At 68.8% G+C, this 51,995-nt stretch carries 48 protein-coding genes, 1 tRNA gene and 1 rRNA gene; 11 read left to right on the top strand and 39 right to left on the bottom strand.

Annotation, left to right across the window (positions count from 1 at the left end; genetic code table 11):
• The 4 genes from ESP51_RS20650 to ESP51_RS13605 form a co-directional block, all read left to right on the top strand.
• Positions 1-833, top strand: an 833-nt coding sequence (locus tag ESP51_RS20650) for a hypothetical protein (protein ID WP_206737314.1), incomplete at its 5' end; no start/stop codon positions are given.
• On the top strand, positions 833-2,602 hold the full coding sequence (locus tag ESP51_RS13615) for a hypothetical protein (RefSeq protein WP_129521439.1): 1,770 nt from the start codon (positions 833-835) through the stop codon (positions 2,600-2,602). The genes ESP51_RS20650 and ESP51_RS13615, both read left to right, overlap by 1 nt.
• A gap of 430 nt (positions 2,603-3,032) precedes the next feature.
• Entirely contained in the window at positions 3,033-4,049 is a 1,017-nt protein-coding gene (locus tag ESP51_RS13610; RefSeq protein ID WP_129521438.1) for a hydroxyacid dehydrogenase, read from the top strand.
• Entirely contained in the window at positions 4,046-6,007 is a 1,962-nt protein-coding gene (locus tag ESP51_RS13605; protein WP_206737313.1) for a DUF2264 domain-containing protein, read from the top strand. Before ESP51_RS13610 ends, ESP51_RS13605 begins: the two co-directional genes overlap by 4 nt.
• Positions 6,008-6,092: 85 nt before the next feature.
• Here the strand turns inward: ESP51_RS13605 and ESP51_RS13600 are convergent, their stop codons facing one another.
• The 9 genes from ESP51_RS13600 to ESP51_RS13560 all read right to left on the bottom strand — a co-directional run bounded on the left by ESP51_RS13600 (position 6,093) and on the right by ESP51_RS13560 (position 16,364).
• Positions 6,093-6,722 carry an SGNH/GDSL hydrolase family protein gene (locus tag ESP51_RS13600; protein WP_129521436.1) on the bottom strand — a complete coding sequence of 210 codons (630 nt, stop codon included), beginning with the start codon at positions 6,720-6,722 and terminating at the stop codon, positions 6,093-6,095.
• 22 nt (positions 6,723-6,744) lie between these two features.
• On the bottom strand, positions 6,745-7,947 hold the full coding sequence (locus ESP51_RS13595; RefSeq protein WP_129521435.1) for an alpha-L-fucosidase: 1,203 nt from the start codon (positions 7,945-7,947) through the stop codon (positions 6,745-6,747).
• A 20-nt stretch (positions 7,948-7,967) separates the two neighbouring features.
• A complete protein-coding gene (locus ESP51_RS13590; RefSeq protein ID WP_241843165.1) occupies positions 7,968-8,948 on the bottom strand; it encodes a carbohydrate ABC transporter permease in 981 nt (326 codons plus the stop codon).
• Positions 8,948-9,871, bottom strand: a complete 924-nt coding sequence (locus tag ESP51_RS13585; RefSeq protein WP_129521434.1) for a carbohydrate ABC transporter permease — start codon at positions 9,869-9,871, stop codon at positions 8,948-8,950. The genes ESP51_RS13590 and ESP51_RS13585 overlap by 1 nt, the downstream gene beginning before the upstream one ends.
• An 88-nt stretch (positions 9,872-9,959) precedes the next feature.
• Positions 9,960-11,351, bottom strand: coding sequence for an extracellular solute-binding protein (locus ESP51_RS13580; RefSeq protein WP_129521433.1), 1,392 nt, complete (start codon positions 11,349-11,351; stop codon positions 9,960-9,962).
• A gap of 68 nt (positions 11,352-11,419) precedes the next feature.
• Positions 11,420-12,718, bottom strand: a complete 1,299-nt coding sequence (locus tag ESP51_RS13575; RefSeq protein ID WP_129521432.1) for a polysaccharide pyruvyl transferase family protein — start codon at positions 12,716-12,718, stop codon at positions 11,420-11,422.
• Entirely contained in the window at positions 12,715-14,688 is a 1,974-nt protein-coding gene (locus tag ESP51_RS13570) for a hypothetical protein (protein ID WP_129521431.1), read from the bottom strand. Before ESP51_RS13570 ends, ESP51_RS13575 begins: the two co-directional genes overlap by 4 nt.
• A 134-nt stretch (positions 14,689-14,822) precedes the next feature.
• Complete coding sequence (locus ESP51_RS13565) at positions 14,823-15,854, bottom strand: LacI family DNA-binding transcriptional regulator (RefSeq protein ID WP_129521430.1); 1,032 nt, start codon at positions 15,852-15,854, stop codon at positions 14,823-14,825.
• 42 nt (positions 15,855-15,896) lie between these two features.
• Positions 15,897-16,364 (bottom strand): hypothetical protein, encoded by a 468-nt coding sequence (locus ESP51_RS13560; RefSeq protein ID WP_164990516.1) that lies wholly within the window; start codon positions 16,362-16,364, stop codon positions 15,897-15,899.
• Here ESP51_RS13560 and ESP51_RS13555 point away from each other — a divergent pair.
• Positions 16,363-16,575: an NAD(P)H-binding protein gene (locus ESP51_RS13555; RefSeq protein WP_241843164.1), complete on the top strand. Its 213-nt coding sequence runs from the start codon at positions 16,363-16,365 to the stop codon at positions 16,573-16,575. The two genes, ESP51_RS13560 and ESP51_RS13555, sit on opposite strands and share 2 nt — an antisense overlap.
• A gap of 148 nt (positions 16,576-16,723) precedes the next feature.
• On the opposite strand, the gene ESP51_RS13550 is transcribed toward ESP51_RS13555, so the two are convergent.
• From ESP51_RS13550 to ESP51_RS13525, 6 genes are all read right to left on the bottom strand, one after another.
• Positions 16,724-17,623 (bottom strand): DUF4380 domain-containing protein, encoded by a 900-nt coding sequence (locus ESP51_RS13550; RefSeq protein WP_164990519.1) that lies wholly within the window; start codon positions 17,621-17,623, stop codon positions 16,724-16,726.
• A 40-nt stretch (positions 17,624-17,663) separates the two neighbouring features.
• Positions 17,664-18,743, bottom strand: coding sequence for a zinc-dependent alcohol dehydrogenase family protein (locus tag ESP51_RS13545; RefSeq protein ID WP_129521426.1), 1,080 nt, complete (start codon positions 18,741-18,743; stop codon positions 17,664-17,666).
• Entirely contained in the window at positions 18,743-19,762 is a 1,020-nt protein-coding gene (locus tag ESP51_RS13540; protein WP_129521425.1) for an ABC transporter permease, read from the bottom strand. The genes ESP51_RS13545 and ESP51_RS13540 overlap by 1 nt, the downstream gene beginning before the upstream one ends.
• Positions 19,759-21,285, bottom strand: coding sequence for a sugar ABC transporter ATP-binding protein (locus ESP51_RS13535; RefSeq protein WP_129521424.1), 1,527 nt, complete (start codon positions 21,283-21,285; stop codon positions 19,759-19,761). Before ESP51_RS13535 ends, ESP51_RS13540 begins: the two co-directional genes overlap by 4 nt.
• 72 nt (positions 21,286-21,357) lie before the next feature.
• On the bottom strand, positions 21,358-22,371 hold the full coding sequence (locus ESP51_RS13530; protein WP_129521423.1) for a substrate-binding domain-containing protein: 1,014 nt from the start codon (positions 22,369-22,371) through the stop codon (positions 21,358-21,360).
• 2 nt (positions 22,372-22,373) lie between these two features.
• Positions 22,374-25,679 carry a DUF5107 domain-containing protein gene (locus ESP51_RS13525; protein ID WP_129521422.1) on the bottom strand — a complete coding sequence of 1,102 codons (3,306 nt, stop codon included), beginning with the start codon at positions 25,677-25,679 and terminating at the stop codon, positions 22,374-22,376.
• Positions 25,680-25,771: 92 nt separating this feature from the next.
• On the opposite strand from ESP51_RS13525, the gene ESP51_RS13520 reads away from it, so the two are divergent.
• Entirely contained in the window at positions 25,772-26,638 is an 867-nt protein-coding gene (locus ESP51_RS13520) for an AraC family transcriptional regulator (RefSeq protein WP_129521421.1), read from the top strand.
• Between the two features lie 507 nt (positions 26,639-27,145).
• Here ESP51_RS13520 and ESP51_RS13515 read toward each other — a convergent pair.
• Positions 27,146-27,219: transfer RNA gene (locus tag ESP51_RS13515), tRNA-Pro, on the bottom strand.
• Between the two features lie 392 nt (positions 27,220-27,611).
• On the opposite strand from ESP51_RS13515, the gene ESP51_RS13510 reads away from it, so the two are divergent.
• Positions 27,612-28,115 carry a hypothetical protein gene (locus ESP51_RS13510; protein WP_129521420.1) on the top strand — a complete coding sequence of 168 codons (504 nt, stop codon included), beginning with the start codon at positions 27,612-27,614 and terminating at the stop codon, positions 28,113-28,115.
• Positions 28,116-28,178: 63 nt separating this feature from the next.
• Here ESP51_RS13510 and ESP51_RS13505 read toward each other — a convergent pair whose 3' ends face one another.
• Positions 28,179-28,835, bottom strand: coding sequence for a hypothetical protein (locus tag ESP51_RS13505; RefSeq protein WP_129521419.1), 657 nt, complete (start codon positions 28,833-28,835; stop codon positions 28,179-28,181).
• The gene (locus ESP51_RS13500) at positions 28,832-29,305 is read right to left on the bottom strand and encodes a MarR family winged helix-turn-helix transcriptional regulator (protein ID WP_129521418.1); all 474 of its coding nucleotides are present in this window, start codon (positions 29,303-29,305) and stop codon (positions 28,832-28,834) included. The genes ESP51_RS13505 and ESP51_RS13500 overlap by 4 nt, the downstream gene beginning before the upstream one ends.
• 112 nt (positions 29,306-29,417) lie before the next feature.
• Between ESP51_RS13500 and ESP51_RS13495 the strand changes: the two genes are divergently transcribed.
• Both ESP51_RS13495 and ESP51_RS13490 read left to right on the top strand, forming a co-directional pair.
• The gene (locus ESP51_RS13495; protein WP_129521417.1) at positions 29,418-30,338 is read left to right on the top strand and encodes an oxygenase MpaB family protein; all 921 of its coding nucleotides are present in this window, start codon (positions 29,418-29,420) and stop codon (positions 30,336-30,338) included.
• A gap of 14 nt (positions 30,339-30,352) precedes the next feature.
• Positions 30,353-30,796 (top strand): nitroreductase family deazaflavin-dependent oxidoreductase, encoded by a 444-nt coding sequence (locus tag ESP51_RS13490; RefSeq protein WP_129521416.1) that lies wholly within the window; start codon positions 30,353-30,355, stop codon positions 30,794-30,796.
• Between the two features lie 37 nt (positions 30,797-30,833).
• On the opposite strand, the gene ESP51_RS13485 is transcribed toward ESP51_RS13490, so the two are convergent.
• Positions 30,834-31,754 carry an aminoglycoside phosphotransferase family protein gene (locus tag ESP51_RS13485; RefSeq protein WP_129521415.1) on the bottom strand — a complete coding sequence of 307 codons (921 nt, stop codon included), beginning with the start codon at positions 31,752-31,754 and terminating at the stop codon, positions 30,834-30,836.
• Positions 31,755-31,832: 78 nt separating this feature from the next.
• Entirely contained in the window at positions 31,833-32,822 is a 990-nt protein-coding gene (locus ESP51_RS13480; protein WP_129521414.1) for a CHAD domain-containing protein, read from the bottom strand.
• Positions 32,823-32,944: 122 nt separating this feature from the next.
• Between ESP51_RS13480 and ESP51_RS13475 the strand changes: the two genes are divergently transcribed.
• On the top strand, positions 32,945-33,568 hold the full coding sequence (locus ESP51_RS13475; RefSeq protein ID WP_164990518.1) for a GNAT family N-acetyltransferase: 624 nt from the start codon (positions 32,945-32,947) through the stop codon (positions 33,566-33,568).
• A 67-nt stretch (positions 33,569-33,635) separates the two neighbouring features.
• On the opposite strand, the gene ESP51_RS13470 is transcribed toward ESP51_RS13475, so the two are convergent.
• The 18 genes from ESP51_RS13470 to ESP51_RS13385 all read right to left on the bottom strand — a co-directional run bounded on the left by ESP51_RS13470 (position 33,636) and on the right by ESP51_RS13385 (position 50,667).
• Complete coding sequence (locus tag ESP51_RS13470; protein ID WP_241843163.1) at positions 33,636-34,349, bottom strand: DUF4166 domain-containing protein; 714 nt, start codon at positions 34,347-34,349, stop codon at positions 33,636-33,638.
• The gene (locus tag ESP51_RS13465) at positions 34,346-34,975 is read right to left on the bottom strand and encodes an SRPBCC family protein (RefSeq protein ID WP_129521412.1); all 630 of its coding nucleotides are present in this window, start codon (positions 34,973-34,975) and stop codon (positions 34,346-34,348) included. The genes ESP51_RS13470 and ESP51_RS13465 overlap by 4 nt, the downstream gene beginning before the upstream one ends.
• A 12-nt stretch (positions 34,976-34,987) precedes the next feature.
• On the bottom strand, positions 34,988-36,496 hold the full coding sequence (gene der / locus ESP51_RS13460) for a ribosome biogenesis GTPase Der (protein WP_129521411.1): 1,509 nt from the start codon (positions 36,494-36,496) through the stop codon (positions 34,988-34,990).
• Between the two features lie 48 nt (positions 36,497-36,544).
• Positions 36,545-37,237 (bottom strand): (d)CMP kinase, encoded by a 693-nt coding sequence (gene cmk, locus ESP51_RS13455; RefSeq protein ID WP_241843162.1) that lies wholly within the window; start codon positions 37,235-37,237, stop codon positions 36,545-36,547.
• The gene (locus ESP51_RS13450; protein WP_164990517.1) at positions 37,234-38,316 is read right to left on the bottom strand and encodes a prephenate dehydrogenase; all 1,083 of its coding nucleotides are present in this window, start codon (positions 38,314-38,316) and stop codon (positions 37,234-37,236) included. The genes cmk and ESP51_RS13450 overlap by 4 nt, the downstream gene beginning before the upstream one ends.
• Positions 38,298-39,170, bottom strand: a complete 873-nt coding sequence (locus ESP51_RS13445) for a pseudouridine synthase (protein WP_422386850.1) — start codon at positions 39,168-39,170, stop codon at positions 38,298-38,300. Before ESP51_RS13445 ends, ESP51_RS13450 begins: the two co-directional genes overlap by 19 nt.
• Entirely contained in the window at positions 39,163-39,870 is a 708-nt protein-coding gene (gene scpB, locus ESP51_RS13440; RefSeq protein ID WP_129521409.1) for an SMC-Scp complex subunit ScpB, read from the bottom strand. The genes ESP51_RS13445 and scpB overlap by 8 nt, the downstream gene beginning before the upstream one ends.
• Positions 39,860-40,690 (bottom strand): segregation and condensation protein A, encoded by an 831-nt coding sequence (locus ESP51_RS13435; protein WP_129521408.1) that lies wholly within the window; start codon positions 40,688-40,690, stop codon positions 39,860-39,862. Before ESP51_RS13435 ends, scpB begins: the two co-directional genes overlap by 11 nt.
• A gap of 25 nt (positions 40,691-40,715) precedes the next feature.
• A complete protein-coding gene (locus ESP51_RS13430) occupies positions 40,716-41,603 on the bottom strand; it encodes a ParA family protein (RefSeq protein WP_129521407.1) in 888 nt (295 codons plus the stop codon).
• A 40-nt stretch (positions 41,604-41,643) separates the two neighbouring features.
• Positions 41,644-42,549 (bottom strand): site-specific tyrosine recombinase XerD, encoded by a 906-nt coding sequence (xerD, locus tag ESP51_RS13425; protein ID WP_129521441.1) that lies wholly within the window; start codon positions 42,547-42,549, stop codon positions 41,644-41,646.
• The gene (locus ESP51_RS13420) at positions 42,546-43,196 is read right to left on the bottom strand and encodes an NUDIX domain-containing protein (protein WP_129521406.1); all 651 of its coding nucleotides are present in this window, start codon (positions 43,194-43,196) and stop codon (positions 42,546-42,548) included. Before ESP51_RS13420 ends, xerD begins: the two co-directional genes overlap by 4 nt.
• Positions 43,180-44,865, bottom strand: a complete 1,686-nt coding sequence (locus ESP51_RS13415; RefSeq protein ID WP_129521440.1) for a CTP synthase — start codon at positions 44,863-44,865, stop codon at positions 43,180-43,182. The genes ESP51_RS13420 and ESP51_RS13415 overlap by 17 nt, the downstream gene beginning before the upstream one ends.
• 120 nt (positions 44,866-44,985) lie before the next feature.
• The gene (gene recN, locus ESP51_RS13410; protein WP_129521405.1) at positions 44,986-46,686 is read right to left on the bottom strand and encodes a DNA repair protein RecN; all 1,701 of its coding nucleotides are present in this window, start codon (positions 46,684-46,686) and stop codon (positions 44,986-44,988) included.
• A gap of 8 nt (positions 46,687-46,694) precedes the next feature.
• Positions 46,695-47,651 carry an NAD kinase gene (locus ESP51_RS13405; RefSeq protein WP_129521404.1) on the bottom strand — a complete coding sequence of 319 codons (957 nt, stop codon included), beginning with the start codon at positions 47,649-47,651 and terminating at the stop codon, positions 46,695-46,697.
• Positions 47,606-48,415, bottom strand: coding sequence for a TlyA family RNA methyltransferase (locus tag ESP51_RS13400; protein WP_129521403.1), 810 nt, complete (start codon positions 48,413-48,415; stop codon positions 47,606-47,608). Before ESP51_RS13400 ends, ESP51_RS13405 begins: the two co-directional genes overlap by 46 nt.
• Before the next feature lie 3 nt (positions 48,416-48,418).
• Complete coding sequence (locus tag ESP51_RS13395) at positions 48,419-48,664, bottom strand: hypothetical protein (protein ID WP_129521402.1); 246 nt, start codon at positions 48,662-48,664, stop codon at positions 48,419-48,421.
• An 82-nt stretch (positions 48,665-48,746) separates the two neighbouring features.
• Positions 48,747-49,778, bottom strand: coding sequence for an HAD-IIA family hydrolase (locus ESP51_RS13390; protein ID WP_129521401.1), 1,032 nt, complete (start codon positions 49,776-49,778; stop codon positions 48,747-48,749).
• A complete protein-coding gene (locus ESP51_RS13385) occupies positions 49,753-50,667 on the bottom strand; it encodes a hypothetical protein (protein WP_129521400.1) in 915 nt (304 codons plus the stop codon). Before ESP51_RS13385 ends, ESP51_RS13390 begins: the two co-directional genes overlap by 26 nt.
• On the opposite strand from ESP51_RS13385, the gene ESP51_RS13380 reads away from it, so the two are divergent.
• The gene (locus tag ESP51_RS13380; protein WP_129521399.1) at positions 50,608-51,471 is read left to right on the top strand and encodes a hypothetical protein; all 864 of its coding nucleotides are present in this window, start codon (positions 50,608-50,610) and stop codon (positions 51,469-51,471) included. The two genes, ESP51_RS13385 and ESP51_RS13380, sit on opposite strands and share 60 nt — an antisense overlap.
• A gap of 231 nt (positions 51,472-51,702) precedes the next feature.
• Here the strand turns inward: ESP51_RS13380 and rrf are convergent.
• Positions 51,703-51,819: ribosomal RNA gene (gene rrf, locus ESP51_RS13375) — 5S ribosomal RNA — on the bottom strand.
• Positions 51,820-51,995 lie beyond the last annotated feature (176 nt).

Genomic DNA, 51,995 nt, shown 5'->3' with positions numbered 1-51,995 from the left:
AGGAGCTCTGCGACGCCGCCCAGGCGGCGGCCGAAGCGGTGCTCGGCGACGGCTTCCGGCTGCTGCCGCTGCTCAGCCCGCCCTCGGCGGCCGGCGAACCCGACGCGTTCGTGCAGGCGGTCGCCGAACCGGCGTTCGCGCAACCGGGTCGGGCGCGCCTCCACGCGTTCGTCCGCGACCATGCGACCGTGCTCGACGGCATGACGGGCCTCGCCGAGGCGCAGCTCGTCGGCGGCGCGCTGGGCCGGCGCATCGACCTCACGGCCGTGCAGCTCACGGAGCGCACCGACACCGGGCCGGCACCGGGCACCGACCGCTGGCTCGCGGGCGCGCTCCCCGACGACGTGCCGTGGCCCGACTCGACGGCCACGCACCTCGTGGTCGAGCTGCCGCCCGATGCCGACGATGTGGCCGGTGCGTTCGCGGGCCTCGCGATCGAGGCCTGGGTCGAGGCGCTCCCGTTCCAGCCCGACGCGAAGGCGTTCGACCTTCGGGCGCCCGAGACGGCGCTGCGCGCGGCACGGTCCGCGACCGGCCTGGCCGTGCATGCCCGGCAGGCGTCGGCGCGTGCGCCGCAGGTGCTGCTCTCGGCGATCTCGCCCGACGGCCGGCGCTGGACGACCGACTCGGTCGTGCAGACGGTGATCGATGCGGTCGACCTCGCCAAGGCGCGACTCGTGACGCTCGAGCGCGTGCCGGGCGACGCGGCGGTGCTGCCCGCGATCTACGTCGCGAGCCCCTGGCTGCAGGCCAGGAAAGGCTTCGGCTTCGCCGAGCTCGCCGCGGTCGCGTGGGATCCGACGCTGGCGCCGTTCCTCTCGGAGGTGGACTGATGGCCGACCCGATCAAGCTCGTCGCGAGCACCATCGACAACGTGAGGCTCGAGAGCCTCGCCGGGAAGCTGCAGATCGTCGACCCGCCGGCGATGGTCCGGCTGGAGCCCGACTCGACCACGGGCGACCCGAAGCCCGGCACCGAGGCACGCATCGCCGACGCCGCCTGGATGCTCGGCCGCCAATGGCAGATCGGCGAGCTCATCGGCGAGGACGCGGGCTCCGTCGTGAGCGTGCGGGTGCGATCCGCGGCGCTGCCGGTGACGGCGTGGGCGCCGCTCGATGACGCGACAGTCGAGGCCCCCGAGGGCGCGACGTGGCGACCGTGGCGCGCGGGCGCGGTGCTCGAGGAGCTCGTGCAGGACGTGCCGGCCCTCGCGTTCGAGCGCGGCCTGCGCCAGCGCGCCGAGGCGGGCCGCCAACTCGCGGACCTGCTCGAGGACGCCGGCGCCGACGATGTCTTCGAGGCGCTGCTCGCGAGGCATCCGCTCACCCTCGACCCCGAACCGGATGCCCCCGAGGCGAAGCTCGACCCCCAGGCGCCCCGCCTCCTGTCACTGCTCGCGGGCCGCGTGGCCGACGGCGTCTCGATCGCCGAGGAGCTCGTGGGGCTCGCGCCCGCGGAGCCGGACTGGCTCGCCGACGCCGATGACCCGGGCGCGGTGCGGCTCGTGCTGCAGGAGTGGCTGGCGTGGCTGTTCGGCGCGCCCGACTCGGGTGGGGCATGGTCGACGGAGCGGCTCGAGTACCGGTTCGCCCTGCGGTTCGGCGACGGCCGCCAGGCGGTCGTCGCGCGCGGCACCCAGTTCGGCTCGGCCGAGGTTCGGTGGAGCGACCTCGAGTGGGTGCCCGATGCCGTCGTCGAGTCGCCGGAGGGCGCACCCGACGGCACGCCGATCGAGTCGAGCGCGACGATGCTCGCGACCCCGCTGCGCTACCCGGGCATGCCCGCCGACCGCTACTGGCAGCTCGAGGACGGCGCCGTCGACCTCGGCGCGATCGAGGCGCAGCCGCACGATCTCGCGAGGCTCGCCCTCGCGGAGTTCGCGATGTCATCAGGCGACGACTGGCTCGTCGTGCCGGTCGACGCGCTGCTCGGCGCCCTGAACCGCATCGCGGGTGTCGAGCTGACCGACGACTTCGGCGAGACGGTCGAGATCGGCGAGCTCGACGACCCCCGCTTCACGATGTTCAAGGTCGCGGCCGCCGGGCGCGGCGCGCTGCCGGGCGTCCTGCTTCCGCCGACCGCGGCCGGCACCGTCACCGGCGCCCCGCACGAGGAGGTGCTCTTCCTCCGCGACGAGCAGGCGAACATGGCGTGGGCGATCGAGCAGACCGTGCAGGGCCGCAGCGGCGACCCGCGTGAGCGGTCGGCCGAACTGCAGCCCGCGCCCGACCCGTGGCCCGACGGCCTCGACCCCGAGGAGCGCGTCTACCGCTTGCAGTCCCAGGTGCCCGCGAACTGGATCCCGCTGGTGCCGGTCGCGTCGCTCCCCGGTCAGGTCTCGCTGCGGAAGGGCGCGATGTTGCGCGACGGCGAGCCGCTCCTCACCGCCGGCGTCACCCTGCGGCCGACGCCGCTGACGTTCCCGGGCGAGGAGATCCCGCGCGAGGGCGTGCGGGTGCGCGCTGTGCCCGTGCTCGCCCGGCGCGCCGACGGCTCGTACGCCCGCTGGGCGTCCTACCGCGTGCGCACCGGACGTGGCGAGGCGAAGAGCAGGCTCGCGTGGGACTCCGCGCTCGCGATCACTGAGATGCGGCAGGCGTAAACCGGCTCGGTGGCGGTACTGCGATCAGTACATCGAGCCCGGGGCGTCGGCGTGGTGACTGAACCTGAACGCACAACCCGACACGATGTTGGATCTGCCGATGTCGGATGGACGCGCGTCCCGTCGGCCGCGACGGCCCTTGGAGGATTCAGCCCCCTTCGGGTCATCACCGGATGTCTCGGGAACTCGCGGATTCCCGTGTGATTGCAGGGAACCAGACGGTTCGCTTCCTGCGAAGCTATCCGGTCGGTTCCGGTCGGTTCCGGTCGTGGGAACACCGATGCCGCGTCGAATCCGGCCGGCCAACGTTCGAACTCGCGTTTGTCGAAACATGATGCAACGATGAATCAGCGGCGCGCAGCAGTCATGACATAGCTGGTCGCTTCCGGTGACGGATTACGAAGAGTTCGTATTTGAGGGAGAAGCAGGAATGAACCGCGAGCACATACCCGCCGCTCTGATCGCTATGCAGTCGCCGACCTTCGCGCAGCAGTTCGAAGAGGAACGCTTTGCGCGGCTCTCCGCACTCGTCGACCTCCTCCGGCCGAGTCCCGCCGACCTCGATGACCCCGCGCTGGCCGTGGACGTCTCGCGCGTCGAGGTGCTGATCACCTCATGGGGTGCACCTCGGCTCACCGCTGAACGACTCGACCGGATGCCCGCGCTCCGTGCGGTCTTCCATGCGGCGGGTTCGGTGCGCCAGATCACGACCGATGCGTTCTGGGAACGTGGGATCACCATCACGAGCGCCGCCGGCGCGAACGCGGTACCCGTCGCCGAGTTCACGTTTGCGTCGATCGTGCTCGCCGGCAAGCGCGCGCAGTTTCTCGCCCGCGAACCGGTCTCCCACCGCCACGACTGGGCGTCCGGGCTGTTCACCGATGGCTACTCGAACTACGCACGCACGATCGGCATCGTAGGTTTCAGCCGCATCGGTCGTCTGGTCACCGCGTTCCTCCAGCAGCTCGAGCGGGTCGAGGTGCTCGTCGCCGATCCATACGCCGGCGCCGAGGTCGTCGCGCGGTCGGGTGCACGGCTTGTCCAGCTCGACGAGCTGCTCTCATCGGTCGACACGCTGAGCCTGCACGCCCCCGAACTCCCGGAGACCCGCGGAATGATCGGCGCGGGCGAGCTCGCGCGACTTCGCGTTGGGGCGACCGTCATCAACACCGCACGCGGCAGCCTCATCGATACCGACGCGCTCGTTGCCGAGTGTTCGACCGGAAGGCTCGACGCGGTGCTCGACGTCACCGACCCCGAGCCGCTTCCCGAGGATTCGCCGCTGTACCGCCTTGCCAACGTGTCGATCACGCCGCACATCGCCGGGTCGCTCGGCACCGAGAACCGGCGACTGTCTGATGCCGCGCTCGATGAGCTGGCGAGATGGCGCGCCGGGCGTCCGCTCGAGTCCGAGATCACCCAGGACGACGTGAGGGTGAGCGCGTGAACCGCAGGTCGACCGAACACTCCCCCATCACCGGATGGGACCGCGAACACTGGCTCGCGCTCGCCGACCGCATGCTCGAGGCTGCTCGCTTGGTCGCCTCGCCGCGACACGCGCTGCTGCGCTTCCCCGGCACGCCGGGCGGGTTCGGGGCAGAAGTCGACGCGCTCGAGGGCTTCGCGCGCACATTCATGCTCGCCGCGTTCCGCGTCGCGGGCTCGCCCGAGACGACGGGAGCCCTCGCCGCGTGGTACGCCGAAGGACTCGACGCGGGCACCGACCCGGACTCGCCCGAACGCTGGCTTCGACCCGACGAGGTCGAGCAGGCGAAGGTCGAGGCGGCAGCCCTCGCGATCGGCCTGCATCTCACACGCGACGTGATCTGGGCGAACCTCGACGAGAGAGTCCAGGCGCAGATCGTCGACTACCTCTCGACCTTCGTCGGCGGCACACATCCGCCCAACAATTGGGCGTGGTTCCGCGTTGTCGTCGAGCAATTCCTCGCAAGCGTCGGCGCACCGCACTCACGCGGCGACATCGAAGCCGACCTCGACCAGCTCGACACCTTCTTCCGCGACGGCGGCTGGATCTCCGACGGCGTCCAGCGCTCCTTCGACCACTACACCGGGTGGGCACTGCACTTCTATCCCGTGATCTGGGAGACGATGCTCGAAGCGGATGACCCGAATCGGGTCAGGTTGCCGAAGTACCGTGCGGCTCTCGACGAATATCTTGTGGACGCGGTGCACCTCATCGGCGCCGACGGCGGGCCGCTCATCCAAGGGCGAAGCCTCACGTACCGGTTCGCCGCGGCGGCCCCGTTCTGGGCCGGCGCCCTCGCCAACACCGAGGCCGTGCCGCCAGGCCTGCTGCGGCGAGCTGCGAGCGGCATCGTCTCCCACTTCGCCAGCCATCGAGCTCCCGATGACGATGGGCGGCTCTCGCTCGGCTGGCATCACGCCTGGCGGCCGACCGCCCAGAATTACTCGGGCACGGGTTCGCCGTACTGGGCGGCGAAGGGCATGCTCGGCATCGCGCTGCCCGAGTCGCACCCCGTCTGGACGGCCGTCGAGGAGCCGCTCCCCGTCGAACGGGGTGATGTGCTGCGGCGGATCACCGCGCCGGGGTGGCTCGTGGCGGGCACCCCGGCCGATGGGATCGTTCGCGTCGTGAACCACGGTACCGACCACGGCGATGCCGGCACGTTCGGCATCGATGCCCCGCTCTACGCGAAATTCGGCTACTCGACCGCCACCGCACCCCTCCTCGCCGGACCGTCATCCCGGCGGCTGCCCGACCAGTCAGTCGCGGTCGTCGCCGGCGGCGTGGCGAGCGACCGGTCGGGCTTCACGACGCACGTCGTCGACGTGGTCGAATGCGATGACGGCACCCCGGCCGGCTGGGCGGTCTCCGAGACCACTGCGCACTGGGTCGACGACGCCCCCGAGCGCCCCGACTACGGTACGCCGTGGCCGGGCGGCACCGTGCGGAAGGGACCGCGACTCACGACCGCCTCCCTCGTCCGCGGCGCATGGGAGGTGCGGTTCGTGCGTGTCGCCCGCGACCCCGAACAGGTCGTCGATGGCGACGAGCTCCGCGTCGCCGGCTGGCCTGTCTCGGGCGACGAGATCGAGTCGTCCTGCTCGCCACGCGGCGCGGTCGCGACATCCAGTCGCCTGGAATCACGCATCGTCGCGATCGCCGGCTTCACGACATCCGGCAGACAGCTCGACGACGACGCGACCTTCCTCGGGCCGCACAGCGGCACACCCTGGCTCGCCGCCCCCATTCCCGACGACGGCGGCTGGCTCGTCGCCGCCATCGGGCTCGCGGGTGTCACCCTCGGCTCGGCGCCCACGGTCGCCGTCTCCGACGACTCGGCGACCGCGGACGTCCTCTGGGACGACGGAGCACGCAGCGCGATCACCCTCCCGGAATCCGTGGCATCATCCGCCGAGTAGCTGCTGAAGCGATGCCCCGCATTGGAAGCCGCCGCGTCACCTCCCCGTTCCGTCGCGCCTGAGACCCCCGCGCCGACCCCGGGGGTCAGGCTAGCGCGTCGTAGGTCGCGAGCCAGAGGCGGGCGATCAACCGGTGGCCGAACGACGAGGGGTGCAGGCCGTCCGGCGCGACGATCGCGCCGCCGCGCTCCGCGATCGCGGCGGTCACGTGATCCTGCAGCGGAATGAACGCCGCCCCGTGCCGGTCGGCGAGCGCACGCACCACGGGTCGTTTGGTGTCGAGATCCGCACGCGCGAACTCCGAACCGTCCTTCCAGTTCCCCGCCCACGGCGCGTCGCTGACGAAGAAGGGATCGATCACGATGATCCTCGGGATCCCGGCCGCGACCGCGCGCGTCAGGATGTCGTCGAGGTCGCGTTCGAAGTCCGCCACGGGCGTCGGGCTGCCCTGAAATAACGTCGAGATCGTGTCGTTGCCGCCGATGAACACGGTGAGCAGATCAGGCCGGAGGTCGAGCACGTCGGTCTGCCATCGCTCGCGCAGGTGCGCCACCCGATTGCCCGCGATGCCGTTGTTGACGATCTCGACGTCGGCGCCGCGCGCGGCGAACGCGTCGAAGATCATGTCGACGTAACCGTGACCCAGGCGGCGTAGGTCACTCGTGTGCTCGGCGTCGGTGATGCTGTCGCCGATGAAGACGATCCGTTCGGTCATGCTCTCCCTTTCCTTCGGTGATCTAGTCGGGCAGTGACACGACGGTCACGGGTCGGTCACTGCGCAGGCGAGCGGATGCCGCGGGCCCGTCGATCACGACGACGATGCCGTCGGATGTCTCCCACGCCCGCCACCACTTCGTGCCACTCACCTCGAGCTCGGCGCGGCGGTCGTCGCCGAGCAAGCGCCGTCCGATCGTCAGCGGCTTGATCGCGCCCATCCACTCGGCGACGCCCTCGAGCGTGCGGCGTTGCACCGCCGGGATCTCCCCCGCCGCGGTCGGACCCACGTTGAGCAGCAGGCGGCCGGCGCGCGACACGATGTCGGCGTAGAGCCGTGCGAGTTCGCGTGGGGTGAGGGTGAGCGACTCGTCTTCGAGTCGGTTGTAGCCGAAGGAGAAACCGAGTCCGCGGCAGTGCTCCCAGCCGGTGCCGGCCTCGTGCCCGGCGCCGGTGTCGTACTCGCTGGTGCGATAGTCCCAGACGTCGGCGCCCCACCGGTCGTTCACGATGCCCCCGGGCACCGCCGCTCGGTATCGCTCGACGAGCGACTGGAGCGAGTGCGGCCCGGGGACCTTGCCGGCATCGGGCCACTCGATGTCATTCCACAGCACGTCGGGGCGATAGCGGTCGATGAGATCGGCGACGTGGCCGAACGCGTACGCGTTGTAGTCGGCGTCGGTCGGACGGAAGCGCAGCAGCTCGGCATTCGACCGGATCGGGGGGAAATCGGTGAACGACCAGTCGAGGCCGCCCGAGTAGTAGACCCCGAACCGCATGCCCTCGGCGCGCACGGCATCGGCGAGCGGCGCGATGAGATCGCGCTGCGGACCACGCTCGACGGTGTTGAGGCCGGTACTTCCGGGGGCGCTCCAGAGCGCGATGCCGTCGTGGTGCTTCGTCGTCGGCACGACGTAGTCGGCGCCGACCGCTGAGAACAGCCTCGCCCAGTCGGCCGGATCATAGGATTCGGCGTGCCAGTCGTCGAGGAAGTCGGCGTACGGGGCTCCGCCGTACCCGCGCCGGTGGTGCTGCGCAGCCGGCGACTCCTCGATGCGGATGGTGTTCGCGTACCACTCGGCGTACGCATTGTGCGCGAACCACTCCTCCTCGGGCACGGCACCGAGCGCGCCACTCGGCTCGGCCCAGGCTGGCACCGAGTACGCACCCCAGTGGATGAAGATGCCGAGCGTCGCCTCCTGCGCCCAGCCGGGAAGGTTCGTCATGGGTCCCTCCTCATCATCCGCTAGCCCTTCACCGCGCCAGAAGTACCCGCGCCCTCGAGGAACTGCTTCTGGAACAGGAGGAACAGCGTGATCGGGATGATGATCGCGAGGAACAGCGAAGCCATCTGGATGTTCAGCGGGATGGTGTCGGCCACCTTCGGCAGGGCCACCGAGATCGGCTGCTTGTCGGCGCTCGGCAGCACCAGCAACGGCCAGAGGTAGTCCTTCCACGCCGAGATGATCGTGAGGAGGGACACGACGCCCAGGATGGGCCGCGACAACGGCAGCACGATGGAGAAGAACACCCGCACGGGACCCGCGCCGTCGATGCGCGCGGCCTCATAGAGGTCGGGCGGAATCTGGTCGAAGAACCGCTTGACGATGAGCACGAGGAACGCGCTCGCCGCGTTCGGAAGCCAGACCGCCCAATACGTGTCGAGCAGTCGCCAACCGGTGCCCGGCATCTCGATCACCGTGAGGTAGAGCGGCACGAGCGAGACGATGTTCGGGATGAACAGCGTCGCCAGCACCGCGCCGGACAGCAGCGCGCCCCACTTCGGTCGCAGCACACTGAGCACGTAGCCGCCGGTCGTGCAGGTGAGGAGGGTGGCCACGCACGAGCCGATCACGACCCACGCCGTGTTGAGCAGGTAGTCGCCGATGCGCACTTCGGTCCAGGCGCGCACGAAGTTCTCGACCTGGAATTCTCCGCTGACGAGCATGGCGAACGGATCCATCAGGATCTCCTGGCTGCTCGAGACGGATGCCTTGAAGAGCCAGAGCAGCGGGCCGAGCGCGACGACGAGGAGGCCCGCGAGCACGAGCGCCTGCCAGATGCCGAGCCAGATCCGTACCCCGGGGCGTTTGCGGTCCATGTCGGAGATGGCTCCGCGCTCGTAGGCGCGCGGTTCGCGGCGGCGTGGTGGCCGCGCGGGTGGGGCCGCGGCATCCGCTGCCCTTGTCACCTCGGGGATCGGTCGACTGTCGGTCTGTATGAGCATCAGTTGAGCCTCCTCGTCGCAACGAAGTACCCGGCGGAGAGCAGCCCGAGGAAGGCTGCCAGCAGCACCGACAGCGCCGTGGCGGCGCCGAAGTCCCCGTCGATGAACGCGTAGTTGTAGATCATGAGCAGCAGCGTGGTGGAGGCGTTGTTCGGTCCGCCGCCGGTGAAGATGAACGGCTCGGTGAACACCTGCATGGTGTTGATGACCTGCAGGAGCAGCATGATCAGCAGCACACCGCGGATTTGCGGAAGCGTGATGTGCCACGTGCGGCGGATGATCCCGGCACCGTCGAGCTCGGCGGCCTCGTAGAGGTCGCGCTGCACCGCGGTGAGCGCGGCGAGGTAGATGATCACGGTGCTGCCCGCGTACGCCCAGGTCGACTCGAGCACGATGGCGGGCATCACGATGTCGGCCGAGTTCAGCCAGGCGAACGGCCCGGCGCCGATCCATCCGAGCACGGTGTTGAACAGGCCGGTCGGCTCAGGGCTGTAGAAGAACTTCCAGAGGAGCACGGCCACGACCGGCGGCACGATCACGGGAAGGTAGGCCAGCACGCTGTAGAGGCGGCGGGTGCCGCGAAGTTCCGCCATGAACGTCGCGAGGAGCAGCGGTACGGGGAATCCGAACACGAGCGCGAGGAACGCGTAGTACAGCGTGTTCGCTGCCGCTTTGGGCAGGAGCGGGTCGGTGAGCACGTATTCGAAGTTGCTCCAGCCGACGAACTCGGGATCGTCGACGAGATTCGTGTTCTGCACCGACATGACGATGCCGTCGACGATCGGCCCCCAAGAGAAGTAGCCGAAGATGAACAACAACGGAAGCGCGAAGGCGATCTTCGTCACTCCCCCGCTGGTCACCCATGACCGGAATGACCGGCGCCGGGTGCGTGAGATCGAGGTGGCCGAAGCTTCGGCTGTCATCCGCGCCTCCCTTCTATCAGTGTCAGAGTGTGGTCGGGTGGTCGGGCCGGCCGGCGCCGAAGGTCGCGCGCCGGCCGGCCCGGATGCCTCAGCGGCCCAGGAGCCGATTGACGGCCGTCTCGGCTTCGCCGAGCACCTTGACCACGTCGGCATCCTCCTCGGTGAGGATCTTCTGCAGCACCACATCGAGTTCGGCGTAGACCTCTTGGGCCTTCACCGCCGGTTCCGGCAACAGGTTCTGCTCCCCGAACGCGTCGATGTACGTGCTGAAGTTCTCGAGCGGCACGTTGACGTACGGCTGGATCCACTCGAAGTACTGGTCGTACGCATCCTGACTGATCGCCGGGCGTTCCGGAACCGTGACCGCCTGTCCGGAGGCGGCGGCCGCTTCGGCCTGCTCGGCGGCGAGGGCCTCGTCGGTGAACTTCTTCAGATAGAAGTAGTCGATCCACTTCACCGCGGCCACCTGCTCCTCTGGCGTCGCGTCGGGGCTGACGACCTGGATCTGGCCGCCGGTGAGCGAGGCGGGCTCTGCGTCGGCGCCGATCGGCATGGCTGCCATGCCGAAGTTATCGGCGGGCATCTGGTTGCGGATCACCGCTGGGCGGTACAGGCCCGAGAAGCCGATGAACATGCCGATCTTGCCGGCGGAGAAGTCCTGCACGAGTGCGCCGGCGTTGTAGAGGAAATTGCTCCCCATGGAGTTGTCGTCCCAGCGCATCGCCTGCAGCAGCTCGAGGTACTCGGCAGCGGGGTCGTCGTTGAACGTCGCCTCGGTGCCCTTCGCGTTCTCGACGGTGCCGCCATGGCTGTAGATGCCGGCGGAGAGCATCCACCCGCCCTGGTTCTCCGTCGTCATCGTCGCGTACCCGGCCGCGCCGGTCGTCTCGGTGATCTGCTGTGCGGCGTCGCGCACCTCGTCCCACGTCTGCGGCGGGGCATCCGGATCGAGGCCGGCCTGCTCGAACAGGTCGCGGTTGTAGACGAGGCCCAGGGCCTGCGCCGCCGTCGGCACCGCGTAGATGCCGCCATCGTCGTCGGAGACGAGGTCGAGCAGATCGGGATTGAGCTGCTCGCCGAGGCCGGCCAAGTCGATGGCCTGAGAGAGCTCGGCGACCTGCCCGCGCGCGGCCAGTGCGTTCGCCTCGGTGAATGCGACCGTGAGCACATGCGGGAGGTTGCCGGCCGCGAGCTGCGCCTGGAAGGTCTGCGGATCCCACTTGTCCTCGACGGCTTCCACAGTGATGTTCGGGTTCTCGGCCATGAAGGCCTCGACCTGCCCCTCGAAGAAGGCCCGCTTCTCGGCCTCGCTCGTCGGGGGCAAATCGCCCACAGTGATGGTGACGGCGGCCTCGAGGTCGACCTCGGGAGCCGTGGTGGCAGGTGCGCCGGTGCCTCCGCCGCTGCAGCCCGTGATGCCGATGCTCAGGGTGAGCATGCCGGCGAGCGTGGCGAGCGAGCGCTTCGATGCGGTTCGCATTGCTATCTCCTTGTCGTTGTCGTTTGTCGTTCGACATGTGCGGGGGCGCACGTCATTGGTGATCGGTGTCAGTCGAGTACTTCGGCGGGCTCTCGGATCGCGCCGTCGATGCGCACCGGCTCGTGGCCGGCACAGGTGAGGACGTGTTCGACCATCGAACGCAGGCGCTCGTGCGCCCGCTCCCGGACGGCCGCCGTGTTCGCACGGGCGGTCGCCGGGTCGTCCAGGATCCGCCGCAGTGCGGTCAGCACGGGCAGCGGTCCCTCAGAGATCTCAACGAGGCCGCCCGACGCGCCCACGTCGTCGTACATACGGCCCTTGACAGTATCCGTCGGCTGTCTGACGTACACGGCCGGCGTGCCCTGGCTGATCGCCATGAGCGGCGAGTGGCACTCGATGCTCACGATCGCCTCGGCATCACGGTAAACGGTCAGCGCCTCCGGTGCAGACCAGAAGCGCGGAAGCACGTGCACGTTCGAGCGCACGTCGGCGGGCAGCGCGTCGCCGAAGTGTCGCTCAGCGAGGCCGACGGCGTACGCCATCTCGGGCGCCACGAGCACCTGGTGACCCGTGCGACGGACGTAGTCGACGATGGTCGCCGCCAGGACGCCGAGGTCGTGGTCGACCCAGAGGCCGTTGTATGCCGTGCGACGGATGTCTTGGGCGGTCGGCGGCTCGCCGAGCATCTCGTAGTACGGGGTCCACCGCACGCGCGGCACGACGCACAGGTATTCCCCGTCGCGCAGGCCGTGCGCGTCCTTGACCGCGGCGGCGGCTTCCTCGTCGGTCACGTCGAACGCGAACGTGGCGTCAGGGCCGAACTCCACGACGGGGCATCCCAGGTCGAGCGTGCGCAGGAACAGCTCGGTGATCGAGTCGCGGCAATAGATGAATGCGGCATGGTCGAGCACATCGAGGGTTCGCTCGTCGAGCACGTCCCGGCCGAGTGAGCGCACCATGGTCTCCAGCTCGTCGAGCGTGCCGGTGAAGATCGGGTTGAGCGGGTCGAGCGAGACGCCGAAGAATCCGTAGGGCTTGCCGGTTGCACTCGCCCAGCGGCGCATGTCGTCGACGCGGACGAGGCTCGGTGCCGAGCCGTGCACGAGCACGTCCGACTCCGCGATCGCCGCGGCGAGCTCCGGCGTAGTGGCCGAGCCGTCGGGACGGAGTTCGCCATCGACGATCTCGACCTCGGGGAACGCCCGCGCGAACATGCTTCGCTCGCGAGAGTCGAGGTGCACGGGCCAGAGGATCAGCCGGGCATCTGGTGCGTGCCGGGTCAGGGCACGGAGCGCTCCCGGTGAGTGCGCGACGTCGCCGATGTTGACGGTTTGCCAGGAGGAGCGGAGGAGGATCGTTGGCGTCATGCGTGAATGTGCACCTTATAGGAGAGGGCGGATGCCACGACGGACATGTCGAGGTTCGTGATGCGGCGCTGCTCGGCGCCGTTGAAGAGCACCACTGTCGTGGGCGTGAGGCGAAGGTCGATCTCGACGTCGTCGACGGTCGTGAGATCGAACGTGCCGCCTGCGCGGCGGATGCGGACCCCGTGTGCACGTGCCTGCCCCGCGCCGTCGACCGCCACCTCGTCGTCGCCGACGAGGAAGTTCACCTCGTCGCCAGGTGCGATGACGAGCGGCACTCGCTCAATGAACGCGCCATCACGAGGCGTGGTCACGGCGATCTGCACGTTCTGTGGCCCGCACTGGAACGTCTTCACGACGCGCCCGCTCGCGCCGGTGTAGGTGTACTCGAACGTCTCCGTCTCGTGGAAGGTGCCGCCGGTCTGCTGCATGGTCGCCTTGGCGTCCATGAGATTTCCCGGCACGATCGTCGCCCACGCGCTGTCGGTGCCCATCTGGGTGGCGATGAACGCACCGGTCTCGGGGCGGTAGAAGAACGAGGGTCCCCGCCGCACTCGGGTCGCGCGGGCGGTGCCGTGGTGCGTGCCGAAGTAGTAGCCGGAGCGCTTCACGAAGACATAGTGCGCGTTGAACTTCTCGTCGGAGCGCGCCTCGACGAACGATCCGGAGCCCATGTAGGGGAAGGCAGCGATTGCGGCCTCGCGCTCGGCGAGGGTGGGGAAGACCGGCTCCTCCACGGTCAGCCGGAGGTTCTGGGGCGCGGTCCCAGCCGGGGTGAGCCTGGTGATCTCCACCTCGCCGGCCGCCCAGGCCGCCTGTAGCGCGGCGACGTGCTCGGCGTGCCAGTTGAGCGCCCGAACGACGTGCGACTCCTTGAAGATGTTGAGGTGATCGGGGTAGTTGCTCCCGTCGGTCGTGCGCAGGGCGGCGAGCGCTCTGAGCGACTGCCGCGTCGAAATGCCGTTCACTGTCCATCCGGCACCGTCGGGCTCCCAGAGGAAGTTGTACTGGCACCAGTCGAGGTGCGTGAGCGCCATCTGCCGGTAACGGTCGTCGCCGGTTCGCTCGTAGGCGATGGCGAGGTCGCGCAGCGAGGTGTAGAGCGAGTAGTGGGCATCGAACGCACCGTCCTCGTAGAGGTATCCGGCGCCCTGGCTCTGCGAGTTCGCGACCAGGAAGTCGAGTCGCTCGTGATATGCGGACTCGATGTGCGGGGGCATCAGCTGCTTGAACGACGCGATGCCGGTCATCCCGCCGATGATCTGGTTGCTGAACCGCATGCCGACATCCCAGACGTCGGACACCGACGCGTCGAGCATGTACTCGGCGCCACGCTGGAGCGAGGCGAGCACCTCGGCCCGCACGCCGGCATCCCAGCCGACGCCCTCCATCATCACGGCGGCCTCGCCGAGGTACACGAGCGCGAAGCCGGTTGCGGCCCGGTTCCGGTCGGTCCAGCTGTCCGACGGCCACCATCCCTCGGCGCCCTGGACCTCCAGGTAGTAGCGCATGGCCGCGTACACATGTTCGCGCAGCACCGGGTCGAGGTAGTACGGGTTCCAGGAGGCCGCGTAGGTGTAGAACCAGGCGAGCGTGTAGACCGACTCCTGGTTGCGCGCGTCCCACGGCTCGGGCGGGTACACCTGGTAGCCACGGTGGAACCAGCCGAGCGTTTCGGGATCGGCGTCCTCCATGTTGTTCGCGATGTCGGCAAGGGAGACGAAGTACTGCACGATGCCCTGCTCGTGCGTCGTGAACAGTGAGCGGTCGAGCGACGCGATGTCGAAGAGATCCATGTCGGGGATCGGCAGCGTGAAGTCGTAGCTGAAGCCGGCTTCTGCTGCGGATGCCTCGGCCGCCCGCGCCGAGGTGGAGAGGGCGAGCCCGGCGAGGCCCGCCGCGCTGAGGCGAAGCAGCGTACGGCGGCTCAGCGGGACGCGGGTCGGGTCGACTGCTTTGTCGTGGGCGTGCACGGGATCTCCTTCGAAATCGTGTCAGGCGCCGCCATCGGAATGATGGGTGATGCCACGTTGCATCAACGTAGCCGGACGACATCGGAAACGCAAGAGCGGATGCGTCGAAACTTCCGTCCGAGCCCGTGAACGGGTCAGGTGGTACGGCGGCGGATCAGCTCGGGAGGAGGCGACGTGATGATCCCCGAGAGGATCTCCTCGCCCTCGATGGCATGGGCGACGAGCGTCACGCCGCGGTGCCCGAGTTCGTACATCGGCATCCGGACAGCTGTAATCGACGGGTTCACGTCCTCGAGCACGTCGATGTCGTGGATCGCCACGATTGCCAGGTCTTCGGGGACCCGCAGGCCCGCCTCGATCGCCCCGCCGACCACGCCGAGCGACGTGGTGGCATTGTTCACGACGAACGCCGTCGGACGGTCGCGGAGCTCCATGATTCGGGCGACGGCCACGCGTCCGGCGTGCGCGGCGTAGTCGGACTCGATGACGTCGTCGGGTCTCGGCTCGATGCCCGCCGCCTGGAGCGCTTCCCGGTACCCCTCGAGCCGACGTTGGCCGGCATGCCGGAATCCCGCGGGTGGCCGGAAGCCCTGGTGCGCGCTGAACCACCCTCCGAGGAAGCCGATGCGGGTATGCCCGAGCTCCAGGAGGTGCTCGGCGGCGACCCGGCCGGCCGCAACGTCGTCGATGGCCAACCAGGGCTGCCCGGCGTCGGGCACCTCATCGAGCACGAGGATCGGCGCCTCCCGCTTGAAGACCGACCGCACGCCTTCGGAGTCGACGTCCGAGCTGGGCCGCAGGATGGTGCCGTCGACCTGCCCCTGGCCGAGGATCCGCTCGAGCGCGCGGGAGCCGTCGACGAGGCGCATCGCCTCGGCGAGCATGATGGCGTAGCCGTTCTCCTCCGCGGCATCATGGATGCCGTCGAGCATCGGCGCGAACACGGGGTTGCTCAGCTTCGGCGCCACGACGGCGAGCACGCCGGAGCGAGACGTGCGCAACGAGCGGGCCGCGAAGTTCGCGGTGTAGCCCATCTCCTCGATCGCCTCGAGGATCTTCGCCCTCGTAGCGTCGCTCATGCGAACATGCCGGCTGCCCCTCAACACCGCCGAAACGACGGATGGTGAGACGCCGACGGCTGCCGCAATCGACTTAACCGTGACCATCGGGGCGATCCTACCCGTTCCTTCAGCGCGAGGCGTGGTGCATCAGTGCCCCCGACCGGAAACCGCACCACTCCGAGGGACATCACCTTGTCGCAGGTCCCGATTACACCGGTCGGTCGCCTTTTCGAGCCGGTCAGCCACGGCCGAGCCGAGATCATCACCGGCCGCAGCGCCTTCGCCGAACCCTTCGTACTGTTCGGCGAGGACATCAACCAGGTCGACGACCTCTTCGGCGAGAAACTCGACCTGCTGTTGCGCCTGCGAGGCGAGGAGAAGGGCACTTGGTCGGGCCAGTTCCGTCCCGCCCTTCACGAAGCCGCCCAGATGGGCGACCTCGCCGCTCGCCGCGGCGCGCTGATGGTCGGCGGTCCCGCTCAAATCACCGAGAAGATACTCGACCTGCAGGCAGAACTCAGCATCGACCACTTCCTCGGCCAGATCGATGCGGGCGGGATGCCCCAGCAGATGGTCCGAGATTCCATCCGGGGCATACGACGAGCTACTCGGCATGACCGAGTTGATCCGCAACAGCGGCACGAACTGGACGATCGTCCGGTTCACCGCCCCCAACGACATCCCCAAGACAGTCAAACTCCGCGTCGGATTCTACGGCAGCGACAAGATCGGGTTCCCCGTCACCCGCGGCGACATCGCCGCGTTCACTGCCGCGCAGGTCGACGACCGCACCTACATCGGTCGCGCCCCGGCGATCAGCAATTGACCCCGACCGAAGGAACGCACCGCACATGGAATCGCACTCTGGATCGTCTCCGGCGTCCTCGCCGGCACCAACAAGGCAGTTGTCATCGATCTCATTGAGAGCACCGTGTACCGGCTGAGGACACCCACTCATCGCAGAGAGGTCTCGCCTAATCAGCGAGCAGCGCCCGCCAGCCGATCTCGAAACTCACGCTCTCGCCCGGGCGCATCGTGGTGAGGGGAGAGAGTACTTCGAGCTCCGCGAGCCACGCGTCGGGGTGAAGCCCGTCGAGCTCCGCGAGCGGCGCAGGAATGGGCGCCTGCATCCAGAGTTCTGCGCGCGATCCCTGGTCGGGATAGATCGCGTCGACGATCGGTGAGAAAGAGAGCTCCAGGCCCACGCCGGTGTCTTCGTAGTAAGCGATTCGCCCCGAGGCGGACGGGAATCCACGCTTCACGACGACATCCTGGATACCCGCAGAGACGGTGCCCTCACCATGCTCGACCTCGAAGGTGCCGTGGTAGCTGCCGAGGTCGACGACACGGGTGTCTGTCACGTCGACCTCGACCTCCGCGTGGACGCCCCCGCCCTCCGTGTCGATCTGCGCGACCTCCCACACCGCCCAGGTGACCGTTTGGTAGGAGATGTTCGTGAAGGTCGTCTGCTGCGCGAACTCGGGCCCGCTCCCCGGGACGGTGAACTCCTTGGTGATTCGGACGCCCGTCCGTGGGTCGTCCGCGCTGGTCATGATCACGACGAGACCATCGTCCGACTCACGGGACTCGATGGACCACGCGCCAGAGTCGAGCACGGGATCCGGCGGTCCCGCCCACTCCCCTTCGCCGTTCCATCCCTGCGGGGCCGGCCAGGTTTTCGAGCCACCGATGTTCACCCACGACGCGAACGTGCCATCGTGGCGCGGCCAGTCCGACCGACGACGGACCGCCTGGAGGGACGCGTCGAGGTATTCGGGATTGCGCCACAGTAACTCGCGACCGTGCGCGGCGACCGAGATGAGTCGCCCGCCGACGGTCGGCAGGAAAGCCAGCGCGACGGTTCCGTTGTCCACCCGATAGATGGGCAGGTCGGGGTCGCCGCTGCTGGCCTCGCTAAGCAGCATCCCACCCGGATGGGACGAGTACGACCTTGCCGGTCGCCCCTCCCGCCGCGATCCGGTACGCCTCATCGGCATCTTCGAGCGGCAGCCGGTGGCTGACGACGATCTCCGGGTGAAGGCCTTCTGCCGCGAGCATGCGTGCGAGGTCCTCCATGCCCTGCAGGGAGGTCACCCAAGATGCCGTGATGGTCAGTTGCTTGTGCAGGAGCGTGTCGGACACCTCGGTCTCGAACGTCCCACCCTCGCCCAACAGGGCCATGCGGCCCCACTCGGCAGTCGCAGACACGGCAGTAGATCTCCCGGGTGCGCTGCCCGAGGCATCCACGCTCACTTCGCAGCCTTTGCCGTCGGTGAGGGCGAAGATGGTGTCAACCGCGCTCTCATCGGCAACCACGAGGTCGTCGACGAGGCCGGTCGCGCGCACGAACTCGATGCGCTCCTTGCTTCGTTCAACTCCGATGACCCTGCGGGCACCGAGCATCCGGCCGATCATCGCGGCGGCGAGGCCGACCGGTCCGAGGCCGACGACGAGCAGGTCTTCACCGCCATGGACGTTCGCGCGGCGCAGCCCCTCGTAGGCCGTGCCGAAGCCGCAGGCGATGAGCGCGCCGTCGACATAGTTGAGTGGGGCGAAGAGGGGGATGCACGTCGCCTCCGACACGAGCACGTAGTCGGCGTGGCCGCCGTCGCGCTGCCAGCCGTACGCCTTGCGCTGGGATTGGTCCGTGCAGCTGATGTAGTACCCCGCCCGGCAGTTGCGGCACTGCCCGCATCCATGGATGTGATAGACCAGCACGTCATCGCCGACGCCGAACCTGCTGACGCCCTCACCCGCGGCAACAACGCGACCACTCGGCTCGTGGCCTGCGATCACGCCCTTGTACGCGGGCGCGCCGCTGAGTCCCTTGTGCGTCTTGTACCCGTGGTAGATATAGCTCAGGTCGCTGCCGCAGATCCCCGAAGCACCGGTGCGAATGACGAGTTCTCCCGGCCCCGGCGTGGGGATCGGATACTCGCGCACCGCGGCCGTCGAGTCGCCGGGCAGGAATACGCCACGCATCGTGTCAGCCATCAGTCATCAGCCTGTGCGGAGCGGCGACGGGACAAGGTGACGTTGAGCAGCACGGCGGCGACGATTATCGCTCCCCGGATGACGTTCTGCAGGAAGGAGTTGACGCCGAGCAGAACGAGACCGTTGCCGATGAGCGTGATGAACAGCACCCCCAGGAACGTACCGATGAGGCTTCCGCGCCCGCCCGCCATTGCCGTGCCGCCGATCACGACGGCAGCGATCACGTCGAACTCCAGTCCATTCGCGGCACCGGCGTTACCGGAGCCGAGCCTGGCCGCGAGGAAGACGCCACTGATCGCGGCCAGCAATCCCATGGTGGCGAACAGGATGATGCGCACCCGCGAGACGTTGATGCCAGCGAGCCTGGCTGCCGCGGGATTGCCGCCAGTAGCGAAAACGGACCGGCCGTACGCGGTCTTGCGCGCGATGAAGCCGAAGACCAGAAAGGTGATGATCATGGCCCAGGCAGGAGTCGGAACACCGAGGATGCTTCCGCTCAGCACATTCATGATCGGGTCATCCTCAGGCAGAGGTACGGGCAGAGCGTTCGTCCAGAACTGGCCGATGCCCCGCAACATGCTCCAGAGTCCGAGCGTCGCGATGAAGGAGGGTACGCGGAACCGCGCCCGGAGCACACCCGCGAGGGAACCCCATCCGATGGCGATCACCATCGTCACGAGGATCGCGAGAGGAGTCGGCAATCCCCAGGTCATGATCGCCTCAGCGGTGATGACCGAAGACAGCGCGACGGCCGGGCCGACGCTGACGTCGATCTCTCCCGCGATGATCACCAGCGTCATGCCGGTCGCGGTGATTCCGATGATCGCCGCCTGCCGCAACAAGCCGAGCTGGTTTGCGACGTTCAGGAACCCGGTCGCCGTCGTGCTCAGCACGATGTAGAGCAGGACGATCGCGGCGAGCAGGCCGACGATGTTGATGAGCGTCGTGTTCGCGGTGAGGCTGGAGAGGACGCGGCGGCCCGGCGACAGTGCCACGGGAGGACTTGTTGTGTCGATCATGATGCTTCCTGGGTGGAGTGGGAGGCCATTGATGCCTCGAGGAGGTCGGACAGTGTGATGTGAGGTGCGACGAACTCGCGCTGGATGGAACCGTCGCGCAGCACCAGCACGCGGTCGCAGCACAAGGGAAGCTCTTCGAGTTCGCTCGAAACGAAGACGACCGCCTTTCCCTCGTCGGCGACCGCCCGCATGATCGCGTAGATCTGGGCCTTCGCTTCGACGTCGACCCCGCGGGTGGGTTCGTCGAGCAGCAGGATGTCGGCGTCCGCGTGCAGCCACCGGGCGATGACGGCCTTCTGCTGATTGCCGCCGCTCATAGTGGAGATGGGTTGGGCGAGGTCGTGAGCCTTGATGCTGAGGCGTCGGGCGAGAGCTTCGCTGGCATCCCGCATCAGAGACACCGAGAGCACCCCGGACCGGGAGACCGAGCGATAGTCGGACATGACGATGTTCTCGTCGATTCCGAGGTTCATGAGGGCGCCCTCGCGCTTGCGGTCTTCAGGCGTCATGGCGATGCCTGCCCGCCGCATGCGACGTGGGGTAACGGGAGCGATAGTTTCGCCATCGACGAGGATGTCCCCGCCACCGAGTCGCTCGAACCCGGCGATCGCCCTCAACAACTCGGTGCGACCGGAGCCGAGCAAGCCGGCGAGCCCGAGGATCTCACCGGCGCGCAGCTGGAAGCTCACGTCGGTGACCTTGGGCGGAATGGCCAACTCGCGGGCCTCGAGAACCACCGGCCCCGGCTCGTGGTCGACGGCCTGCGGTCTTTGGTTCTCTGGGTCCGTGCCGATCATGAGCCGAATGATCGTGGCAGTGTCACTCTCACCGAGCGAGAGGGTCTTCACGACCTTGCCGTTGCGCATCACCGTGGCGCTGGCCGCGATCTGGCGGATCTCGTCCATGCGGTGGCTCACGTAGATGACCGCCACTCCCTTCGCCGCCACACGACGCACGGTTTCGAGTACGAGAGCGACCTCAGCTGACGCCAGGGCGCTGGTGGGTTCGTCGAGGATCAACAGCTTGGGATCATCCTGGAGGGCGCGCGCGATCTCGACGATCTGCTGCTGTGCGAGGGTCAGGGTGCCCGTTATCGCATTCGGATCGATCGTTGCACCAAGGGAGGCGAGCGCCTCCGCGGCGCGGGTGGCCATCGCCTTGGTGTCGATGCCGAACCGGCCGCGCGGCCACTTGCCCAGGAAGAAGTTCTCCGCGACGGTGAGGTCGGCGACGAGACTGAGCTCCTGATAGCAGGTCGCCACACCCCGGTCCGCGGCACCGTGGACGCCTTCGGAGCCGAGGTCGGTTCCTGCGATGAGAATGGTTCCGCTCGACGGCACATCGACCCCGGAGAGCAGGCGGATCAGTGTGGATTTGCCGGCGCCGTTCTGGCCGAGGAGAGCCCGGACCTCCCCGCGGCCCACCTCGAAGTCCACGTTGTCGAGCGCTATGACTCCTGGGTACGACCGCGTGACTCCGATCGCTTGGGCGATGATCTCGGGCTGTTCTGTCGACGCTGACATCGCGCTGATCCTCTCACGCTGCTGATGACGGGGGGAGCGCGGCTGGCGCCACTGGCGCCAGCCGCGTGGTGGTTACGGGAGTCCGTCGGGGTGCGTGCTGAGCCATTCCGCGGCGGTCGTCGGATCCCACAGAGTGATGGGTGCCTGCACGATCTTCTCGGACGGGGTCTTTCCGTCGAGCCCATCCTGCACGGCGGCCCACGCCAGCGTGCCGACCTCGATGCCCGAGATGTCCACGACCGACTTCAGCACGTCGCCCTTCTCGAGCTCCGTAGCGATCTCGGTCGTCATGTCAGAACCGAAGACGAAGATCTGGCCGACCTTGCCAGCGGTGGTGACTGCCTTGTACGCACCGATGGTCGCACCACCCGCCTCGCCGTACATGCCGTTGATCTCCGGGTTGGCAGTGAGCATCTGCTCGGCCACCGTCACGGCACGATCGACCTCGGCACCTTCCTGGTTGGCGACGATCGTCGCTTCCGGAAGCCCCGCGACGAGGGCATCTTCGAAGCCCTGGAGACGCAGCTTGCATACCTCGTACTGCTCGCAGTTGATGACACCGATCTTGGGTGCGGTGATTCCGGCCTCGGTGAATGCGGCAACGGCGGCCTCCCCGAGGTTCGACCCGAAGGTCACCGGGTCGCCGATGATGTACGCGGTGACGTATTTCTCCACGGCGTCGTCGTTCACGCAGGTGTTGTAGCAGATCACCGGGATGCCGGCATCGAAGGCCTGCTTGATGGCGGGCACGCTGCTGTCCGCCGAGGCTGCTGAGATGATGATCGCGCTGACGCCGGACGAGACGAGCGTGGTCATGAACTCACTCTCCTTCGCGACGTCACCACCCGGGTTGGTCTCGATGAACTTGACGTTCAGCCCACTCTCCTCGGCGGCGGCCTCCACGCCGGCCTTGACGCCGCCGTAGTAGCCCTGGGAGTCGAGATAGATCGCGCCGATGCGGATCTCTGCGCCGTCGTCACCTCCTGCGGTGCCGCCGCCCGCGGCACAACCGGACAGGATGACTGCGGTCACCGCCGCCACGGCGAGCAAGCCGCGACGCGACCAGCGCTTCGTTCTCTCGTTCATGTTCAGCCCTTCTCTTGGTGTTCCCGGTCGGCTTCGCTGCCGTCCGAGCTCGACGGCATCGATGCCGCCTGGCCTGTCTGCTTCGGTCGGAGGTGCGCGAGCTGCGCACGAAGTTCTCGCACCTCGAGGTCACGCACCTCTTGTGGGTCGTCGACGAACAAGAGCATCGTCGGCAGGCTCGTCGCGAAGAAGTCGATCTCGGCGGGTTCCACCGCGAGTTCCTCGGTGTATTCAGCAAGTTCACGCGTGAGCTCGCTCGCTCGGGCATCGTCTCCCAGCCGTCGCAACGCGAGCACCGAGTGCGCCGTGCGCAGGCTGTAGCTGCGGTCCCGCATTCCGGTGAAGTCGCCGGCCGAGTCGGCGGCGACACGCCAGTGGGTCCGCGCCCCGCTCTCATCGCCCGCCGCAATGAGCGCGTCTCCCAGCGCGAGGTGGATCGCGGACGCGTTCGCGAGCGGATGCCTCGCCTCGCCCAGTTCGGCGGGTGGCACCAGTGCGGAGATGAGCAGCTCGACCGCCCGCTCGGCATCTCCCGCCCCGACCAGGTCGGCTGCCACAGCGAGCGCCGCTCGCTCCCACGCTCCCAGCACCTGGCCTTCGCCACCCTCCCAGGGCTGGAAGCGACGCTGGGCCAGCAACTCTCGCGCCTCAGCGGCTCGACCCGCGTCGATGAGCAGGTTGGCGAATGAGACGGACAGGTCGTCGCGGGCCGCGACCATGTCAGGCTCTGCCTCGAGACGCGCGAGCCGTGTCGCCGGCGTCTCGCCCGAACGTGCCGCGAGCTGGTCGAACTCGAACCACAACTTGGGATCCCGCGGGGTGAGCGCGATCGCCGCCTCATAGTGCATCCGCGCCTCAAACGGATCGCGGTCCACGTTGTACGCGGCGACGCCGAGATTGCGGTGCACGATGGTGGCAGTCTTGCGGTCGGGTGCGAGCTCGAGGGAGCGTCGCCACGCGGCGATGGCATCGGACCGGCGGCCCCGGTCGTAGTACCAGTGGCCGAGCTGGGCGAGGGCAGTGGCTTCCTCGCCCGCCGCTTCCAACGCCGCGACGTCCTCGAGCCGCGAGGGGAGGCAGTTGGTCGTGTCGAGACCCTTCGCGCGCACCCGCTCCTGCTGGGCGGCCCCGCTGCGACCCAAAAGGTCGAGCAGGAGGGCACGGTGGTAGGCGACGAGCGGACCAACGGCGACCTGGCCGACGGCCTGGTCGTCGAGCACAGCGTCTGCGGCGTCGAGAAGGCGCAGCGAGTCGAGTGGAAAGCCGGCACCCGCGTACTCGATCGCGACATCGAGCAGGGTCGGGGCGTCACGGGTGAGCTCGAGGCCGGCGAGGTCGCGCGCCCACTGATCGAGCGGGTCGCGTTCCAGCACGACCTCCACCGAGCCGACCCGCCCGAGCTCGCGCAGGATGCGGGCGCGCAGGCAGATCGCCTGGTTGTGGTCGGGATCGGCGGATGCCACGGCCTCGGCGCGATCGAGCGCCGCCGCCCAGTCACCACGCCTGCCGTAGAGGCGGGCGAGTGCCCACCAGGCCGCACCCCGCCACGCGACGTCCCACGCGGCACGCTGGAGCATCGCCTCGGCTTCCCGATCGCGACCCAGCCGCATAAGGCCCAGCCCCAGCCGGTAGTGCGCTTCCCCGCTCGTCGGCGTCGGCGTCCACGCGGTGTTGCGTGCGACCGCGAGGCTGAGGTGTTCGACCGACGCCTCGAAGTTTCCCGCGGCGTACTCGCGCGCACCGAGGGCCGTGCGGGCACCGACGTGACGAGCGTCACGGGCGATCGCTTCGAGCCAGTACTGCTCAGGGTGGCGGGTCGCGTGCCGGTACTGCTCGAGATAGCGCCCGATCAGATACAGCTCGTCGACGCTGCCGACATCGGCGGGGCGCGGAGGGGCTACCGCAGCGCTGCGAATCTGTTCGCGTTGCACGCGTGGCGCGATCGACACGAGCACGTCGTCGCCTTCGGTGACGGTGAGGGTGAGGGCCTCGGAGCGTGCCGCCGAGTGCGTGGCGGCAAAAGGGGAGCCTGGTGCGAGGTCCGCGGTCGTGTCGAAGAGGGTCGCGCCCGCGTTGTCGGTGAGCAGGATGCGCGCGCGAACAGCTGACGTCACTACGACGCCGATCGTTCCTCCGCGCAGGCTCGCCGCGGCGCGCAGCGTCGCCTGCTGCACCGGTCCGATCTTCTGGATCGGGTACCAGTACTGGCTGAACGTCTTGGTCTCCCCCGGCGCAAGCCAGGCGAAGTCGGGCTGATTGTCGGTGAAGACTCCAGCCATGAGCTCGATGTACGGCCCGTCTCCGTCGGTGAGGTTGCGCTCCCAGGCCCAGCCGAACTCGTCGTTTCCCCAGGTCCATTGCTTCTTGCCGGGCGAGACGCCGCCGCTCGCCCAGTGCACGAACCCGGCGTCGCGGCCGTGATCGTACCCACCGAAGAACTCGTCCTCCGTCGAGAGCACCATGTACGAGGTGGGAACCGGGATATTGCGGTACCAGTCGAGTCGATCGCCGTCGGGGTGGTCGGCATCTGCTCGCGCCCGATAGTCGACCCCGTAATACCGGCCCGCCTCAGGGAAGGTGGTCGTTGCCCGCCGCGCGTGATCGGCGACGGTGGTGACATCCGTGGGGAAGAAGGACTGGTAGCCGTCGTTGACGGCAGCGGCCACGTTCGCCCACCACAAGAAGGTCTGCGGCACCTCCGTGCGGTTGAACAGGCGCACCCTCGCCTCGATCAAAGAGCTATCGGGGCGCAGGCGAATGCCGTGCATCCCCTTCATGCGGGCGAAGGGATCGTGGTCGGAGCACCAGACGGTGATCGAGCCGTCCTCCTCCCATTCGATCTCGACGTCGGTCGGGAGGAAGGTTGCGGGACGGTGGTGCTGCGGCCAGTTGAACTCGACACCACCCGAGATCCACGGGCCGGCCAAACCGACCAGCGCGGGCTTGATCACGTTGTTGCGATAGAAGATGTCGTACTTCGCGACCTTGTCGTACGCGACATGGATGCGACCCCCGAGCTCGGGCAGGATCATGAGCCGCAGCCATTCGTTCTCAAGGTGCACGGCCTGCCAGAGATGGGGCGTCTTGTCTTGCGCGATGCGCTCGTGGAACGGCAACGGAAAGACGCGGCCGCTCGACCCTTGGTACACCCGCGAGTCGAGGAATGCGGGATACGCGTCGGGCTGACCCGGCAGGTAGCTGTCGATCAGCACCGGCTCCGACCACGCCGCCACTCGATCACCAGCCAGGGCAGCAGGGACCGGAGGGAGGGCGATTCGGGACTGCGCCGGGGTCTCAACGTCGAGCATCTCATCACCATAGGAACCTCCAGCGCTCCACGGAATGATCGATCCAACGGAGATAACTGGACAAAACGGCGACGTGGCCGCAGACTGTCGCGATGACGATCGAAGATGGATTTCCTGGCCAACGGCTGTTCGTTCTGCCGCGGCCCACTGTTCGTGCCGCACTGCAACGCCCCGGTACAGCTCATCTGGTCGTCACTGATTGCGGCTATTTCCCCGAGGCACGGGCCCACGGAATGACGAGGACCTCCGGTATCGACCAGGCGATCGTCATCGCATGCACAAAGGGTCAGGGATGGTGCGTCATCGAGGGAGTCCAACACACCGTTCATGCCGGCCAGGTGATGATCATCCAGCCCGGAGTGCCACACAGTTACGGGGCCGACCCGGACGATCCGTGGACATTGTGGTGGCTTCACATCGCCGGCAGGGACCTGCTCGAGTTCCTGCGCGCAGCCGGCATGACGCCCGCTGCTCCGGTCCGCGGCGTCTCGGATATCTACCGTGTCGTCGCCCTGGTCGAGGAGGTTGTCCACTGGATGGGCGAGGACTCGACGTGGGAGAACCTCGTGGCCGCTTCTGGAGCCGCCTGGCACCTCATGGCCCTTCTCTCCGCGAATCGGCAGTTGTCAGGCAACGGAGCCTCCACCGTGGAGGGAGCTCGAGACTACCTGCGCAACCACCTCGAGGAGCGCGTCTCGGTCAACGACCTCGCGGCGATGGCTTCCCTGAGCACATCACATTTCGCAGTGCTGTTCCGGGAGCATGTAGGCATGGCCGTGCTCCAATACCAAACGCAGCTCCGCATGGCCCGGGCACGAGAACTGCTTGACACCACTGATAAGGACGTCGCGGACATAGCTGAAGAAGTGGGCTACCAGGACTCGTTCTACTTCTCACGGCTTTTCCGCAAGGTGCACGGGGTGCCGCCGCGGACCTATCGCGCGCAGCACAAGGGCTAAGACACGCCACAAGTCGATTCGACGGGCGACCGCGATGTGTCTCAGATCCGGCCAACGGGATGTGTAGCGGCCGGTACCCGGCGTCTTCGCACGGAGCCCCTGGCGCCGGCCGACTCTCGGTTCCCAAGCAACTTGACGACGCGGCCGCACCCTGGGCAGACTTCCGCTCGCAGCACCCTCGAGACGGGAGCTCAGACGGCTCGGGAAGTACAGGCGTCGCGTGCCCGGGGCGGCGAGGATGCGATCCCGAACAACATCGCCCCTCCCCCAGGCGTCGTCTGGAGCAGGCGACGAGAGCGGCGACAGAATCTCGTGTTCGTTCATACCGAGAAGGTGCGTGGAGCGTGCCCTGACGACCGCAAGCGACCGGGAGCCACAGCGCCGTGTCGCACGACAAGAGCGTATCGGGCGTGCCGGAGGGGTGAAAACGGTGAGTTTTCGGTGAGTGGATCAATTCTCTTAAACCTCGAAAGTCCCGGAAACCCTTGAGTTTCCGGGACTTTTCGGTCGGGCTGACAGGATTTGAACCTGCGACCCCTTGACCCCCAGTCAAGTGCGCTACCAAGCTGCGCCACAGCCCGATGCCATCCGATTTCTCGGAAGACAACTTGACCATCATAGCGGCATCCGCGGTGGTGCTCATGCACCCGAAGCCCCTCGACCACGAGCAATAGAAGGGGAAGACTGGAGGGGTGGCACCGCACGGAGGGGGCACACCGTGGCACACACGATCGCCGACCAGCTCGTCGAGCAGCTCATCGATGCCGGGGTCCGTCGCATCCACGGCATCGTCGGCGACTCGCTGAACATCCGGCATCTGCCGGGGATCGGATGAAGCGGCTCATGTAGGGCACCACATCGGAAATACCAACCCCATCCATAGCTTTCGGCCATAGGCTCGCTGAGGCCGATCCGGCCGTACGCCAACCGATCCAGCGCGCACGCTGCGCAGGACCGATCCTCTGGAGGAACCTTGTCGAACGCCACCACGCGACGCCCCGCCCTGAACATCCCGCTCATCGTGCTGTGGGTCGCCGCCGTCGCCGTCACCGGGTTGGGGTTCTGGCTGCTGCAGAGCGGCAATGCCGCCCAGGCCGACTTCTACAACGAGCAGGGCTCCGACTACCTGCAGTACCTCAACCTGCAGACGCAGAGCACCATCGGCGGCATGCTGCTGGCCGCCGGCGTCGTCGGGGTCTTCATCGCCCTCGCGACGCACGCGCGCAACCGTGCCGCTGCCGTGGTGAGCGCCGCGACTGTTGCAGTCGCCACCCCGGCGCCCGCATCCGTCGACTCGAGCCTCGATGACATCGAGGAGCCCCAGGTCGTCGAGGTCGCACCGCCCGCGAACGTCGAGGTCGCACCGCCCGCGTACGTCGAGACCGCAGAAGCTGAGGCGGCCGACGTCGCCAACGTCGCCACCGACGAGAAGCCCGTCGCGCCGAACGCCGCCGACGACGAGCCCACGCGGCCGTAACCCTTACAACGACAGCTGCGCCGGTCGCCGACCCTGAGGGGTCGCGCGACCGGCGCGCTGTCGTCAGAGGTGCTTTCGCACTTCATCCATGAACCCGCGCGGGTCGTCGACCCAGATCCGCAGGCCGGTGATGGTCTGCTCGCCGCCCTTCGCTCGCCCGCCGGGCAGCCGCACGACGGTGGGGCGTTCGAGTTCGATCTCGATGTCGGTCTCGTCCTGCATGCGGAAGACGAGGATGCGCGAGGCATCCGTCTCCTCGAATCTCGGCGACTTCGGCTCGTCGACCCGCTTGTTGCGCGCGACCGAGGCGATGTCGTCCCAGCTGAGCGCGAGGTCGATCTCGAGGCCCTGTCGCACGCGGATGCCGTCGGGGCCGACCGTGTGCGGCTTCATGAGGTACGCGCAGAGGAACCCGAACATCCAGGTCACGCCCCAGATGCCGAGGATGAGGAACGCGATGCGCACACCGGGCCACCGGTGCACGATGAGGTCGACGATCGGGATCTCGAACGCCGAGAGCGCGATGAAGATGATGAGCACGGTGAGCACGGGCTTGTGATAGCTGAAGCCCACGGCGCCCTGCGGGATCGCCGGACGGCGCGCGACGAGCCGGCCGATGTTCGCGTAGATGCTGAGCTCGAGCTGCAGCGCCCGCTTCAGGAACCGCCACGTGCGAAGGCCGACGGATGCGTCGTGCCGGGTCGGCGTCTCGAGGCTCATGCCCCGACCTCGATCCGTTCGGCCCGGCGCGCCTCGTCGGCGGCGATGAGCTCGCGCAGCCGCGCCGCGATGGCGTCGACGCCGCGCTCGAGGGCTGCACGATCGGCGGCGTCGACCGCGCCGAGCAGGTCGGTCGAGAGCTCGGCATGCTCGCGCTGCATCTCGCGCATCATCTGCTGAGCGGATGCCGCGAGCGCGACGATCGTCGCCCGCCGGTCGCTCGGGTGCGGCGACCGGGTGACGTAGCCGCCGGCCTCGAGCGCATCGACGAGTCCGGTGATGTTGCGGGGGCTCACGCCCAGGCTCGTGGCGAGCGCGTGCTGTGTCGACGGTCCGCTGTGCTGCAGCTCCCAGAGCAGGCGGATGCGTGCGGCGGTGAGCGGCGTGCCGTCGAAGGCGCGAGCCATGTCCTTCTGGAAGAGCTCGCTGATCTCGAGGAGCCGGTCGAGGACGGTGATCGGGGTCGTCATATCATGATGGTACTACATCATTACCTTACTTCATGATTCGTGCCGACGCGGGCTGCGCACCGCGGCTGCCGTCTTCCAAGCGGCATTCAGCCTCATGTGGTCTACTCCGGCCATGAGCTCGGTTCGGGATCGATGGCGATCGCACTTGCTGCAGACCCTGTCGGGCACCGACGACGGGCGCCCGCCCTGGGTCGACGAGCTGGAGCAGGGCGACGACGCGGGCTACTTCGGCCCGGGCTCGGCCGCGTGGGCGGTGCACGGCGGCATGGCCACGATGGTCGCGGGAATCCGCGCCCTGCTCGTGCAGGCGATGCACCCAGGCGCCCTCGCCGGCATCCACGACTGGTCGCGCTACGAGGAGGATCCCCTTGGTCGGCTCACGGGCACGATCCGCTGGCTCGTCACGGTGACGTTCGGCGATCGCGCCACCGCCGAGCGGGCTTCGGCGCGAGTGCGGGGTCTGCATCGGCGCGTGCAGGGCGAGTACACGGATGCGCGAGGCATCCGTCGCCCCTATCGCGCGAGTGACCCCGAGCTCCTCGAGTGGGTGCACCTGGCCTTCACCGACTCGTTCCTCACCTGCCACGAGCTGTGGGAGGGCCCGATCCCGGGCGGCGCCGACGCGTACGTGCGCGAGTGGTCGATCGCCGGTGAGCTCATCGGCGTCACGGATGCCCCGCGCACCGCCGCCGACCTCCGTGCACGCCTCGGCGCCTTCGCCGACGCCGGCGTGCTCAAGCGCGACGAACGCGTCGACCGCACCGTGCGCTTCATCCGCAACCCGCCGTTGGCTCGCGGCATGCTCCCGGCCTACCGCATCATGTTCGCGGGCGCCGTGCAGTCGCTCTCGACCGACCAGCGACGACTGCTCGGGCTGTCGGCGGCGCCGTTCCCCGCCGTCGCTGCCACGGGCGCAGTGCTCCGCTCGGTGCGGACGATGCTCGGCGACCGGTCGACCTCGGAGGAGGCGGCGCTCGCGCGCATCGCCAGGATCGCGGCCGATGCCGGCACTCGCGACGAGTCCGCCGCGTGATCAGGAGATCTCGGATGACTCGTCGCGGACGCCTCGCCGACTTCTGGTTCCGCTCCCTGTCGCGCGCTCACCGCGTGCTCCTGCGGCTGAGCCGCTGGCATCTCGGTGCCGGGATCGTCGGCATGCCGATCGTAGAGCTCACGACGACCGGCAGGCGCAGCGGCCGGCCTCGCGCCGTCGTGCTCTCAACCCCGGTGGTCGATGGCGAGCGGATCGTGCTCGTGGCGTCGAAGGGCGGCGATGATCGCCACCCCGAGTGGTATCGCAACCTCGTGGCCGACCCGCTCGTCGAGCTCACGGTGGACGGGTCGCGGCGGCCGATGATCGCGAGGACCGCCGACGCCGCGGAACGCGCCGAGCTGTGGCCGAGGGTCGTTGCCGCCTATCGGGGATACGAAATCTACCAGCACCGCACGAGCCGGGAGATCCCGATCGTCATCTGCGAGCCGCCGGGCTGATCGGGCAGGCCATTCGGGCCTGCTGGAACCGGGTGACTCAAGCGCGCTCGATGGCGCGGAGCACACCGGTGTACGCCTCGCGATCGGCGGCGCTTCCGGCGTCGGCGATCTGCGCGACCGTCGTCAGCATGGCCCAGGCCCGCACGCGTTCGAGGTCGGCGCCGAGCCCCTCGGCCACGGCGTGCAGCAGCTCGGTGCCGCCGAGCGGGCCGTGGAGCTGTTGTTTGAACAGGAAGTACCCGCCGTCGAAGGCGCGTTCGGCCAGCACCGGTTTGGGGTCGATCAGCAGCCAGGGCTCGCGCACGGCCGTGACGACATTGCTCAGGTGGTTGTCGCGGTTGGCGATCCCGATCTCGTCGGCGTCGGCGAGCGCGTCGCACAGTTCCACGCCGAGCGCGAGTTCGTTCGAAACGTCAGTCGATCGTCCTGCGGCCGCGTCGAAGTGCTCGGCCCAGCCCTTGAGGAGATCGGCGGCCTTCGGGGGTTCCGGGTAGTCGGCGGCGGGGACCGGAGTGCGCCAGAGTCGGCGGAAGAGATCGCAGGCGATCGCGAAGCGCTCCCGTGCGACGTGTTGTTCGCGGAGGCCAGGGAATTCGTGGTCGAGCAGTGCGGTCCCGGGTCGGGCGCGTTCGAGGAGCATCGCGCCGGAGTCGGGGTCGTATTCGAGGAGGCGCACCGCGCCGTCGCCGTCGTAGGCGCGCAGGGCGGTCGGCTCGGATCGGTTCTCCTCATCCTGCAGATCGACCTTGAGAACGGCCGGAGTGCCGTCGGCCCGGTCGAGCGGCAGCACATAGGCGGTCGTGCCACCGGTGAAGGGGTCTCCGGCGGGGCGCGCGTCCCAGGCCGCGGCGAGCCCGGCGACGGTGGCGGGGAGGGCGTCGACCCAGTCCCGGCCCCGGTCGCCGTACCAGTCGAGGGCCCGCTGACGGACGGATGCGGGGATCGGCGCGAAGGACATCGCACCAGTATCGGGGCGAACGCGGCTTCGAGCCAATGCTGAGGAGCGCGCCGAACTGTGGCCCAACGGCGTCGCCGCCTACCGTGCCGCCCAATCCGCTTCAGCCCGACGCAGGCGTCTCACCACCTTATGGAGCCCGCCGAGCCGATCGACCGCTCGCCGTTCTGCAGTCTCCGCGAGTCGATCGAGCGCATCGACGGGCTCCCCGTCGTGGGCGGCGTGTGCCGCCGAACGGCGCACATGCTCGGCGAACAACACCTCGTCGCGATGATCCCCGAGCAGGTCATGAAGCTTTTCGCCGGCGGTGGCGAGCGCGTGCACTCGCTTGTCGAACACCACGACCGGCTCCTCGGTCACGGCCTCGGCGGCGTATCGCAGGCGCCGGCCGGCCTTCCTGGCGGCGTGCAACCGCTCCCGGTCGGCTGAGGGGGTGAGACGGGCTGCACGGCGCACGGCGCGGCGGGCCTCTCGCTCGACGAGGTCGCCGAGCACTCCGGTGGCGGGCTCCGCGGCGAGCAGGGTGAGCGGCGGAGCCGCGAGGAACATGGCGAGCGCCACGCGACGGGCTGCTGCACGCGGCATCCGCTGTCGGGCCGCGAATCGCGCATGCGCGAGCCGATGCGCCTCGAGCTCGGATTCGATGAGCCGCGCCCGCGCGGAATCGATCGCTTCGGTCGCGAAGTCGGTCGGAGCCGCGCCCGCGGTGGCACCGGATCCAGCGGATGCCGCTGACGCCTCCGGTGCCTCGGGTGCCTCGCGCAACTCGTGCTCGGCGACCTGCATCCGCACCTCGATATCGCGTACGGTGCCGAGCTCCTTCCCGAACTCGCCGTACGTGCGGCGCAATGCCTGGGCGACCGACGCGTCGAACAGTGGCGCGTAGGCGGCGAGCACGCTCCGAAGGCGGCGCACATGCGTCCGCAGTTGATGCACGGCGTCGGGCTCGTCGTCGAGCGCAGCCGATTCGAGCACGTCGAGCCGATCCCCGATCGCCCTGAGCGCGGTGACGACGGCGGTTCCGGCGTCGGGGTGCGTCACGCCCCCCGCCGAGGGCGTAGGTGCGGCCATGACCACACGTTACGCCCGAAGCGAGGCATCCGCCCAGCGTTCCTTTCCCACCCGTTGCGGACGAACTGGAGGTCACGCAACCCGGTCGACGGATGTCGGATGCCGCAGCTACCGTGGTCGTCATGCATGACGTGGTGACCGAAACCGAGACGACTGCGGGCTTCCGCATCGTGCCTGCGAACGAGGCGCCGTTCGGCGACGTCGAAGCCGTGTTCGGCACCAAGGGCGACCCCGCGCACTGCTGGTGCCAGTGGTACAAGATCCCCGGCAGCGATTGGCGCTCGGTCGGCGACGAGCAGCTTCGTGGGCGGCTCGAGGCGCAACTGCATGAGGCCGGTGCCGGTCCTGGCCTCCTCGCCTACGACGGCGAGACCCCGGTGGGCTGGTGCGCGGTCGAACCCCGCTCGCACCTCATACGCCTCCCGCACACCCGCATCGTCGCGGGCGGCACGCCGAACCCCGACTTCAGCGACGACTCGATCTGGTCGGTGTCGTGCTTCGTCGTGCCGCGCGCCCACCGCAAGCGCGGCGTCGGGCAGGCGCTCGCCGTCGCGGCGGTCGAGTTCGCGGCCGCGAACGGCGCACGCATCGTCGAGGGCTATGCCGTCGATCCGAATGCGCGCAGCAAGACGCCGGCCAACGAGCTCTTCCCGGGCACCGTGTCGATGTTCGAGAGTGCCGGCTTCTGCGAGGTCGCCCGCCCGAAGGAGGATCGGGCGATCATGCAACTGGTCGTCGGTGAGTAACTGGGCGTGAACCCGTGACCGCCGATGCCGGCAGCGGGCCGCAATGCCTTGACCGCCCTTCAGCGGCTCAATACCTCGCTTCGTGTCGTTTCGGCAGCAGGTGCTGCGGCACCTCGGTTGTGTCGGGGAACTCGCACTCGAACCACCCTTCGTAGCCGAAGAGGAAGCCGAAAACGCGATTCCGTACTTCGAGTCGCACGCGGTAGACGCCGGCCTCGTCGTCGAATCGCTCGCGCAACTCGGCGTACCCCGAGCCAAGCATCGGGAAGCGGAAGTCGAGAGCGCCCTCGCGGAACCGCTGCTGTCCCGATCGAAGCAGGAGCGACCCGTCGGCCTCCACCCCGAACGCCAGGTCGACGGCAAGGTGCTGGTGGGTGCCGAGGTAGTCGACGACCGTGCCGCGCGCCGGGTCGACGACCATCGTCGCGTCGAACCGGCTCGCACGGCGCCGGCCGGGGAGCCGGTACTCCCGCACGAACGTGATCGTCTCGCGCCCGAACGGATCGAGGTACGCGTGGTTCTCGATCGTGAACGGCACGTCGTGGCCGACATCCGGAATCAGGATGTTCCGCAGACGCCCGAACTGCAGGAACGGCACGGTCCACCACGGCCCGCGGCGAATGCTCGTCATCACGCCGCGCCCGACGCAGGCATACCCGCCGTCGATCGAGACGCCGAACCGGCGCTGCATCATCGGATGCAGCCGCGCGAAGTCATCGCCGAGAGCACGGGGGAAGACCGCGCCGACGGTCGTGACCGCTCGATCTGCTGCCTCGGTCACGGTGCCTCCAGGGTCGCAAGTGATTCGGGTTCGTGCGCGAAGGCGCCCTGCGCGGGCGGTTCTGTCGTGCACCGCGAAGCTCGTGGCCGTTCGCGGTTCCAGATGGCGACCACGGATGCCGCGGGCCAGCGCTCGGGCTCGACGCCCGTCTCCGCCCAGATCCGCAGGCGATCGAAGCTCCACGCCGTCATCCATCGAACGAGCGGACGGATGAGGCGGTCGGCGAGGCGTCCGAATCCAGGTGTGTAGTCGTAGCCCGTGATGAAGCGCACACCCTCGGCCGTCGGCACGTATCGCCAGTAGCCGCGTCCGCCGCGGAGCGGCGACAACCGATCGTCGGTGTCGAACCGCAGCGCCGACGTACTCGACCCGTCGAGATGATGACGTTCGCGGATGGAGGTGCCGGTGCCGCGGATCGTATGCAGGCCTAGCGAGCGCTCGTATCGAAAGCGATACCCGCCGCGCTCGAGCGCAGCCTCGGGCACGATCTGCGAGAAACGCAGGTCCCAGCGCGCGTGCTGCTCAGGATCCTGCGTGAGCCGCCACAGTGTCTCGAGGTCGGCGCGCACGAGCACCTCGACGTAGATGCCGCGAGAACGCGTTCGTGCGGCGCGAGCTCGCGGCATCCGTGCCTCCTGCTACCGCTGGCGACGTTCGCGCACGCGCATGTTGATGACGATCGGCGAACCCTGAAAGCCGTAGATCTCGCGCAGGCGACGCATGATGAAGCGGCGGTAGCCCGGGTCGAGGAAGCCGGTCGTGAACAGCACGAATGTCGGCGGGCGGCTCGCGGCCTGCGTGCCGAACAGGATGCGGGGCTGCTTGCCGCCGCGCACGGGGTGCGGGTGCTCTTGCGTGAGCTCGGTGAGGAACGCGTTGAACTTGCCGGTCGCGATGCGGGTGTCCCACGATTCGAGGGCGAGCTCGAGCGCGGGCACGAGCTTCTCGAGGTGGCGGCCGGTGCGCGCCGAGATGTTCACGCGCGGCGCCCACGCCACGTGGTGCAGGTCTTGCTCGATCTCGCGTTCGAGGTAGCGGCGACGGTCGTCGTCGAGGAGATCCCACTTGTTGAACGCGAGCACGAGTGCGCGGCCCGACTCGAGCACGAGGTCGATGATGCGCACGTCCTGCTCGGAGAGCGGCTGCGAGACGTCGAGCAGCACGACGGCCACTTCAGCCTTCTCGAGCGCCGCCTGGGTGCGAAGCGATGCGTAGAAGTCGGCGCCCTGCTGCAGGTGCACGCGACGACGGATGCCGGCGGTGTCGACGAAGCGCCAGATCTTGCCGCCGAGCTCGATCTGCTCGTCGACGGGGTCGCGAGTGGTGCCCGCGAGCTCGTTCACGACGACGCGCTCTTCGCCCGCCGCCTTGTTGAGCAGGCTCGACTTGCCGACGTTCGGGCGGCCGAGGATCGCCACGCGGCGCGGACCGCCGAACTCGTCTTTGGCAATCGCCGAGACCTGGGGCAGCACCTTGAATACGGCCTCGAGCATGTCGGCCACGCCTCGGCCGTGCAGAGCAGAGACCGGATACGGCTCGCCGAGACCGAGGTTCCAGAGCGCTGCGGCCTCGGACTCCTGGCGGGCGTCGTCGACCTTGTTCGCGAGCAGGAACACAGGGCGCTTGGTCTTGCGCAGCAGCCGCACGACGTGCTCGTCGGTGGACGTCGCGCCCACGGTGGCGTCGACGACGAAGAGCACGACGTCGGCGAGGTCGATCGCGACCTCGGCCTGGGCCGCGACGGATGCGTCGATGCCCTTCGCGTCGGGCTCCCATCCGCCGGTGTCGACGAGCGTGAAGCGCCGGTCGAGCCACTCGCCCTTGTAGGCCACGCGGTCGCGAGTGACGCCGGGGGTGTCTTCGACAACAGCCTCGCGGCGACCGAGGATGCGGTTCACGAGCGCCGACTTGCCCACGTTCGGGCGACCGACGATCGCGATGACCGGCAGCGCGGGGAGGTAGCGGATGCCCTCCTCGCCCTCCTCGGAGATCTCGAGCACGTCGAGGTCGTCTTCGTCGAGCTCGTAGTCGGCAAGGCCGGAGCGGAGCGCCGCGGCGCGCTGTTCGGCGAGTCCCTCATCGACGTCGGCGAGCCGCTCGGCGAGGTCGTCGTCGGGAGCGTCGAATTCTTCGCTCTGGTCGGTCATGGTGTCTCCTCTGAAGTCTGGATGCGCTCGGCCGCCACCTGCGGTGGGCTACTCGACCATCTGCGGCTGCGCGGTGCGGATGACGCCGATCACGGCCTCGACGGTCTGGTCGAAGTCGAGATCCGTCGAATCGACGGTGGTCACTCCCTCGGCGGCGGTCATGAAGTCGACGACCTTCGAGTCGGCCTGATCGCGCCTGCGCAGCTGCTCCCCCGCGGTATCGGCCGATGGGCCGACGAGCTCAGCGGAGCGCCTCGCTATTCTAACCGCCTCCGACGCGGTAAGGAGAATCCGCACGGGCGCATCGGGAGCGACGACCGTGGTGATGTCCCGCCCCTCCACCACGATGCCGGGCTTGGGCGTCGTCGCCATGCTGGCCCTGAAGAGCTCGATGAGGTGCGCCCGTACCTCGGGCACCCGCGCCACGCGGCTCACGACCGCCGAGATGGCGGGGTCGCGAATCGCCTCCGTCACGTCGACCTCGCCGACGTGCACGGCGTAGCCCGCCGGGTCGGTTCCGATGCGGTAGTCGAAGCTCGAGAGCGATGAGATGACGGATGCCGCGTCATCCGTATCGGCTCCGATCGCCAACGCATGCCACGCGAGCGCGCGATATGCCGCCCCCGTGTCGAGGAAGCCGAACCCGAGCCGGCGCGCGACCTCCTTCGAGATGCTCGACTTGCCGCTGCCGGCGGGGCCGTCGACGGCGACCACGAACGGGATGACGGGTGACACGTTCAACCTGCAATCCGCCAGCCGCGTGCGGCCAGCTCTTCGGTGAGGCGCTCGAGCACCTCGGGAAGCACGGAGATCTCGGCGAGGCCCACCTGGGCTCCCGGCGAGTGCTCGAGCCGCAAGTCCTCGATGTTCGCGCCGGCGTCGCCGACATCGTTGAAAAGGCGTGCGAGCTGCCCGGGGCGGTCTTCGACCATGACGATGAGGCTCGCGTAGCGGTGGTCGACGCCGTGCTTGCCCGGCAGTCGCTCGACGCCCGTGTTGCCGCCGAAGAGCTCCTCGGCGATGCGCCGGCGGGCGCCGGGGGCGTCCATGTTGTCGAGCGCGTCGATGAAGCGGTCGAGGTCGTCGCGGTAGCCGCGGAGGATGTCGGCGACCGGGGCCGCGTTCTGCCCGAGGATCTGCACCCACAGCTCGGGATCGCTCGCCGCGACGCGCGTGATGTCGCGAAGGCCCTGCCCAGCGAGGTTCACCGAGGAGTGCGGCGCGTCGATGAGGCGGCGTGCCATGAGGCTCGACACCACTTGCGGCACGTGCGAGATGAGCGCGACCGCCCGGTCGTGCTGCTCGGGCGTGAGCTCGACGAGCGTGGCGCCGAGATCGAGGATGAGATCGTCGATCGCCGAGCCGTCTTGGTACGACATGCCGCCGTGCGCCGCGACGACCCAGGGTCGCCCGACGAAGAGGTCGGCGCGTCCCGACATGGGCCCGCCGCGTTCGCGGCCGGCCATCGGGTGCGTACCGATGTAGCGGGAGAGGTCGGCGCCGCGCGCTGCGAGGTCGTCGTAGACGGCGAGCTTCACGCTCGCGACATCCGTGACGATCGCCTCGGGGTATGCCTCGAGCTCGGCTGCGACGACGTCAGCCGTGACGTCGGGCGGCACGCACACGACCACGAGCTGCGGCCGGTCGCCGGGCAGGGCGGCGCGCCCGGCCCCGTAGTCGATCGCGATCGCGAGATGCGTGGGCGACGCGTCGGCGAGGATGACGTCGATTCCCTTGGCGCGGAGCCCCAGGCCGATGCTCGCACCGAGCAGACCGACGCCGACGACGCGCACCGGCCCGATCAGGCGTGATTCGGCCACGACTCTCCTTCTCCCGGGCCGTCGCTGCCCTTCTGGCCAGCATCCGCGGCGCGAGAGATGGTGAGCAACTGGCCGAGTTCCACTTTAGTCAACTCGCGCATGGCGCCCGATTTCAGCGTTCCGAGGTTGAGCGGCCCGAAGCTGCGTCGCACGAGGTCGACGACCGGATGCCCCACGGCGTCGAGCATGCGCCGCACGATGCGGTTGCGACCCGAGTGCAGCGTGAGCTCGACCATCGAGTGGCGGTCGTCGCCCTGCTGCTGCAGGATGCGTGCGCGGTCGGCCTTGATGAATCCGTCGTCGAGCTCGATGCCGTTCTTCAGCTGCTGGATGACTTGGGGCGTCACCCGGCCGCGCACCTTGGCGATGTAGGTCTTCGAGACCCCGAACGAGGGATGGGCGAGCACGTGCGCGAGCTCGCCGTCGTTCGTGAGGATGAGCAGGCCGCTCGTCTCGGCGTCGAGGCGGCCCACGTTGAACACGCGGTCCTCGAGGTCGGCGGTGAACTGCGTGAGGTCGGGACGACCCTGTTCGTCGCGCATCGTCGAGACGACGCCGCGCGGCTTGTTGAGCATGTAGTAGCGCTTCGCCGCGTCGAGCTGCACGGCCACCCCGTCGACGGCGACCAGGTCGGTGGTCGGGTCGATGCGGTTGCCGAGCTCGGTGACGATGCGGCCGTTCACCTGCACGCGCCCCGCGACGATGAGCTCTTCGGAGACGCGGCGCGAGGCGACTCCCGCGGCGGCGAGCACCTTCTGCAGGCGGACGCCCTCGGGTGCATCAGCGCCCGGGCTCGTGCCCTTGTCGGGTGCATCAGCGCCCGGGCTCGTGCCCGTGTCGGGTGCGTCAGTCAAGATCGAATCCTTCCTGGCCGTCGTCGAGCAACGGCGAGATGTGCGGCAGCTCGTCGAGCGAGTTGATGCCGAGGTTGGTGAGCAGCAGGTCGGTGGTGCCATAGAGGATCGCGCCGGTCTCGGGGTCGCTCGACACCTCGGTGACGAGGCCGCGACCAAGCAGGGTGCGCACGACGGAGTCGACGTTCACTGCGCGGATCGAGGCGATCGACGACCGCGAGATGGGCTGCTTGTACGCGATCACCGAGAGGGTCTCGAGCGCCGCTTGCGAGAGACGCGTCGACGACTGGGTGAGCACGAAATCGGCGACGAGCGCGTCGTAGTCGGCGCGCACGTAGAAGCGCCAGCCGCCGCCCACCTCGCGAAGTTCGAAGCCGCGACGGATGCCGCGAGCCGTCGTCTCTTCGGCGGCGACGTCGGTGCGCGGCTCCCCCGACGTCGCGGTGCCGTCGTAGTCGGCACGAAGCCGCGCGATCGCGGCGCGCACCTCCGCCACGGGACGCGCGACGGCCGCCGCGAGGTGCACGACGCCCTGCGGCTCGTCGGCGATGAACAGGATCGCCTCGAGCGCCCGATCGATGTCGAGCTGCGGCTGGCCGGGCACGTCGAGCGGCGTCGAGATGGAGAACTCGGGTCCGTCGCTCTCGGCGACACCGCGCACGCCATCGACCTCGGTCGCGGCATCCGTCTCACTCGTCATAATCCGCTCCAAGGCTTTCGAGGTTGTCATCGGTCCAGGTCTCCGCAGCCCACCGCAGGGTCAGTTCGCCGAGCGGCTCGATCTGCTCGAAGCCGATGGCCGCGTGACGGTAGAGCTCGAGCACCGCAAGGAACCGCGCCACGACGACGCCCGGCTGCCCGACCCCCGCGATGAGCTCCCGGAAGGTCACGGGGTCGCCGCGCCGCAAGATCGACACGACATGGGCCGCTTGCTCGCGGATCGACACGAGCGGCGCGTGCAAGTGGTCGAGGCCGACGACGGGGATCTCCCTCGGCGTGAGCGCGAGGGTGGCGAGCGCTGCGAAGTCCTCTGCGCTCAGCGTCCAGACGAGCTCGGGCGAACGCTGGCGGAATTGTTCCTCGAGCCGCACGTTGCGGGGATGCCTCGACGACTCGGCTTCGAGGTGCGTGGAGAACCAGCGCGCCACCTCCTTGAAGGCACGGTACTGGAGCAGGCGGGCGAAGAGCAGGTCGCGGGCCTCGAGGAGTGCGACGTCTTCGGCGTCGACGAGTTCGCCTTGCGGCAGCAGCCCGGCGACCTTCAGGTCGAGCAGGGTCGCCGCGACCACGAGGAACTCCGACGCGCGGTCGAGCTCCTCCTCGGAGTCGACACCGCGCAAGTAGGAGATGAACTCGTCGGTCACGGCCGAGAGCGAGACCTCGGTGATGTCGAGCTCATGCTTCGCGATGAGCGAGAGCAACAGGTCGAACGGACCCTCGAAGTTCGAGAGGGCGACCCGGAATCCCGCGTCGGATGCCTCGGCCGCGCCAACTTCTCCGGGCCCCGTCGCGCCGGGCACGCGTTGTTCGGAAGCCGAAGCCGCCTCAGGCGACCGCGCCACGGAAGACCAGCTCCCTGGCGAGCTGCCGGTACGCCTTCGACGCCTGGTGCTCGGGGGCGAACTCGGTGATTGGGGTCGCGGCGACCGTGGCGTCGGGGAACTTCACGGTGCGCGTGATGACGGTCTCGAGCACTTGCTCGCCGAAGGCGTCGACGACCCGCTCGAGCACCTCACGCGAGTGCAGCGTGCGTGCGTCGTACATCGTCGCGAGGATGCCGTCGAGCTCGATCGCGGGGTTCAGCCGGTCGCGCACCTTGTCGATGGTCTCGATGAGCAGCGCCACGCCGCGCAGGGCGAAGTACTCGCACTCGAGCGGGATGACGACGCCGTGGCTCGCGGTGAGCGCGTTGACGGTGAGCAGGCCGAGCGAGGGCTGGCAGTCGATGAGGATGACGTCGTAGTCGGAGGCGACGCGGCGCAGCACCCCCGCGAGGATCTGCTCTCGAGCGACCTCGTTGACGAGATGCACTTCAGCGGCCGAGAGGTCGATGTTCGCGGGGATCACGTCGAGGTTCGCGGTGCCGGTCTGCTGGATCGCGTCAGCCGGTTCGAACTTTCGCGACAGCAGCAGGTCGTAGATCGTGGGCACGTCGTGCGTCGGCACGCCGAGACCCGCCGAGAGCGCGCCCTGCGGGTCGAAGTCGACCGCGAGCACCCGGCGGCCGGCCTCGGCGAGCGTGGCGCCGAGGTTGATGGTCGTCGTCGTCTTGCCGACGCCGCCCTTCTGGTTGCAGAGGGCGATGATGCGAGCGGGCCCGTGCGAGGTGAGCGGCGCGGGCTCGGGGAAATCGCGGTGGGTGCGACCCGTGGGACCGAGCTCCGGCTCCAGCGAAGCGATTCCGTCCGCTGGATCGTGCGTCTGGTACGTCACGTGTCGTCTCTCTCCTGGTCGGGCGTGTGCTTGGTCGATTCTAGCGAGCACGGGGGTGGGCCGCCGTGTACATCTCCCGGAGTGTGTCAGCTGTGACGAGCGTGTAGATCTGCGTGGTCGCCACCGACGAGTGGCCGAGCAGCTCCTGCACGACGCGCACGTCGGCGCCGCCCTCGAGCAGATGCGTCGCGAACGAGTGCCGCAGGGTGTGCGGGGAGACGGATGCCGCGAGTCCGGCCCGCTCGGCGGCACGGTGGATCGACGACCAGGCGGACTGTCGCGACATCCGCCTCCCGCGAAGCCCCAGGAAGAGCGCGGGCGTGGAGGTGCCGCGCATCGAGAGCAGCGGGCGCGCCCGCACGAGGTACGCGTCGACGGCGCGCCGGGCGTAGCTGCCGAGGGGCACGATGCGCTGCTTGCCGCCCTTGCCGAAGAGGCGGATCACCTCGTCGTCGACGAGGTCGTCGACGTTCAGCGACACGGCTTCGGAGACGCGTGCACCGGTGGCGTAGAGCAGCTCGAGCAGGGCCGTGTCGCGCAGCTCCGCGACCTCCTCGCCGCCGGCCGCGGCGATGAGCGCCTCGACGTCTTCGATCGGGATGGCCTTGGGCAGCCGCATGGGCAGCTTCGGCGGGCGCAGGTCGCGCGAGACATCCGTGGGGATCGTCCCCTCTTCGGTGAGAAAGCGGTGCAGGCCCCGCACGGCCGAGAGCACTCGCGCGATCGACGACGTCGCGAGCGGCGGCACGCGCTCAGACCCGAGGAAGCGCACGAAGTCGGCGAGGTCCTGCTCGGTCGCGGCGCCCGGGCCGTCGAGGCCGCGGGCGAGCAGCCACTCGGCGTAGATTGCGAGGTCACGCCGGTAGGAGGTGATGGTGTTGCGCGCGAGGCCGCGTTCCACGGCGAGGTGCCGCAGGTACACGTCGACCGGCGTCGCCGGGGTCATGGCGCTGCGGGCTCCCGCCGCGGGGTCGATCGGCCCGGCCACGCGGCATCCGCGGGACCGAGGCTCTGCCATGCGCGGGTTCGCGCGGTGTGCGCGGCGAGCACCCCGATCGCGAGCGACGGGTTCTGCAGGCGACGCGCGAGCACGGCATCGACGCACTCGTCGAGTGGCACCCAGCGGATCTCCATGTCGGCCTCCTCGTCTTCGCGGGCGAAGACGTCGGCGGTCGCGGTGAGGCCGCGTGCGAGGTAGATGCGGATCGCCTCATCGCTGCCGCCCGGCGACGTGAAGAAGTCGACGAGCACGGCCCACTCGGATGCCTCGAGGTCGGCCTCCTCGGCGAGCTCGCGCTTCGCCGCGGCGAGCGGATCCTCCCCGTGAACATCGAGCAGCCCCGCGGGGATCTCCCAGTCGCGAGTGCGCACCGGGTGCCGGTACTGCTTGATGAGGAACGCGCGATCGTCGTCGTCGAGCGCGAGCACCGCGACCGCGCCGGGGTGATCGACGTACTCGCGCTCGATGCGTGCGCCGCCGAGCTCGAACGCGTCACGGCGGATGTCCCAGACGCGCCCGTCGAACACCCGCTCGCTGTCGAGCACGGGCACGTCGACCGGTTCGTCGGCGAGCGGCTCAGCCACGGTTGACATCGAACAGGAGGCTCGCGCGCTGGCGCTCGAGCGCCGCGCCGACGAGTCCGCGGAAAAGCGGGTGCGGGTCGTTCGGCCGGCTGCGGAGCTCGGGATGGGCCTGCGTGCCGACGTAGAACGGGTGCACGTCGCGGGGAAGCTCGACGAACTCGACGAGATGCCGGTCGGGCGACATGCCCGAGAACTCGAGGCCTGCCTCCGCGATACGGTCGCGGAAGGAGTTGTTGACCTCGTAGCGGTGCCGGTGCCGCTCGGAGACCTCCGACGAACCGTAGAGCTCGGCGGCGAGGGAGCCCTCGGTGAGCTTCGCCGGGTAGAGCCCGAGGCGCATCGTGCCGCCGAGGTCGCCGCCGGCGATGATCTCGACCTGCTCCTCCATCGTCGCGATGACGGGGAACTGCGTGTCGGGATCGAACTCGCTCGACGAGGCGCCGGGGAGCCCGACGACGTTGCGGGAGTACTCGATGACCATGCACTGCAGGCCGAGGCAGAGGCCGAGCGCCGGAAGGCCGTTCTCACGGGCGAAGCGCAGCGCGCCGAGCTTGCCCTCGATGCCGCGCACGCCGAACCCGCCGGGCACGCAGATGCCGTCGAGGTGGGCGAGGTGCTTCTGGGCGCCTTCGGGCGTCTGGCACTCGTCGGAGGGGATCCACTCGAGGTTGACCTTGGTGTCGTTCGCGAAGCCGCCGGCACGCAACGCCTCGGTGACCGAGAGGTAGGCGTCGGGCAGGTCGATGTACTTGCCGACGAGACCGATCGTGACCTCGTGCTTCGGCTCGTGCACGACGCGGAGCAGTTCACTCCAGCCCGACCAGTCGACGTCGTCGGCCTCGAGTCCGAGCGACTCGATGATGTAGGCGTCGAGTCCCTGCTCGTGGAGCATCGTGGGGATGTCGTAGATGCTCGCCACGTCGACCGCGTTCACGACGGCGGCCTCGTCGACGTCGCACATGAGCGCGATCTTCCGCTTGTTCGCGTCGGTCACGGGCCGGTCGCTGCGGAGCACGAGTGCGTCGGGCTGGATGCCGATCGAGCGGAGCGCTGCGACGGAGTGCTGGGTGGGCTTCGTCTTCTGCTCGCCCGACGCACCCATGTAGGGCACGAGCGAGACGTGCACGAAGAACACGTTCTTGCGGCCGAGCTCATGGCGCACCTGGCGGGCCGACTCGATGAACGGCTGCGATTCGATGTCACCGACGGTGCCGCCGATCTCGGTGATGATGACGTCGGGCTTCGGCGTCTCAGCGGCCTGCAGGCGCATGCGGCGCTTGATCTCGTCGGTGATGTGCGGAATGACCTGCACGGTGTCGCCGAGGTATTCGCCGCGGCGCTCCTTGGCGATCACGGTCGAGTAGATCTGGCCGGTGGTCACGTTCGCCGCCTGGCTGAGGTTGATGTCGAGGAAGCGCTCGTAGTGCCCGATGTCGAGGTCGGTCTCGGCGCCGTCGTCGGTCACGAAGACCTCGCCGTGCTGGAACGGGTTCATCGTGCCCGGATCGACGTTGAGATACGGGTCGAGTTTCTGCATGACGACCCGCAATCCGCGGGCCGTCAGGAGATTGCCCAGGCTTGCGGCCGTGAGACCCTTGCCCAACGAAGAAACGACACCACCCGTCACAAAGATGTGCTTGGTCGTGTCGTTCGAATTGTCTCTGCCGCGTTGATCCACCACGGGCTTATAGTCTAACCGACGTTCTCGATCGTTCCGCACGACATGCCCCACTCGCTCCCCCTGTCTGCTCGGGATCGACTCCCGACCCCGTGTTCGAACGGCGCTCGGCCGCACATCTCATGCCACGCGAACGGCGGCGATCTCCAGGAGTTCACGGGCGTGCGCGAGTCCGCTCGCCGAGTCGGCGAGTCCCGAAAGCAGTCTCGCCATCTCCGCCTCGCGCTCGGCGCCGCCGAGCTGGCGCACGCTCGACGACGTGACCCGCCCGTCGGTGCCCTTCACCACGCTCAAGTGGTTCGTCGCGAATGCCGCGACTTGGGCGAGGTGGGTCACGACGATCACCTGTGATCGCTCGGCGAGTCGTGCGAGGCGCCGTCCGATCTCGATCGCGGCTGCGCCGCCGACGCCGGCGTCGACCTCGTCGAAGACGAACGTGGGCACGGGATCGGTGCCGCCGATGACGACCTCGATCGCGAGCATGACGCGCGAGAGCTCGCCTCCGGATGCACCGCGCGAGACGGGCCTCGGCTCTGCGCCGGGGTGGGGGCTGAGCAGGATCGCCACGTTGTCGCGGCCGTGTGCAGCCGGCTCGAGCGTCGGCTCGACCGTGACGGAGAGCGACGCGTCGGGCATCGCAAGGGCGCCCAGTTCGGCGGTGACGGCCGCAGCGAGCGTGCTGGCAGCTGCACTGCGCAGCTCGGTGAGCCGGCTCGCGCACCGATCGACCTCGGCCTCGAGCTCGACGACGGATGCCTCGAGCTCGGCGATGCGCTCATCGTCGCCCTCGAGCTCGAGCAGTCGCAGCCCGCCCGCGCTCCGGAACTCGAGCACGTCGTCGAGCGTGCCGCCGTGCCGCCGGATGAGGCCGCCGAGCACCGCGCGCCGCTCCTGCACGATCTCGAGCTCTCGCGCGCCGTCGGCGTCGAGTCCGGTGAGGTAGCCCGAGAGCTCGACGGCGGCATCGGCAAGGAGGAAGCCGGCGCTCTTCAGGGCCTCGGCGATCGGTGCGAGCGTGGCGTCGTGGGCGACGACGCGCTCGAGGTGACGGCGTGCGCCGTCGATGAGCGCCACCGCGTCGGGGGCGTCGTCGATCAGCTCGTCGGCCGAGATCAGGGTGCGCGATTGCACCGCCGCCAAGCGGAGGTCTTCGAGATTCGAGAGGCGGTCGGCGCGCTCCTGCAGTTCGGCGTCTTCGCCCGGCTGCGGGTCGGCGGCTTCGACCTCGTCGAGCGCCGCGCGCAGCTCGTCGGCCTCGCGGGCTCGGGCATCGTGCGCCTCGCGGAGCCTGACGAGCTCGGCCGCATCGGTTCTCCACTTGGTGAAGACGGTTCGGTACTCGTCGAGGACGACCTGGAGCTCGGGTCCGGCGAAGCGATCGAGCGCTTCGCGCTGCGCCACCGCCGATCGGAGTCGCTGCTGGTCGGCTTGGCCGTGGACGACGACGAGTTGGTCGCCCAACTCGCCCAGCACCCCGACGGGTGCACTGCGGCCGCCGACGACCGCGCGGCTGCGTCCCTCGGCTGAGACCGACCGGCCGAGCAGGAGCTCGCCGGCCTCGATCTCGCCGCCGGTCTCGGCGACGCGCTCGGCGATCGCCCCGTCGTCGGAGACGAGCCAGCGTCCCTCGACCCAGGCCTGCTTCGCACCGGAGCGCACCGCACCCGCGTCGGCCCTGGAACCGAGCAACAGGCCCAGCGCGGTGACCACCATCGTCTTTCCGGCGCCGGTCTCACCCGTGACGGCGGTGAAACCGGGCCCGAGCGGCAGGGTCGCCTCGGCGATCACGCCGAGATCGCGGATGCCGAGTTCCTCAATCATGACAGCCTTCAATCACGGCCCACCGGTCCTCGCCACCCGGTCACCGGGAGCTGGAACTTGTTCACGAGCCGATCGGTGAACGGTGCTTCGTGGAGCCGAGCGAGTCGCACGGGAACCGGCGACTTGCGCACGATGACCCGGGCTCCGGGCGGCAGGTTGAACGAGCGCCGACCGTCGCACCAGATCACCGCGGAGGCCTCGGTGCGCTGCAGGATCTCGACAGCGAGCGATGATTCGGGGCCGACGACGAGAGGTCGGGCGAAGAGTGCATGCGCGCTCAGCGGCACGAGGAGGAGCGCTTCGAGGCTCGGCCACACGACAGGGCCGCCCGCAGAGAACGAGTACGCCGTGGAGCCCGTGGGTGTCGACATGACCACGCCATCGCACCCGAAGGTGGAGAGCGGCCGGCGGTCGACCTCGATGACCACCTCGAGCATCCGCTCGCGTTCGGCCTTCTCGACGGTCACCTCGTTGAGCGCCCAGCTCTCGTAGACCACCTCATTGCCGACCTTGGCTCGCACCGAGAGCGTCATCCGCTCTTCGACCGTGTAGTCACGTGCGAGCGCCCGGGCGACCGTATAGCCGAGGTCGTCGCGCTCGCTCTCGGCGAGGAAGCCGACGTGGCCGAGGTTCACTCCGAGCAGGGCCACCGGGTAATCGCGCATCAACTCCGCGCCGCGGAGGATCGTGCCGTCGCCGCCGAGCACGATGACGAGTTCGATCTGGGCGGGATCGACCTCTTCGAACCGCTTCACGGCGCCGTTCAGCTCGGGCACGAACGAGTGCACGTCTTCCCAGTGCTCGGCCGCGATGACCGGCACGGCGCCTGCTGCGAGGAGCTGAGTGCACACCTCACCCGTCGCTTCGAGCGCTGCCTGACGGCCGGTGTGGGAGACCACGAGGAAGTGCCGTGCGTCATTCACGCGTTCGTTCCTCCTGCCAGCTGCTCCACCCGACGCATCCATTCTGTCGGATTCACACCCTCGTCGGCGCTGAGATGCACGAGGTACTCACGATTGCCGTGGGCGCCCGCGATTGGGGAGGACAAGATTCCGACCGTGCCGAGGCCCAGGTCGAACGCCGCCCACAGCACGTTCGCGATCGCCTCCGAACGCAGCGCCGCGTCGCGCACCACGCCTTCCCGCACTCCCCCGCGACCCACTTCGAACTGGGGTTTCACGAGGAGCACGAAATCGGATGCCGGAGCCGCGGTCGCCCGCAACGCAGGCAACACCGTCGTCAGAGAGATGAACGACAGGTCGGCCGCCACGAGCGTGGGCTGCTCTGCGACCCCGGTCAGCTCCGCGAGCGAAGCGGCGTCGAGATTGCGCACGTTGCAGCCTTCGACGAGCACGAGGCCCGGCGCATCAAGCAGCTCGGGAGCGAGCTGGCCGTGACCGACGTCGACCGCGAGCACGGTGCGCGCACCGCGCTCGAGCAGCACCTGGCTGAATCCGCCGGTCGAGGCGCCCGCGTCGAGCACCACGCGGCCGGCGGGCGACACGTCGAATCCGTCGAGCGCGGCGATGAGCTTGTGCGCGGCCCGGCTGACATAGTGATCGGATGTCGCGACCTCGAGTCGCGCATCGTCAGACACCTTCAGCGCTGCCTTCACGGCGGGCCGGCCGTTGACCGTCACAAGCCCGGCGTCGATGAGCGAAGCAGCGTGGGTGCGGGAGCGTGCGAGTCCGCGAGCGGCGAGGGCGGCGTCGAGTCGCTGTTCGACCATGTCTCAGCCGGTGTGACGCGACGAATCGGACGGTCGCGACGGGTCGGACTGCTCGAGCTCGATGCGAAGCCGGTCGGCGAGCGCCTGGTAGCCGGGTGCGCGCTCGGCGAGCGGAAGCGCCTCGATGTCGCTGAGAGCGGCAGTCGTCTCGTCGGATGCCGCTGCGTGCGCCGCCGCCGACGATGAAGCGGAATCGCCCGTTTCGAGCTCGCCAGGCTCGTCGTCGCGGATCGGCTCGTCAGTGCTCACCTGTTCAACGCTACCGTGCGTCGGCGACACGTCGCCCTCGTCGCGACGATGGGCTGCGGAAACCTCGCGCGCCGGTCGCTGCTCAGGCGTACAACCGCGGCGGCACGTCGAGGGCGTGGATGGCGATGCCCGACTGCCAGATGGCAGTGCAGGCGGCACGGAGGAGATCGAGTCCACCGTCCCCCTCGTCCGCGATCACGACACGCCTGCCGTCGAGGCGCACGCGCGCACCGCCGACGCGGATGGCGCCGTCGCGCACCTGCTCGGCTGCCGGATAGGGCTCGTGCAGCCCGCGCAGGTCGGCGAGGATGAAGTCTGGGCGGCTCGAGGCATCCGCTGCGAGCAGTTGTTTCGCGCGGTCGATGCCGGTGAGCACCACCGCGCTCGTCATGCCGGCGCGGTTCGCGCCCAGAATGTCGGTGTCGAGGCGATCGCCGACGACGAGCGGGCGTTCGCTCGCGAAGCGGCGGCGTGCCTCCTCGAAGATCGGTGTCTCGGGCTTGCCGGCGACGAGCGGGAACCGCCCGACGGCGGTGTGCACCGCCGAGACCAGGGTGCCGTTGCCCGGGGCGATGCCACGGGCCACGGGGATGGTCCAGTCCATGTTCGTCGCGATCCACGGGATACCGCCCGTGACATCCGGTCCGCCGTGCGCGTTCAGCGCGAACGCCGCCTCGGCGAGCTCGCGCCAGCCGACCTCGGGAGCGAAGCCCTGCACGACGGCGTCTGGCGCGTCATCCGCGGATCGCGTCACGCGATAACCGCGCTTGCCGAGCTCAGTGACGATGCCCTCGCCGCCCACCACGAGCACGAGCGCTCCCGGCGAGACGTGCTCGTCGAGCAGGGTCATGGCCGCTTGCGGCGACGTGACGACGTCGGTCGGCACGACGTCGAGTCCCAGCTCCGCGAGATGAAGGGCGACGGATGCATCGCTTCGCGAGGCGTTGTTCGTGATGTACCCGACGGCCCGCTCGCTCTTGGTGAGATTGAGGCTGTCGACCGCGTACGGAATCGCGTGGGCGCCCGCATAGACGACGCCGTCGAGGTCGGCGAACACGGCATCGACCCCGTCGAGCGGGGTCGCCGCGTCAGTCCTCGTTCCGAACAGGCCCATCGGGCGCACCCTCCGTGTCGTCGGCGCCTCCGGCGGCGTCGAGTTCTGCACCCTCGGCGAGCACCGCGGCGACATCGTCCTCGAGCACGGCACCGGGATCGAAGTCGTCCCCGTCGTCGTCGACCGTGTCGTCGGGCCTCGCCCGCTCGCCGGCCTCCGACTCGGCGTCGTCGGGCACTTCAGCCTCGATACTGACGTCGGCGTCGTCGGTCACGCCCGCCTCGGTCTCGTCGGCTTCAGCGGGCTCGTCGGCTTCGATCGACTCGTCGCGTGAATCCGCAGGAGCTGTCGTCGTCGGCACCTCGTCCTCGTCCTCGAGTTCGACCTCGAAGATCTCGAACACCTCGGATTCAGCGGGCCCGCCGAGCGCCGCCTCTGCGCGTTCGGCGCGGGCGCGCCACGTCGCGGCATCCGCCTTCCGGCCGAGCTCTTCGAGCACCTCCGCGTACGCGGAGAACAGCGCCGGGCTGTATGAGAAGGCGCGATCGGGTTCGAGCTGCGGGATCTCGAGTTCGGCCAGCGCGAGTTCAGGCTGGCCGAGGTCGAGGCGCGCGCCCGACATCGCGATGGCGAGGCCCACCTGCACCGCAGGCGCGAGCTCGGCACGATCGACGGCACGTCCGACCTCGAGCGCGCGGTCGGGGCGACCGACGCCGCGTTCGCTGTCGACCATGAGCGGCAACTGGTCGTTCTTGCCGGAGATCCGGCGGTACGTGCGCAGTTCACGCAGCGCGAGTGCGAAGTCACCCGTCGCGTACGCCGTGATCGCGAGCGTCTCGCGCACGACGGCGATACGACCGGCCCGACGGCCGGCTGAGAGCGCGTGCTCGTGGGCGAGCTCGGGGTCGTCTTCGAGGAGTTCAGATGCCGCGACGAGATGGCGTGCCACCCAATCCGCGTTCTCCTTGCTCAGCGTGCGCAGCTCGCCACGCGCGCTCTTGTCGAGGTCGCGCGCTTCGATGCGTTCGGGGATCTCGGGCGCATCGTGACGCGGACGGATCGCGAGGTCGCTGGCTCCGAACGTCTCGCGCGGCTCGTCGCGATGTCCGCCCCGCGCATCGGGGCGACCGCCTGCACCGCCACGACGGTCGTCGGACCGGCCTGCGCCGCCGTAGGGACGCTTCGCATCGCGGTCCCCGTATGGACGCTTCGCGTCGCGGTCACCATACGGGCGCTTCGCATCACGGTCCCCATACGCCGGACGCTTCGCATCACGATCACCGTACGAACGCTTCTCGCCACGATCGATCGACGGGCGCTTCGCGTCACGGTCGAAAGGACGCTTCGCATCACGGTCACCATATGCCGGACGCTTCGCGTCCCGGTCACCATACGTCGACGGACGCTTCGCATCCCGGTCACCGTAGGGGCGCTTCTCGCCACGTTCCGTGGACGGACGCTTTGCATCACGGTCACCGAATGGACGCTTCGCATCACGGTCATAGGGACGCTTTGCGTCACGGTCACCGTACGGCGGACGCTTTGCGTCACGGTCACCATAGGGCGGACGCTTCTCACCACGGTCCGTCGCGGGACGCTTCGCGTCGCGGTCGCCGTACGGACGCTTCGCATCGCGGTCATACGGACGCTTCGCGTCGCGGTCACCGTACGGCGGACGCTTCTCACCACGGTCCGTCGCGGGACGCTTCGCGTCGCGGTCACCGTACGGGCGCTTGTCGCCGCGATCCGTTGAGGGCCGCTTCGCTGGGCCGCCGGTCCGCCCTGCTGCACCACCGCCAGCGCCGTGCGGTCGCTCGGATCGCTTCGGACGCTCCTGGTCCCCCGAGTCATGCCTGGAATCGCTCACGATTGTCCTGTCGTATGTGGAGTTCTCGTCGAACTCAACCGTACTCGGCCGACATCGGATACCGGCCTTAACGCAGAATGGCCACCCGTCTTCGGGTGGCCATTCCACTTAATGATTGTCCGGCGGTGTCCTACTCTCCCACAGGGTCGCCCCTGCAGTACCATCGGCGCTGCGAGTCTTAGCTTCCGGGTTCGGAATGTGTCCGGGCGTTTCCCTCGCGCTATGGCCGCCGAAACTCTAGCCACACCCGCTGCCAACGTGGTGGTGGGGTGTGTGGTCTCGGTGACCCGCCCGACAACCGGGAAACGACCGGGGGTCGTTTTCGGGTGTGGGCAGGGTGGTGCTGTGTTGAGTTATGTTGTGGTCTGTTTCCGTCTGAAGGGAACCACAGAGTGGACGCGAGCAATCTT

It is taken from the genome of Agromyces albus (assembly GCF_004134825.1).
In the GTDB taxonomy this organism is placed as follows: Bacteria; Actinomycetota; Actinomycetes; order Actinomycetales; family Microbacteriaceae; genus Agromyces; species Agromyces albus.
The sequence above is the reverse complement of the archived record's forward strand: the minus strand, read 5'-3'. Positions and strand labels throughout refer to the sequence as shown.

Bases quoted from the DNA above. Each gene is read 5' to 3' on its own strand.
- ESP51_RS13615 (WP_129521439.1), top strand. From the start codon at position 833: ATGGCCGACCCGATCAAGCTCGTCGCGAGCACCATCGACAACGTGAGG.
- ESP51_RS13610 (WP_129521438.1), top strand. From the start codon at position 3,033: ATGAACCGCGAGCACATACCCGCCGCTCTGATCGCTATGCAGTCGCCG.
- ESP51_RS13600 (WP_129521436.1), bottom strand. From the start codon at position 6,722: ATGACCGAACGGATCGTCTTCATCGGCGACAGCATCACCGACGCCGAG.
- ESP51_RS13595 (WP_129521435.1), bottom strand. From the start codon at position 7,947: ATGACGAACCTTCCCGGCTGGGCGCAGGAGGCGACGCTCGGCATCTTC.
- ESP51_RS13590 (WP_241843165.1), bottom strand. From the start codon at position 8,948: ATGCTCATACAGACCGACAGTCGACCGATCCCCGAGGTGACAAGGGCA.
- ESP51_RS13585 (WP_129521434.1), bottom strand. From the start codon at position 9,871: ATGACAGCCGAAGCTTCGGCCACCTCGATCTCACGCACCCGGCGCCGG.
- ESP51_RS13580 (WP_129521433.1), bottom strand. From the start codon at position 11,351: ATGCGAACCGCATCGAAGCGCTCGCTCGCCACGCTCGCCGGCATGCTC.
- ESP51_RS13575 (WP_129521432.1), bottom strand. From the start codon at position 12,718: ATGACGCCAACGATCCTCCTCCGCTCCTCCTGGCAAACCGTCAACATC.
- ESP51_RS13565 (WP_129521430.1), bottom strand. From the start codon at position 15,854: ATGGTCACGGTTAAGTCGATTGCGGCAGCCGTCGGCGTCTCACCATCC.
- ESP51_RS13555 (WP_241843164.1), top strand. From the start codon at position 16,363: ATGACCGAGTTGATCCGCAACAGCGGCACGAACTGGACGATCGTCCGG.
- ESP51_RS13560 (WP_164990516.1), bottom strand. From the start codon at position 16,364: ATGCCGAGTAGCTCGTCGTATGCCCCGGATGGAATCTCGGACCATCTG.
- ESP51_RS13545 (WP_129521426.1), bottom strand. From the start codon at position 18,743: ATGGCTGACACGATGCGTGGCGTATTCCTGCCCGGCGACTCGACGGCC.
- ESP51_RS13540 (WP_129521425.1), bottom strand. From the start codon at position 19,762: ATGATCGACACAACAAGTCCTCCCGTGGCACTGTCGCCGGGCCGCCGC.
- ESP51_RS13535 (WP_129521424.1), bottom strand. From the start codon at position 21,285: ATGTCAGCGTCGACAGAACAGCCCGAGATCATCGCCCAAGCGATCGGA.
- ESP51_RS13530 (WP_129521423.1), bottom strand. From the start codon at position 22,371: ATGAACGAGAGAACGAAGCGCTGGTCGCGTCGCGGCTTGCTCGCCGTG.
- ESP51_RS13525 (WP_129521422.1), bottom strand. From the start codon at position 25,679: ATGCTCGACGTTGAGACCCCGGCGCAGTCCCGAATCGCCCTCCCTCCG.
- ESP51_RS13520 (WP_129521421.1), top strand. From the start codon at position 25,772: ATGACGATCGAAGATGGATTTCCTGGCCAACGGCTGTTCGTTCTGCCG.
- ESP51_RS13505 (WP_129521419.1), bottom strand. From the start codon at position 28,835: ATGAGCCTCGAGACGCCGACCCGGCACGACGCATCCGTCGGCCTTCGC.
- ESP51_RS13500 (WP_129521418.1), bottom strand. From the start codon at position 29,305: ATGACGACCCCGATCACCGTCCTCGACCGGCTCCTCGAGATCAGCGAG.
- ESP51_RS13495 (WP_129521417.1), top strand. From the start codon at position 29,418: ATGAGCTCGGTTCGGGATCGATGGCGATCGCACTTGCTGCAGACCCTG.
- ESP51_RS13490 (WP_129521416.1), top strand. From the start codon at position 30,353: ATGACTCGTCGCGGACGCCTCGCCGACTTCTGGTTCCGCTCCCTGTCG.
- ESP51_RS13485 (WP_129521415.1), bottom strand. From the start codon at position 31,754: ATGTCCTTCGCGCCGATCCCCGCATCCGTCCGTCAGCGGGCCCTCGAC.
- ESP51_RS13480 (WP_129521414.1), bottom strand. From the start codon at position 32,822: ATGGCCGCACCTACGCCCTCGGCGGGGGGCGTGACGCACCCCGACGCC.
- ESP51_RS13475 (WP_164990518.1), top strand. From the start codon at position 32,945: ATGCATGACGTGGTGACCGAAACCGAGACGACTGCGGGCTTCCGCATC.
- ESP51_RS13465 (WP_129521412.1), bottom strand. From the start codon at position 34,975: ATGCCGCGAGCTCGCGCCGCACGAACGCGTTCTCGCGGCATCTACGTC.
- der (WP_129521411.1), bottom strand. From the start codon at position 36,496: ATGACCGACCAGAGCGAAGAATTCGACGCTCCCGACGACGACCTCGCC.
- scpB (WP_129521409.1), bottom strand. From the start codon at position 39,870: ATGACGAGTGAGACGGATGCCGCGACCGAGGTCGATGGCGTGCGCGGT.
- xerD (WP_129521441.1), bottom strand. From the start codon at position 42,549: ATGACCCCGGCGACGCCGGTCGACGTGTACCTGCGGCACCTCGCCGTG.
- ESP51_RS13420 (WP_129521406.1), bottom strand. From the start codon at position 43,196: ATGTCAACCGTGGCTGAGCCGCTCGCCGACGAACCGGTCGACGTGCCC.
- recN (WP_129521405.1), bottom strand. From the start codon at position 46,686: ATGATTGAGGAACTCGGCATCCGCGATCTCGGCGTGATCGCCGAGGCG.
- ESP51_RS13405 (WP_129521404.1), bottom strand. From the start codon at position 47,651: ATGGATGCGTCGGGTGGAGCAGCTGGCAGGAGGAACGAACGCGTGAAT.
- ESP51_RS13400 (WP_129521403.1), bottom strand. From the start codon at position 48,415: ATGGTCGAACAGCGACTCGACGCCGCCCTCGCCGCTCGCGGACTCGCA.
- ESP51_RS13390 (WP_129521401.1), bottom strand. From the start codon at position 49,778: ATGGGCCTGTTCGGAACGAGGACTGACGCGGCGACCCCGCTCGACGGG.